The sequence below is a fragment of the Muricoccus nepalensis genome (assembly GCF_006438825.1).
Lineage (GTDB): Bacteria > Pseudomonadota > Alphaproteobacteria > Acetobacterales > Acetobacteraceae > Roseomonas > Roseomonas nepalensis.
Map to the genome: position 1 here is coordinate 53,503 of NZ_RCZP01000010.1, position 55,563 is coordinate 109,065.

52 protein-coding genes (2 of these 52 cut by a window edge) are annotated in these 55,563 nt (G+C 75.5%); 31 read left to right on the plus strand and 21 right to left on the minus strand.

Annotation, left to right across the window (positions count from 1 at the left end):
- Window positions 1-9: the final stretch of a GNAT family N-acetyltransferase gene (locus EAH89_RS12565; RefSeq protein WP_140883521.1), read on the plus strand. The gene continues 726 nt to the left of window position 1, outside the view; the window shows 9 of its 735 coding nt (coding positions 727-735); its start codon lies beyond the left edge, outside the window; its stop codon occupies window positions 7-9.
- A 52-nt stretch (window positions 10-61) separates the two neighbouring features.
- Here EAH89_RS12565 and EAH89_RS12570 read toward each other — a convergent pair whose 3' ends face one another.
- The gene (locus tag EAH89_RS12570; protein ID WP_140883522.1) at window positions 62-1,036 is read right to left on the minus strand and encodes a quinone oxidoreductase family protein; all 975 of its coding nucleotides are present in this window, start codon (window positions 1,034-1,036) and stop codon (window positions 62-64) included.
- Entirely contained in the window at window positions 1,033-1,575 is a 543-nt protein-coding gene (locus tag EAH89_RS12575) for a methylated-DNA--[protein]-cysteine S-methyltransferase (RefSeq protein ID WP_140883524.1), read from the minus strand. The genes EAH89_RS12570 and EAH89_RS12575 overlap by 4 nt, the downstream gene beginning before the upstream one ends.
- Before the next feature lie 148 nt (window positions 1,576-1,723).
- Between EAH89_RS12575 and EAH89_RS12580 the strand changes: the two genes are divergently transcribed.
- From EAH89_RS12580 to EAH89_RS12605, 6 genes are read left to right on the plus strand one after another with little or no spacing between them, the layout of a single operon-like run.
- A complete protein-coding gene (locus tag EAH89_RS12580; RefSeq protein WP_140883526.1) occupies window positions 1,724-2,098 on the plus strand; it encodes a (2Fe-2S) ferredoxin domain-containing protein in 375 nt (124 codons plus the stop codon).
- Entirely contained in the window at window positions 2,095-3,399 is a 1,305-nt protein-coding gene (gene mnmE, locus EAH89_RS12585) for a tRNA uridine-5-carboxymethylaminomethyl(34) synthesis GTPase MnmE (RefSeq protein WP_140883527.1), read from the plus strand. Before EAH89_RS12580 ends, mnmE begins: the two co-directional genes overlap by 4 nt.
- A gap of 46 nt (window positions 3,400-3,445) precedes the next feature.
- The gene (gene mnmG, locus EAH89_RS12590) at window positions 3,446-5,314 is read left to right on the plus strand and encodes a tRNA uridine-5-carboxymethylaminomethyl(34) synthesis enzyme MnmG (RefSeq protein WP_140883529.1); all 1,869 of its coding nucleotides are present in this window, start codon (window positions 3,446-3,448) and stop codon (window positions 5,312-5,314) included.
- Window positions 5,311-5,916: a 16S rRNA (guanine(527)-N(7))-methyltransferase RsmG gene (rsmG, locus tag EAH89_RS12595; RefSeq protein ID WP_140883531.1), complete on the plus strand. Its 606-nt coding sequence runs from the start codon at window positions 5,311-5,313 to the stop codon at window positions 5,914-5,916. Before mnmG ends, rsmG begins: the two co-directional genes overlap by 4 nt.
- Window positions 5,903-6,751: a ParA family protein gene (locus tag EAH89_RS12600; protein ID WP_140883533.1), complete on the plus strand. Its 849-nt coding sequence runs from the start codon at window positions 5,903-5,905 to the stop codon at window positions 6,749-6,751. The genes rsmG and EAH89_RS12600 overlap by 14 nt, the downstream gene beginning before the upstream one ends.
- Window positions 6,748-7,587 (plus strand): ParB/RepB/Spo0J family partition protein, encoded by an 840-nt coding sequence (locus EAH89_RS12605; RefSeq protein WP_140883535.1) that lies wholly within the window; start codon window positions 6,748-6,750, stop codon window positions 7,585-7,587. Before EAH89_RS12600 ends, EAH89_RS12605 begins: the two co-directional genes overlap by 4 nt.
- 9 nt (window positions 7,588-7,596) lie before the next feature.
- Here the strand turns inward: EAH89_RS12605 and EAH89_RS12610 are convergent, their stop codons facing one another.
- The 3 genes from EAH89_RS12610 to EAH89_RS12620 form a co-directional block, all read right to left on the minus strand.
- Complete coding sequence (locus EAH89_RS12610; protein WP_140883537.1) at window positions 7,597-11,232, minus strand: hydantoinase B/oxoprolinase family protein; 3,636 nt, start codon at window positions 11,230-11,232, stop codon at window positions 7,597-7,599.
- An 85-nt stretch (window positions 11,233-11,317) separates the two neighbouring features.
- Window positions 11,318-12,703 (minus strand): dihydropyrimidinase, encoded by a 1,386-nt coding sequence (gene hydA, locus EAH89_RS12615; protein WP_140883539.1) that lies wholly within the window; start codon window positions 12,701-12,703, stop codon window positions 11,318-11,320.
- Between the two features lie 55 nt (window positions 12,704-12,758).
- Window positions 12,759-13,265 (minus strand): GFA family protein, encoded by a 507-nt coding sequence (locus EAH89_RS12620; protein WP_194152327.1) that lies wholly within the window; start codon window positions 13,263-13,265, stop codon window positions 12,759-12,761.
- Between the two features lie 289 nt (window positions 13,266-13,554).
- Between EAH89_RS12620 and EAH89_RS12625 the strand changes: the two genes are divergently transcribed.
- Both EAH89_RS12625 and EAH89_RS12630 read left to right on the plus strand, forming a co-directional pair.
- Entirely contained in the window at window positions 13,555-14,061 is a 507-nt protein-coding gene (locus EAH89_RS12625; RefSeq protein ID WP_140883541.1) for a metallophosphoesterase family protein, read from the plus strand.
- Window positions 14,058-15,830, plus strand: coding sequence for an ABC transporter transmembrane domain-containing protein (locus EAH89_RS12630; RefSeq protein WP_206667538.1), 1,773 nt, complete (start codon window positions 14,058-14,060; stop codon window positions 15,828-15,830). Before EAH89_RS12625 ends, EAH89_RS12630 begins: the two co-directional genes overlap by 4 nt.
- 278 nt (window positions 15,831-16,108) lie before the next feature.
- Here EAH89_RS12630 and EAH89_RS12635 read toward each other — a convergent pair whose 3' ends face one another.
- Complete coding sequence (locus EAH89_RS12635) at window positions 16,109-17,239, minus strand: DUF2125 domain-containing protein (protein ID WP_161993564.1); 1,131 nt, start codon at window positions 17,237-17,239, stop codon at window positions 16,109-16,111.
- Between the two features lie 98 nt (window positions 17,240-17,337).
- Between EAH89_RS12635 and EAH89_RS12640 the strand changes: the two genes are divergently transcribed.
- Entirely contained in the window at window positions 17,338-18,000 is a 663-nt protein-coding gene (locus tag EAH89_RS12640; RefSeq protein WP_206667539.1) for a gamma-glutamylcyclotransferase, read from the plus strand.
- 292 nt (window positions 18,001-18,292) lie between these two features.
- Here EAH89_RS12640 and EAH89_RS12645 read toward each other — a convergent pair whose 3' ends face one another.
- From EAH89_RS12645 to EAH89_RS12660, 4 genes are read right to left on the minus strand one after another with little or no spacing between them, the layout of a single operon-like run.
- Window positions 18,293-19,021, minus strand: coding sequence for a lysophospholipid acyltransferase family protein (locus EAH89_RS12645; protein WP_140883545.1), 729 nt, complete (start codon window positions 19,019-19,021; stop codon window positions 18,293-18,295).
- Window positions 19,018-19,647: a YdcF family protein gene (locus EAH89_RS12650; protein ID WP_241666994.1), complete on the minus strand. Its 630-nt coding sequence runs from the start codon at window positions 19,645-19,647 to the stop codon at window positions 19,018-19,020. The genes EAH89_RS12645 and EAH89_RS12650 overlap by 4 nt, the downstream gene beginning before the upstream one ends.
- Window positions 19,644-20,516, minus strand: a complete 873-nt coding sequence (locus EAH89_RS12655; protein WP_140883547.1) for a cell division FtsX domain-containing protein — start codon at window positions 20,514-20,516, stop codon at window positions 19,644-19,646. Before EAH89_RS12655 ends, EAH89_RS12650 begins: the two co-directional genes overlap by 4 nt.
- Entirely contained in the window at window positions 20,509-21,387 is an 879-nt protein-coding gene (locus EAH89_RS12660; protein WP_140883548.1) for a cell division ATP-binding protein FtsE, read from the minus strand. Before EAH89_RS12660 ends, EAH89_RS12655 begins: the two co-directional genes overlap by 8 nt.
- A gap of 101 nt (window positions 21,388-21,488) precedes the next feature.
- Here EAH89_RS12660 and EAH89_RS31965 point away from each other — a divergent pair, with 101 nt between their 5' ends.
- From EAH89_RS31965 to EAH89_RS12675, 3 genes are all read left to right on the plus strand, one after another.
- Window positions 21,489-21,959 carry a zinc-ribbon domain-containing protein gene (locus EAH89_RS31965; protein ID WP_140883550.1) on the plus strand — a complete coding sequence of 157 codons (471 nt, stop codon included), beginning with the start codon at window positions 21,489-21,491 and terminating at the stop codon, window positions 21,957-21,959.
- Window positions 21,960-22,006: 47 nt separating this feature from the next.
- The gene (gene queC / locus EAH89_RS12670; protein WP_140883552.1) at window positions 22,007-22,741 is read left to right on the plus strand and encodes a 7-cyano-7-deazaguanine synthase QueC; all 735 of its coding nucleotides are present in this window, start codon (window positions 22,007-22,009) and stop codon (window positions 22,739-22,741) included.
- Window positions 22,742-22,811: 70 nt separating this feature from the next.
- Window positions 22,812-23,276 (plus strand): nuclear transport factor 2 family protein, encoded by a 465-nt coding sequence (locus tag EAH89_RS12675; RefSeq protein ID WP_140883554.1) that lies wholly within the window; start codon window positions 22,812-22,814, stop codon window positions 23,274-23,276.
- Window positions 23,277-23,343: 67 nt separating this feature from the next.
- Here the strand turns inward: EAH89_RS12675 and rpsA are convergent, their stop codons facing one another.
- Entirely contained in the window at window positions 23,344-25,062 is a 1,719-nt protein-coding gene (gene rpsA, locus EAH89_RS12680) for a 30S ribosomal protein S1 (protein ID WP_140883557.1), read from the minus strand.
- Window positions 25,063-25,523: 461 nt separating this feature from the next.
- Here rpsA and EAH89_RS32590 point away from each other — a divergent pair, with 461 nt between their 5' ends.
- On the plus strand, window positions 25,524-26,156 hold the full coding sequence (locus EAH89_RS32590) for a CHRD domain-containing protein (RefSeq protein ID WP_140883559.1): 633 nt from the start codon (window positions 25,524-25,526) through the stop codon (window positions 26,154-26,156).
- Window positions 26,157-26,224: 68 nt separating this feature from the next.
- Here EAH89_RS32590 and EAH89_RS12690 read toward each other — a convergent pair whose 3' ends face one another.
- A complete protein-coding gene (locus EAH89_RS12690; protein WP_140883710.1) occupies window positions 26,225-26,860 on the minus strand; it encodes a (d)CMP kinase in 636 nt (211 codons plus the stop codon).
- 23 nt (window positions 26,861-26,883) lie between these two features.
- The gene (aroA, locus tag EAH89_RS12695) at window positions 26,884-28,215 is read right to left on the minus strand and encodes a 3-phosphoshikimate 1-carboxyvinyltransferase (RefSeq protein WP_140883708.1); all 1,332 of its coding nucleotides are present in this window, start codon (window positions 28,213-28,215) and stop codon (window positions 26,884-26,886) included.
- A 186-nt stretch (window positions 28,216-28,401) separates the two neighbouring features.
- Between aroA and EAH89_RS12700 the strand changes: the two genes are divergently transcribed.
- Entirely contained in the window at window positions 28,402-28,722 is a 321-nt protein-coding gene (locus tag EAH89_RS12700) for a TIGR02300 family protein (protein WP_140883561.1), read from the plus strand.
- A gap of 95 nt (window positions 28,723-28,817) precedes the next feature.
- Here EAH89_RS12700 and EAH89_RS12705 read toward each other — a convergent pair whose 3' ends face one another.
- Together EAH89_RS12705 and EAH89_RS12710 are read right to left on the minus strand one after the other, a co-directional pair.
- Entirely contained in the window at window positions 28,818-29,321 is a 504-nt protein-coding gene (locus EAH89_RS12705; protein WP_140883563.1) for a YdcF family protein, read from the minus strand.
- A gap of 2 nt (window positions 29,322-29,323) precedes the next feature.
- Window positions 29,324-30,574, minus strand: coding sequence for a class I SAM-dependent methyltransferase (locus EAH89_RS12710; RefSeq protein WP_140883565.1), 1,251 nt, complete (start codon window positions 30,572-30,574; stop codon window positions 29,324-29,326).
- 125 nt (window positions 30,575-30,699) lie between these two features.
- Between EAH89_RS12710 and EAH89_RS33075 the strand changes: the two genes are divergently transcribed.
- From EAH89_RS33075 to EAH89_RS12775, 13 genes are all read left to right on the plus strand, one after another.
- On the plus strand, window positions 30,700-31,302 hold the full coding sequence (locus tag EAH89_RS33075; RefSeq protein ID WP_161993565.1) for an invasion associated locus B family protein: 603 nt from the start codon (window positions 30,700-30,702) through the stop codon (window positions 31,300-31,302).
- Entirely contained in the window at window positions 31,299-32,477 is a 1,179-nt protein-coding gene (rlmN, locus tag EAH89_RS12720) for a 23S rRNA (adenine(2503)-C(2))-methyltransferase RlmN (RefSeq protein ID WP_140883567.1), read from the plus strand. The genes EAH89_RS33075 and rlmN overlap by 4 nt, the downstream gene beginning before the upstream one ends.
- 101 nt (window positions 32,478-32,578) lie before the next feature.
- Window positions 32,579-33,841, plus strand: a complete 1,263-nt coding sequence (locus tag EAH89_RS12725) for a cation:proton antiporter domain-containing protein (protein WP_140883569.1) — start codon at window positions 32,579-32,581, stop codon at window positions 33,839-33,841.
- 102 nt (window positions 33,842-33,943) lie between these two features.
- Complete coding sequence (locus EAH89_RS12730; protein WP_140883571.1) at window positions 33,944-34,534, plus strand: transposase; 591 nt, start codon at window positions 33,944-33,946, stop codon at window positions 34,532-34,534.
- A gap of 160 nt (window positions 34,535-34,694) precedes the next feature.
- Window positions 34,695-35,930: an argininosuccinate synthase gene (locus tag EAH89_RS12735; protein WP_140883573.1), complete on the plus strand. Its 1,236-nt coding sequence runs from the start codon at window positions 34,695-34,697 to the stop codon at window positions 35,928-35,930.
- Window positions 35,931-36,005: 75 nt separating this feature from the next.
- On the plus strand, window positions 36,006-36,713 hold the full coding sequence (gene pyrF, locus EAH89_RS12740) for an orotidine-5'-phosphate decarboxylase (protein WP_194152328.1): 708 nt from the start codon (window positions 36,006-36,008) through the stop codon (window positions 36,711-36,713).
- Window positions 36,710-37,390 (plus strand): phosphoribosylanthranilate isomerase, encoded by a 681-nt coding sequence (locus tag EAH89_RS12745; RefSeq protein ID WP_140883575.1) that lies wholly within the window; start codon window positions 36,710-36,712, stop codon window positions 37,388-37,390. The genes pyrF and EAH89_RS12745 overlap by 4 nt, the downstream gene beginning before the upstream one ends.
- Window positions 37,387-38,352, plus strand: coding sequence for an EamA family transporter (locus tag EAH89_RS12750; protein ID WP_140883577.1), 966 nt, complete (start codon window positions 37,387-37,389; stop codon window positions 38,350-38,352). Before EAH89_RS12745 ends, EAH89_RS12750 begins: the two co-directional genes overlap by 4 nt.
- Window positions 38,349-39,581, plus strand: a complete 1,233-nt coding sequence (gene trpB / locus EAH89_RS12755) for a tryptophan synthase subunit beta (protein WP_140883579.1) — start codon at window positions 38,349-38,351, stop codon at window positions 39,579-39,581. The genes EAH89_RS12750 and trpB overlap by 4 nt, the downstream gene beginning before the upstream one ends.
- Window positions 39,578-40,447, plus strand: coding sequence for a tryptophan synthase subunit alpha (gene trpA, locus EAH89_RS12760; protein ID WP_140883581.1), 870 nt, complete (start codon window positions 39,578-39,580; stop codon window positions 40,445-40,447). Before trpB ends, trpA begins: the two co-directional genes overlap by 4 nt.
- A 188-nt stretch (window positions 40,448-40,635) precedes the next feature.
- Window positions 40,636-42,642, plus strand: a complete 2,007-nt coding sequence (locus tag EAH89_RS12765; protein ID WP_140883584.1) for a hypothetical protein — start codon at window positions 40,636-40,638, stop codon at window positions 42,640-42,642.
- On the plus strand, window positions 42,639-43,688 hold the full coding sequence (locus EAH89_RS12770) for a TAXI family TRAP transporter solute-binding subunit (RefSeq protein ID WP_140883586.1): 1,050 nt from the start codon (window positions 42,639-42,641) through the stop codon (window positions 43,686-43,688). Before EAH89_RS12765 ends, EAH89_RS12770 begins: the two co-directional genes overlap by 4 nt.
- A 94-nt stretch (window positions 43,689-43,782) precedes the next feature.
- Window positions 43,783-44,646 (plus strand): SGNH/GDSL hydrolase family protein, encoded by an 864-nt coding sequence (locus tag EAH89_RS12775; RefSeq protein ID WP_140883588.1) that lies wholly within the window; start codon window positions 43,783-43,785, stop codon window positions 44,644-44,646.
- Between the two features lie 28 nt (window positions 44,647-44,674).
- Here EAH89_RS12775 and EAH89_RS12780 read toward each other — a convergent pair whose 3' ends face one another.
- The 3 genes from EAH89_RS12780 to EAH89_RS12790 are packed head-to-tail and all read right to left on the minus strand — an operon-like array spanning window position 44,675 to window position 46,849.
- Window positions 44,675-45,622 carry a PAS domain-containing protein gene (locus EAH89_RS12780; protein WP_140883590.1) on the minus strand — a complete coding sequence of 316 codons (948 nt, stop codon included), beginning with the start codon at window positions 45,620-45,622 and terminating at the stop codon, window positions 44,675-44,677.
- Window positions 45,612-45,908 (minus strand): chaperone modulator CbpM, encoded by a 297-nt coding sequence (locus tag EAH89_RS12785; protein ID WP_140883592.1) that lies wholly within the window; start codon window positions 45,906-45,908, stop codon window positions 45,612-45,614. The genes EAH89_RS12780 and EAH89_RS12785 overlap by 11 nt, the downstream gene beginning before the upstream one ends.
- A complete protein-coding gene (locus EAH89_RS12790) occupies window positions 45,905-46,849 on the minus strand; it encodes a DnaJ C-terminal domain-containing protein (RefSeq protein ID WP_140883594.1) in 945 nt (314 codons plus the stop codon). The genes EAH89_RS12785 and EAH89_RS12790 overlap by 4 nt, the downstream gene beginning before the upstream one ends.
- Window positions 46,850-47,028: 179 nt before the next feature.
- Here EAH89_RS12790 and accD point away from each other — a divergent pair, with 179 nt between their 5' ends.
- Both accD and EAH89_RS12800 read left to right on the plus strand, forming a co-directional pair.
- Window positions 47,029-47,937, plus strand: coding sequence for an acetyl-CoA carboxylase, carboxyltransferase subunit beta (accD, locus tag EAH89_RS12795; protein ID WP_140883597.1), 909 nt, complete (start codon window positions 47,029-47,031; stop codon window positions 47,935-47,937).
- A 63-nt stretch (window positions 47,938-48,000) separates the two neighbouring features.
- A complete protein-coding gene (locus tag EAH89_RS12800) occupies window positions 48,001-49,371 on the plus strand; it encodes a bifunctional folylpolyglutamate synthase/dihydrofolate synthase (RefSeq protein ID WP_140883599.1) in 1,371 nt (456 codons plus the stop codon).
- 16 nt (window positions 49,372-49,387) lie between these two features.
- Here EAH89_RS12800 and EAH89_RS12805 read toward each other — a convergent pair whose 3' ends face one another.
- The 3 genes from EAH89_RS12805 to EAH89_RS12815 form a co-directional block, all read right to left on the minus strand.
- On the minus strand, window positions 49,388-50,029 hold the full coding sequence (locus tag EAH89_RS12805) for a serine O-acetyltransferase (RefSeq protein WP_140883601.1): 642 nt from the start codon (window positions 50,027-50,029) through the stop codon (window positions 49,388-49,390).
- Between the two features lie 105 nt (window positions 50,030-50,134).
- Window positions 50,135-50,887 carry an OmpA family protein gene (locus tag EAH89_RS12810; RefSeq protein WP_140883604.1) on the minus strand — a complete coding sequence of 251 codons (753 nt, stop codon included), beginning with the start codon at window positions 50,885-50,887 and terminating at the stop codon, window positions 50,135-50,137.
- A complete protein-coding gene (locus EAH89_RS12815) occupies window positions 50,884-52,101 on the minus strand; it encodes a cupin domain-containing protein (RefSeq protein WP_241666996.1) in 1,218 nt (405 codons plus the stop codon). Before EAH89_RS12815 ends, EAH89_RS12810 begins: the two co-directional genes overlap by 4 nt.
- Window positions 52,102-52,274: 173 nt before the next feature.
- Here EAH89_RS12815 and EAH89_RS12820 point away from each other — a divergent pair, with 173 nt between their 5' ends.
- On the plus strand, window positions 52,275-55,563 hold the 5' portion of the coding sequence (locus EAH89_RS12820) for an NAD-glutamate dehydrogenase (protein WP_140883608.1). Its footprint extends 1,400 nt past the window's final position; 3,289 of the gene's 4,689 nt are visible here — the first part of the coding sequence; it begins with the start codon at window positions 52,275-52,277; its stop codon lies off the right edge, out of view.

Here is a 55,563-nt window from a genome sequence, read left to right on the forward strand (position 1 = left end):
CGCGAGTGATCAAAACCGGAAATTTTCCGGTCTCGGCAAACCGAGGCTTCTGCCGTAATATTTACGGAATGAGGATCGTGCTGCCGGTGGTCTTTCGTCCCTCGAGGTCGATATGCGCGCGACCGGCCTCGCGCAGCGGGTAGGTCTGGTTGACCTCGATCTTCACCTTCCCGCTCCGGACCACGTCGAACAGGTCCTCCGCCATGGCCAGCAGGTCCGCCCGCTTGGCCGTGTGGGTCGCGAGCGTCGGCCGCGTGAGGAAGAGGCTGCCCTTGGCGGCGAGGATGCCGACATCCACCCCCGTCACCGGCCCCGAGGCGTTGCCGTAGGAGACGAGCAGCCCGAAGGGCGCGAGGCAGTCCAGCGAGGCCTCGAAGGTGTCGCGTCCGATGCTGTCGTAGACCACCGGCAGCCGCGCCCCGCGCGTGATCTCGCTGACGCGCGCCGCGAGGTCCTCGCCCGGCAGGATGACGTGGTCGCAGCCATGCGCCCGCGCCATCTCCGCCTTGGCCTCGGTGCTGACGGTGCCGATGACGGTCGCGCCGATCGCCTTCGCCCACTGCACGAGGATCAGCCCGACGCCGCCCGCCGCGGCGTGGACGAGGATCGTCTCCCCCGCCTGCAACTTGTAGGTCCGCCGCAGCAGGTACTGCGCCGTCAGCCCCTGCAGCATCATCGCCGCCGCCATTTCCGAGGGGATGTCGTCCGGCAGCTTCACCAGCGCGTCCGCTCGGATGGTCCGCGCCTCCGCGTAGGCGCCGATCGGCCCCATGGCGTAGGCCACTCGGTCGCCCGGCCGCAGGTCGTCCACGCCGTCGCCCACCGCCTCCACGGTGCCCGCCGCCTCCATGCCGATGACCGCCGGCAGCGAGGGCGCCTTGTAGAGCCCCGTGCGGAAGTAGACGTCGATGAAGTTCAGCCCGACGGCCGCGTGCCGGATCAGCACCTCGCCCGACTTCGGCGTGGGGAGGGGCACCTCCTCCCAGACGAGCTTCTCCGGCCCACCGGGCTCGTGCAGGCGGATCGCGTGGTTCATCGGCGGGGTTCCTGGGGCGCGCGGTCTCGGCGCTCTTCTTGGGGGATGGAGAGGGCGTCGTCCAGCAGGTCGGCGCCGGCCGGGCGCGGCCGGCGCGTTCGCCGCTCGAGCGCGAGCAGCCAGCGCTTCGTCGCCAGCCCGCCCTCGCCCGTGTAGCCGCCGATGGCGCCGCCCGCGCCGATCACGCGGTGGCAGGGAATGATGATCGGGATCGGGTTCGCGCCGTTCGCCCCGCCCACCGCGCGGGAGGCGGTGCCGAGCGCGCGGGCGATGTCGGCATAGGACCGCGTCTCCCCGTGGGGGATGGCTTGCAGCGCGGCCCAGACCCGCTGGCGGAAGGGGCTGCCGAAGGGGTTCAGCGGCAGGTCGAACCCGGTCCGCAGCCCGTCCATGTAGTCCTGCACCTGGTCGGCCGCGCGCCGGAGCAGCGGCGTCTCGGTGCGGTCGCGCCCTTGTCCCCAGTCGAGGGCGACGATGGCGCCGTCCTCCTCCGAGAGGGTGAGGGCGCCGAGGGGGGTGTGGAGGGATATCTGGGGCATGGGCTGGCCTCGCCCATTCCTCGGTCCGGACGGCCCCGCCGTCAAGCGTCCGTCGTTGCGCCGGGGAAAGCGTGCGCCGGCCCTCGCGCCGGGCCGCCGGCCCCTCTACATCCCGCCTGCCCCCGCCCTCCCACCAGGGACCTGCCCCTTGCCCGACGATGCCGCTGTTTCACGTGAAACGCCCGCCGACCCGCCGCCCTGGTTCCGGGTCCACCTCTTCGCCTGCACCAACCGCCGCCCCGACGGCCACCGCCGCGGCTCCTGCGCCGCCCGCGGGAGCGAGGGCCTGCGCGACTACATGAAGGCCCGCGCGAAGGAGATGGGCCTGCCCGGCATCCGCGTGAACAGCGCCGGCTGCCTCGACCGCTGCGAGTTCGGCCCCGTCATCGTCATCTACCCCGAGGGCGTCTGGTACCGCGCCACCACGCGCGAGGACATCGACGAGATCCTGGCCACCCATGTCCGCGACGGCGGCCGGGTCCCGCGCCTGATGCTGACCGAGAAGGACGTGCCCCCGGGCTGAGCGGCGTGGACACCCTCTTCGCCCCCGCTACCGCCCCGGGCCGGGCGGCCATCGCCGTCCTCCGCCTCTCCGGCCCCGCCACGGCCGCGATCCTGGCCGGGCTGGCCGGCCCCCTGCCGCCCCCGCGCCGCGCCTCCCTCCGCCGCCTCCGCCACGCCGGCGCGGTGCTCGACGAGGCCCTCCTCCTCTGGTTCCCCGGCCCCGCCTCCTACACCGGCGAGGACGCCGCCGAGCTCCACCTGCACGGCGGCCCCGCCGTCCTCGCGGGCGTGGCGGAGGCCCTCGTCGCCCTCGGCGCCCGCCCCGCCGAGCCCGGCGAGTTCACCCGCCGCGCCGTCCTCAACGGCCGCATGGACCTCACCGCCGCCGAGGGCGTCATCGACCTCATCGAGGCCGAGACCACCGCCCAGGCCCAGCAGGCCCTCCGCTTGGCCGGCGGCGGCCTCCACGCCCTCGTCGAGGGCTGGTCCGGCCGCCTGGCCTCCCTCCTCGCCCGCCAGGAGGCGCTGATCGAGTTCGAGGACGAGGATCTCCCGGGCGCGCTCGACGACACCGTGGCCAAGGCCCTCGCCGCCCTCTCCGCGGAGATCGCCGCCCGGCTCGACGCGGACGCCGGCGCCGAGCGCGTCCGCGACGGCCTCGACATCGCCATCCTAGGCGCCCCCAACGCCGGCAAGTCCTCCCTGCTCAACGCCCTTGTCGGCCGCGAGGCCGCCATCGTCTCCGCCCGCGCCGGCACCACCCGCGACATCGTCGAGGCCCGCCTCATCCTCGCCGGCCTCCCCGCCACCCTCGCCGACACCGCGGGATTGCGCGAGGCCGGCGACGAGATCGAGGCCGAGGGCGTCCGCCGCGCGCTGCACCGGGGGGAAGGGGCCGACCTCCTCCTCGCCGTCCTCCCCTGCGACGCCCCGCCCGACGCGGCCACCCTCGCCCTCATCGCCCGCCGACCCTGCCTCGTCGTCGCCAGCAAGGCCGACCTGGGACCGCCCCGCCACCCCGGCGCCCTCCCCGTCTCCGCCCGCACCGGGCAGGGCCTCGACGCCCTCCGCGCCCGGCTGGAGAGCGAGGCCGCCGCCCTCGCCCCCGCCTCCGGCGCCGCCCTCCTCGCCCGCCCCCGCCACCGCGCCGCGCTTGGCGACACCCTCCGTTGGCTCCGCGAGGCCGCGGACGCGCAGCTGCCCGAGCTCCGCGCCGACGCCCTCCGCGAGGCGCTCCGCGCCCTTGGCCGCCTGACCGGCCAGGTGGGCGCAGAAAGCATCCTCGACCGCCTCTTCGCCGAGTTCTGCATCGGGAAGTGACCGCACCGGCTACCCCGCGCGCGGCCCTGGCGGTATAGCGCAGCGCATGGGGCCTTTCTTCGACGTGGTGGTGGTGGGCGGCGGCCACGCGGGCGCCGAGGCGGCGGCGGCCGCGGCCCGCTGCGGCGCCCGCACCCTCCTCCTCACCCACCGCCTGGACGCGCTCGGCGAGATGTCCTGCAACCCCGCCATCGGCGGCGTGGGCAAGGGTCACCTCGTGCGCGAGGTCGACGCGCTGGACGGCCTCATGGCCCGCGCCGCCGACGCCGCCGGCATTCACTTCAAGCTCCTGAACCGCAGCAAGGGCCCCGCCGTCCGCGGCCCCCGTGCCCAGGCCGACCGCGCGCTCTACCGCACCGCGATCCGCGCCCTGCTGGAAGCCACCCCCAACCTCACGATCCGCCCGGCCACCGTGGAGGGCCTGGAGCGCGCGCCCGACGGCGGCATCGACGCCGTCCTCACCGCCGACGGCGCCCGCGTCCGCGCGGGAGCCGTCGTCGTCACCGCCGGCACCTTCCTCCGCGGCGAGATCCATCTCGGCCCCGAGCGCCGCCCCGCCGGCCGCCACGGCGACCCCGCCTCCCTCGGCCTTGCCCTCTCCCTCGCCGCGCTCGGCCTGCCCGTCCGCCGCCTCAAGACCGGCACGCCCCCGCGCCTGGACGGCCGCACCATCGATTGGGCCGCCGTCGATCCCCAACCCGGCGACGACCCCGCCGAGCCCCTCTCCTGGATGACGGACCGGATCACCGGCCCCCAGGTCGCCTGCGGCATCACCGCCACCACGCCCCGCACCCACGCCATCATCCGCGCCAACCTCGGCCGCGCGCCCGTCCACAGCGGCCAGATCCAGGGCCCTGGCCCCCGCTACTGCCCCTCCATCGAGGACAAGGTCGTCCGCTTCGCCGAGCGCGAGCGCCACCAGATCTTCCTCGAGCCCGAGGGGCTGGACGACCCCACCGTCTACCCCAACGGCATCTCCACCAGCCTCCCCCGCGACGTGCAGGAGGCGGTGATCGCCAGCATCCCCGGCCTCGAGCGCGCCCGCATCCTCCGCCACGGCTACGCCATCGAGTACGACCACCTCGACCCCCGCGCCCTCCGCCCCAGCCTCGAGGTCCGCTCTGTCCCCCGCCTCTTCCTCGCGGGCCAGGTGAACGGCACGACCGGCTACGAGGAGGCCGCCGCCCAGGGCCTGCTCGCCGGCGTCAACGCCGCCCACCGCGCCGGCGGAGGCACGGACCCGCGCGTCCTCCTCCGCACCCAGGCCTACGCCGGCGTCCTCGTGGACGACCTCACCACCCAGGGCGTCACCGAGCCCTACCGGATGCTCACGGCCCGCGCCGAGCACCGCCTGCGCCTGCGCGCGGACAACGCCACCCTCCGCCTGACCGACACCGGCATTGCCTGGGGCTGCGTCGGCCCCGAGCGCGCCGCCCGCCACCGCGCCTTCGCCGCCGCCGTAGCCGACGCCCTCGCCCGCGCCCGCTCCGACGTCTCCACCCCCGCCGCGCTCGCCGCGAGCGGCCTCGCCGTGAACCAGGACGGCATCCCCCGCTCCCTCTTGGAGGTCCTGTCCTTGCCCGCCGCCACCGGCCCGGCCCTGGACGCCGCCTTCCCCTGGCTCCGCGACCTCGCCCCCGGCGTCCGCGCCCAGTTGGAAGCCGAGGCCCTCTACGCCCCCTACCTCTCCCGCCAGGCCGCCGAGTTCGCCGCCCTGGAGCGCGAGGAGCGCCTCCCCATCCCCGAAGGCATCGACTTCGCCGCCATCGCCGGCCTCTCCACCGAGATGCGCCAACGCCTCGACGCCGCCCGCCCCGCCACCCTCGGCTCCGCCGGCCGCGTCCCCGGCGTCACCCCCGCCGCCCTCGTGGCGCTGGCCGGCCATCTCCGCCGCGCCGGGGCCCCCACCCGGTGAGGATCCCGCCCGCGGCTGTTTCACGTGAAACGGGGGAGCGCCTCGACGCCTTCCTCGCCCTGCTCCTCCGCTGGAACGCCCGCATCAACCTCGTCGCCGAGCGCGACGCCGAGACGCTGCGCCGCCGCCACGTCGAGGACTCCCTCCAGCTCCTCCCCCTCCTGCCGCCTAACCCCGGCCCCGCCGCCGACCTCGGCACCGGCGGCGGCTTCCCCGGCCTGGTCCTCGCCATCGCCGACACCGCCCGTCCCTGGCACCTCGTCGAATCCGACAAGCGCAAGGCCGCCTTCCTCCTCGCCGCCTCCGCCGAACTCCGCCTTGCCCACGTCACCGTCCACGCCGCCCGCATCGAGAACGTGACGCTCCCGCCCCTCGCCCTCCTCACCGCCCGCGCCCTCGCCCCCCTCGGCACCCTCCTCGGCCACGCCGCCCGCCTGCTCGCCCCCGCGGGCACCGCGCTCTTTCCCAAGGGCCGTAACGCCGAAGCCGAATTGACCGCCGCCCGCGCGGACTGGACAATGGAGGTCGCGCGCTTCGAGAGCCGAACCGAGCCGGGTGCCACCATCCTCCGCATCACAGGAATTCACCGTGCCGGGCCCTGACCGCCCCCTCACCACGCGCGCCACCCCGGCGGGGGCCAAGCCCGGCCCGCGCCGCATCGCCCTGGCCAACCAGAAGGGCGGCGTCGGCAAGACGACGACCGCCATCAACATGGCCACCGCCCTCTCGACCACGAAGCGCGTCCTGCTGCTGGACCTCGACCCCCAGGGCAACGCCTCCACCGGCCTCGGCGTGCCCCGGAACGAGCGCGGCGAGGGCTCCTACGCCCTCCTCGTCGGCGAGAAGCCGCTCAGCGAGCTCATCTGCCCGAGCAAGATCCCTGGCCTCGACCTCCTCCCCGCCGACAACGACCTCGCCGGCGCCGAGATCGAGCTCGTCGGCATGGAAGACCGCGAGCGCCGCCTCGCCCGCGCGCTCGACCGCGACCCCGCGACCCTCGCCCGCTACGACTACATCCTGATGGACTGCCCGCCGTCCCTCGGCCTGCTGACGCTGAACGCCCTCGTCGCCGCCCAGTCCGTGCTGGTCCCGCTCCAGACCGAGTTCTTCGCGCTCGAGGGCATCTCGCAGATGACCCGCACGGTCGAGCGGGTGAAGCGCCTCAACCCCGGCCTCAGCCTCGACGGCATCGTGCTGACCATGTTCGATCGCCGCAACAACCTCTCCGAGCTCGTCGCCCGCGACGTGCGCAGCTTCTTCAAGGACCGGGTGTACGACACCGTGATCCCCCGCAACATCCGCGTCTCCGAGGCACCCTCGCACGGCCTGCCCGTGCTGCTCTACGACGTCCGCTCCGCCGGCGCGCAGGCCTACATCCAGCTCGCCGCCGAGCTCCTCCGGCGCGACCGCGCCCGCGCGAAGGAGCGCGCCGCATGAGCCGCAAGCCCGCCCGCCTCGGCATGGGCCTCTCCGCCCTCCTCGGCGACGACCAGGGCCCCGCCGCCAGCGCGGCCCCCCAGAACCTCCCCGTCGAAGTCCTGGAGCCCGGCCCCTTCCAGCCCCGCGGCCCCATGGACACCGAGGCCCTCGCCGAGCTCACCGCCTCCATCCAGGAGCACGGCGTCCTCCAGCCCATCCTCGTCCGCCCCAAGCCGGGCGCCCCCGGCACCTACCAGATCATCGGCGGCGAGCGCCGCTGGCGCGCCTCCCAGGCCGCCCGCCTGCACGAGGTCCCCGTCGTCGTCCGCGACATGGACGACCGCGCCGCCATGGCCGCCGGCCTCGTCGAGAACCTGCAGCGCGAGGACCTGAACGCGCTCGAGGAGGCCGAGGGCTACCGCCGCCTCACCGAGGAGTTCGGCCTCAAGGCCGAGGCCCTCGGCAGCGCCGTCGGCAAGAGCCGTAGCCACGTCGCCAACACCATGCGCCTCCTGGCCCTCCCCAGCGGCGTCCGCGCCATGCTCGGCCGCGGCAGCCTGACCGCCGGCCACGCCCGCGCCCTCCTCACGGCGCCCGACCCCCTGCGGCTCGCCGAGCTCGTCGTCACCCGCGGCCTGAACGTCCGCCAGACCGAGGCCCTCGCCGCCGCCGCCGACCGCCCCCGCGCGGCCCGCGCGCAGGACCCGGAGACCCGCTCCCTCGAGCGCGAGCTCTCCGAGCGTCTCGGCCTCCGCGTCTCCATCGAGCACCGCGGCAAGGCCGGCCGCGTCACCGTCGCCTACCGCGACCTCGACCAGCTCGACGGCATCGTGCGGCTCCTCCAGGGCGGCTGAGCGCCGCCCCTACCGTTCGCCGGCGGGCCCGAAGCCGCCCCCGGTCGGCGTCACGATCGTCACGGCCTCCCCGGCCCGCAGCGCCGACCGCGCGCAGCCCGGCAGAACCTCCTCGGATCCGTCCAGCCGCCGCACGAGGTTCCGCCCCAGCTCCCCCGGCTCCCCCCCGAAGAGCCCCGGCGGCGGCACCTCCCGGTGCCCCGCGAGGATTGCCACCTCCATGTCCTCCAGGAAGCGGATCGTCCGCCGCGTCCCGTCCCCCGCGCACCACCGCCCGCGCCCGCCCGAGCCCGGCCGGATCGCGAAGGCCTCCAGCACCACCGGAAAGCGCGTCTCCAGGATCTCCGGGTCGGTCAGCCGGGAATTGGTCATGTGCGTCTGCACCCCCGGTGCCCCGTCGAACCCCTCGCCCGCCGGCGCGCCGGAGCAGATGGTCTCGTAGTACTGGTAGGTCTCATTCCCGAAGGTGAGGTTGTTCATCGTGCTCTGCGCCGGCGCCAGCGCGCCCACCGCCGCCAGCAGCGCGCTCGTCACCGCCTGCGACACCTCGACGTTCCCCGCCACCACCGCCGCTGGCCACTGGGGCGAGAGCATCGACCCCTCCGGCACCACGATCCGGATCGGCCGCAGGCAGCCCGCGTTCATCGGGATGTCGGAATCCACCAGCAGCCGGAAGCAGTAGAGCACCGCCGCCCGCGTCACCGGCCGCGGCGCGTTGAAGTTGTCGGGCTGCTGGGGCGAGGTCCCGGTGAAGTCCACCACCGCCTCGCGCGCCGCCCGGTCCACGCTGATCCGAACCCTGACCCGCCGCCCGGAATCCATGGCGTAGTCGAAGGAGGCGCTCTCCGGCAGCCGGTCCAGCACCCGCCGCACGCTCTCCGCCGCGTTGTCCTGAACGTGGCCCATATAGGCGTGCACGACCTCGGCCCCGAAGTTCTCCACCGCCCGCAGCAGCTCCGCCGCCCCGCGCGCGTTCGCCGCCACCTGCGCCTTCAGGTCCGCGATGTTCTGCGGCGGGTTCCGCGCGGGGTACTTGGCCCCCGTCAACAGCGCCAGCGTCGCCTCCTCCCGGAAGCGCCCGCCCTCCACCAGCAGCAGGTTGTCGATGTAGACTCCCTCCTGCTCGATCGTCGTCGCGTCCGGCGACATCGACCCCGGCGCCGTCCCCCCGACATCCGCGTGGTGCCCGCGCGACGCCACCCAGAAGATCAGCCGCCCGCCCGCGTCGAAGACGGGCGTGCAGACCGTGATGTCCGGCAGGTGCGTGCCGCCGTTGTAGGGCGCGTTCAGCGCCCAGACGTCCCCAGGCCTTGGGTTCGGGTTGGCGCGGATGACGCTCTCCACGCTCCCGTCCATGGACCCCAGGTGCACCGGGATGTGCGGCGCGTTGGAGACCAGCCCGCCGGTCGCGTCGAACACCGCGCAGGAGAAGTCCAGCCGCTCCTTGATGTTCACGGAACTCGCCGTGTTCTGCAGCGCCACCCCCATCTGCTCGGCGATGGAGCGGAAGAGGTTGTTGAAGATCTCCAGCATCACCGGGTCCGCCTCGGTGCCGAGCGCCACCCCCCGCGGCAGCGCCTCCACCCGGTCGAGCACGAGGTGGTCCGCCGGCGTCAGCACGGCCGACCAGCCCTTCTCCACCACCACCGTCTGGTTCGCCTCGATGATCAGCGCCGGCCCGCGCACGGCCACCCCCGGCCGCAGCGCCTCCCGCGGGTAGACGGCGGCCTCCTGCCAGTCCCCGCCCGAGAAGACCCGCACCCGCCGCATCGGCCCCGCCTCGCCCCCCTCGGCCGGCACCGCCGCCGGCGCCGAGGCGCCGCCCCCCGCCGCCTCGGCCACCGCCGCCTCGATCACCACCGCCCGCGACGGATCGGTGAAGCCGAAGCGCGCGAGATGCGCCGCCTCGAAGGCCTCCCGCAGCGCCGCCGCCCGCAGCGCGCCCGTCCCGACCGCTGCCTCCCCCGCGACCTCCAGCGCCGGCACCTCCAGCGGCGTGTCCGTGCCCGCGTAGCGCAGCAGCAGCGCGATCCGCGTGGACAGCGCCCCCGCCGCCACCCCCTGCCCGAGCACCTCCGCCCGCGCCTCCCCCACCAGCGCCGCGAACGCCCCGCCCGCCCCCGCCAGCGCCTCGTCCGAGAGCGGCATGTCCAGCGTCCGCTGCCGCAGCGCCCGGATGTCCGCCAGCCCCATCCCATAGGCCGAGAGCAGCCCCGAGAAGGGATGGATCAGCACCCGCGTCATCGCCAGCGCGTCCGCCACCAGGCAGGCGTGCTGCCCCGAGGCGCCGCCGAAGGCGTTCAGCACGTACCGCGTGATGTCGTAGCCCCGCTGCACGGAGATCGTCTTGATCGCTTCCGCCATCCCGGCCACCGCGATCCGGAGCGCCCCGTCCGCCACCGCCTCCGGGCTGCGGTCACCGCCCATCTCCGCCGCCAGCGCCGCGAAGCCGGCCCGCACGGCCTCCACGTCCAGCGGCTGGTCCTGACCCGGCCCGAAGATCGCGGGGAACAGCTCCGGCACCAGCTTGCCCGTCATGACGTTGCAGTCGGTCACCGTCAGCGGCCCGCCGCGCCGGTAGCAGGCGGGGCCAGGATCCGCCCCCGCGCTCTCCGGCCCGACGCGCAGCCGCCCGTCCGCGTAGCGCACGATGCTGCCGCCCCCGGCCGCGACCGTGTGCACGAGCATCATCGGCGCGCGCATCCGCACCCCCGCCACCTCCGTCTCCTGCGCGCGCTCGAACTGCCCGGCGTAGTGCGCGACGTCCGTCGAGGTCCCGCCCATGTCGAAGCCGATCACCCGCTCGAACCCGGCCTCCGCCCCCGTCCGCGCCAGCGCCACCACGCCCCCCGCCGGCCCCGAGAGGATCGCGTCCCGCCCCTGGAACAGCGACGCCGCCGTCAGCCCGCCCGCCGAGGTCATGAACATCACCCGCGCCCCCGTCCGCGCGACGTCCAGCTCCTCCTCCACCTGCGCCACGTAGCGCCGCAGCACCGGCGAGAGGTAGGCGTCCACCACCGTGGTGTCCCCGCGCCCGACGAGCTTGATCAGCGGCCCCACCTCGTGGCTCGCCGAGACCTGCTCGAACCCCATCCCGCGCGCCATCGCGGCCGCCGCCGCCTCGTGCGCCGGGTGCTTCCAGGCGTGCAGGAACACGATCGCCAGCGACCGGAACCCGTCCGCCCGCAGCCCCTCCAGCACCGCGCGCAGCGCCGCCTCGTCCAGCGGCGCCTCCACCGTCCCGTCCGCCCGCACCCGCTCCCCGATCTCCTCCACCCGCGCGTAGAGCAGCGAGGGCTTCACCACCCGCCGCGCGAAGATGTCGCCGCGCGCCTGGTGCCCGATCGCCAGCGCGTCCCGGAAGCCCCGCGTGGTCACCAGCGCGGTCCGCTCGCCCTTCCGCTCCAGCAGCGCGTTGGTGGCCACCGTCGTGCCCATCCGCACCTCGCCCACCGCCCCCGCCGGGATCGGCGCCCCCGCGGCGAGGCCCAGGTGCTGGCGGATGCCGTGCACCGCCGCGTCCCGGTAGGCCCCGGGGTTCTCCGACAGCACCTTCCGCGCGTGCAGCCGCCCCGCGGGGTCGCGCCCGATCACGTCCGTGAAGGTGCCGCCGCGGTCGACCCAGAAGTCCCAGGAACGCTGCATGAAAAGCCGCCTCTGCGAGAGGGAAACAAGGAAGCGCCCGGCCGCCGGGCCGGACGCCGCGCGGGAAGAGGACCGAAGCGCCGCGTCAGACCGGGCGCGGCGCCCGCGGCAGCCACTGCCCGGAGCCGGGCGTGGCGCTCACCACCCCGTCCCGCATCACCACCTCGCCTCGCCGGATGGTCAGGGCGGGCCAGCCCGTCACCGCCATCCCCTCGTAGGGCGTGTAGTCGATGGCGTGCTGCATCAGCGCGTTGGTGATCGTCACCTCCCGCTCCGCGTCCCACAGCACGAGGTCGGCGTCGCTGCCCACCGCGATCACCCCCTTGCGCGGGTAGAGGTTCGCGATCCGCGCCGGGTTCTCCGCCACCAGCCGCGCGAAGCCCGGCAGGTCGATCCGTCCCTTCGACACCCCCTCCGAAAACACCAGCGGCAGCCGCGCCGCGAGCCCCGGGATGCCGTTCGGGATGGCGTCGAAGGACGCCCCCCGCCCGTTCTTCGCCTTCCCGCGGCCGCCCTCGTAGGAGAAGCCGCAGTGGTCCGACGTGACGACGTCCAGCACCCCCCGCCGCAGCATCGCCCAGACCCCCTCGTGGTCCGCGGCCGTGCGGGGCGCCGGGCTGCACATGAACTTCGCGCCCTCGAAGCCCGGCCGGTCCATGTCGCCGGCGGTCAGCGTGAAGTACTGCGGGCAGGTCTCGCCCTTTACCGGCAGTCCCCGCGCCTGCGCCCGCGCGATCTCCTCCGCCACCTCGGCGCAGGAGACGTGGAAGACGTGCAGCGGCTGCCCGACCAGTTCCGCCAGCGCGATCGCCCGCGCCGTCGCCTCCCGCTCCACCACCGGCGGGCGGGACGCCGCGTGGTACTTCGGCGCCGTGCAGCCCGCCGCCAGCAGGTCCTGCGTCGCCAGGTTGATGGCGGCGAAGTTCTCGCAGTGGACGTGCACCATCAGCCCGTGCCGTCGCGCCGCCCGCAGCACCCGCAGGAAGGCCTCGTCGTCGAGGTGCAGCGCGTCGTAGGTCAGGAAGGCCTTCAGGCTGCCCACCCCGTCCGCCACCAGCGCCGGGATCTCCGCCAGCGCCGCGTCGGAGGGATCGGCGATGATCTGGTGGAACCCGTGGTCCAGCATCCCCCGCGCCGCCCGCGCCCGCGCCGCCTGGTGCTGCTCCGCCAGCCCCCCGCCCTTGAACTGCGGCGTGTGGGCCACGACCGTCGTCGTCCCGCCCGCGAAGGCCGAGCGCGAGGCGCTCTCCCAGGTCTCCTCCTGGAAGCCGCCCTCGGGGAAGGGCTCCTCGATGTGGCAGTGCGTGTCCACGCCCCCCGGCAGCACCAGCAGCCCGCCCGCGTCGATCTCCGTCGCGCCGTCCACCCGCTCGCCGAGGGCGGCGATCCGCCCGCCCGTCACGCCGATGTCGCAACGAACCACCGCGCCGCCGAGAACGGCGGTGCCGCCGCGGATGGCCAGATCATGCATGCCCGTGAGCCCCTGAGAACCGAGGCGCCCAGGTTAGGTCGCCGCGCCGCCCGCGTCAGCCCACCGGCCCAGCACCCCCCGGTCTCACCACCCGCGCCTCCGCGAAGACCACCGGCTCCTCCGGCGCGCCGTCGTTCGTCATGGCGTGCCGGGGAAAGGTGGGAACGCCGGGGGGCAGGATCGTCTCGTGCCGCGCCACCCCGATGAAGATGTGCTTCGCGTTGGCCCCGTTGATCTCGAACCAGTTCGGGTCGTCGAAGGTGCCCGCGAAGACCCCGCAGGAGGTCGCGAAGCGCTCGAAGGTCATGTAGAGCTTCGTGCCGCAATCCCCGCAGAAGTGGACGTGGACGATCTTGCCGCTCCCCTCCGAGCGATGGTCGTAGGTACGGGGAGCGCCCTTCGTCACCCTCAGGTCGGCCAGGGGGAAGATCGGCTCGACCAGATAGGCCGACCCCGTCGCGCGCTGGCAGAAGCGACAATGGCAGGTCGTCACGCGCAGCGGTTCAGACAGCGTCTCGTAGCGCACCGCCCCGCAGAGGCATCCACCCCCGTGCAGGCTCATCCGCCTCTCTCCCCCTGCGGCCCGCCGCGAAGCCTATCCGGCAGCGCGACGAAAGGCACCGAAAAACCCGATCCCCCGGCAGGCCACCCCACAGCCCGCCGCCTCGTGACAAGCGCCCCAATCGGGGTAAGAACCCCTGTGCCCCCGAGACCGCCATGACCCCTCCCCGCGCCGCCCTCGCAAGCCCCGCTAAACGATACGATATTGCATCGAAAGCCGATGCACGAAGCCCCGAGGACCTCCCCATGACGCCGGCCCCGCCCCCCGCCGGCCCCCCGGCGCCCCGCCGATGACCACCTGGTTCACCGCCGACACCCATTTCGGCCACGGCTCCCTCCGCGCCCTCCTCCGCCGCCCCTTCCCGAGCACCGCCGCCATGGACGACGCCCTCGCCGCCGCCTGGAACGAGGCCGTGCAGCCCAATGACGAGATCTGGCACCTCGGCGACTTCGCGGTCGGCCACCCCGACCCCGGCGGCCTCCTCGCCGCGCTGAATGGCACGAAGCACCTCGTCACCGGCAACAACGACCCGCCCGCGACCCGCGCCCTGCCGGGCTGGGCCAGCGCGCGCGACTACGCGGAGATCGAGGCCGACGGCCAGGCCCTCGTCCTCTGCCACTACCCCTTCCGCACCTGGAACGGCGGGCCGAAGGGCGCCTGGAACCTCCACGGCCACAGCCACGGCCGCCTCAAGCCGCTCCCCCGCCAGTTCGACGTCGGCGTGGACCCCCGCGGCTACCGCCCCGTCCGCGTCGCCGACCTCCGCCCCGCCCGCGCCGCGAAGGGCGCCGCATGAGCCGCACCCCGGGCGGCCGCCTCCCCGCGCTCCGCATCATGCTCCCGCTGCTCCGCCCCCACGCCGGGCGCGTCGCGGCCGCCGTGCTCGCGATGGGAACCGCCGCCGGCCTCCTCCTCGTCCTCGGCCAGGGCCTCCGCCGCATCGTGGACGAGGGCTTCGCCGGCCGCGACGGGGTCTCCAGCCTCGACGGCCACGCGCTCGAGGTCCTCGCCCTCGTCACCCTCCTCGCCCTCAGCACCGCCGCCCGCTTCTACCTCGTCTCCTGGCTCGGCGAGCGCGTCGGCGCCTCGCTGCGCCGCCAGGTCTTCGCCCACAGCCTCACCCTGCCGCCCTCCCACTACGAGCAGCGCCGCACCGGCGACGTGCTGACGCTGCTCACCGCCGACACCGAGATCCTCCGCAACCTCGTCGGCTCCGCCGTCTCCCAGTGGCTCCGCGCCCTCGTGACGGCGCTCGGCGCGCTCACGATGCTCTTCGTCACCAGCGCCTGGCTCGCCCTCCTCGTCATCGCGGTCGTTCCCCTCATCGTCCTCCCCCTCGTCGCCTTCGGCCGGCGGGAGCGCCGCCTCAGCCGCACCGCCCAGGAGCGCGTGGCGGACCTCGGCGCCCAGGCGGAGGAGACGCTCAACGCCATGGCCGCCGTCCAGGCCCATGTCCACGAGGCCGCCGACCTTGCCCGCTTCACCGCCCGCGCGGAGGAGAGCGTCGCCGCCTCCCTCGCCCGCGTGCGGGTGCGCGCCCTCCTCATCCTCAGCGTCATCCTGCTGGGCTTCGGCGCCATCACCCTCAGCCTCTGGGCCGGCGGGCGCGAGGTCCTGGCCGGGCGGCTAACGGGGGGCGAGCTCTCGGCCTTCGTCTTCTACGCCGTCCTCGTCGCCTCCTCCGTCACCTCCCTCTCGGAGCTCTGGAGCGAGGTGCAGCGCGCCGGCGGCGCCGCCGAGCGCCTGCACGAGTTCCTGCAGACGGTCCCGGCCATCCAGCCCCCGCCCCACCCGGTGCCGCTCCCCGCGCCGCGCCCCGGCCGCCCCGTCGGCCGCCTCGCCTTCGAGGGCGTGCGCCTGCACTACCCCACCCGCCCCGACCGCGCGGCCCTCGACGGCGTCACCCTCTCGGTCGAGCCCGGCGAGACCGTCGCCCTCGTCGGCCCCTCGGGCGCGGGCAAGACCACCCTCTTCCAGCTCGCCCTCCGCTTCCGCGACCCTGATTCCGGCCGCGTGACGCTCGACGGCGTGGACCTCCGCGACGCCGACCCCGCGGCGCTCCGCGCCCGCATCGGCCTCGTGCCCCAGGACCCCGTCATCTTCGGCGCGGACCTCCGCGACAACATCCGCTACGGCCGCCCCGACGCCACCGAGTCCGAGATCCGCGCCGCCGCCGAGGCCGCCGACGCCGCCGGCTTCATCGAGGCCCTTCCCCAGGGCTACGCCACCTTCCTCGGCGAGAAGGGCGTCCGCCTCTCCGGCGGCCAGCGCCAGCGCGTCGCCATCGCCCGCGCCCTGCTGCGCGACCCGCCCCTGCTGCTGCTGGACGAGGCCACCAGCGCCCTCGACGCCGAGAGCGAGGCCGCCGTGCAATCCGCCCTCGCCCGCCTCTCCCGCGGGCGCGCGGTCCTCGTCATCGCCCACCGCCTCGCCACCGTCCGCCGCGCAGACCGCATCATCGTCATGGAGGCCGGCCGCGCCGTGGCCGAGGGCACCCACGACCGCCTGGTGGCGGAAGGCGGCCTCTACGCCCGCCTCGCCCGCCTGCAGTTCGCGGCTGGTTGAGAGTCCGGGCGGCGGCCCCTGGGAGGCGCTGCCTCCCAGACCCTCCGCCGGGGAGCCGGCGGGCTCCCCGGACCCCGCGATCTGTCTTTCAGGATCTGCACCGGCAGAGGCACCGACCTTGAGTCATCCTCTCGGCCACGCGGGCTGACCTGTCCGTCGCCCGAGGTCCTCGACCTCGGGCGCGCGTCAAAACCCTCGCGGGGTCCGGGGTGGCCGCTGCCACCCCGGCTCGGGACAAACGCTTCGCGTTTGCCCGAAGGCCGCCCAAAACCACCCCCTCAAGGCCCCGGCCCGCGCCCCTCCGCCGGCCCTGGCCAGACCAGCGGCGGCAGCCGCGCGACGGGGATGCGCGCCACCGCCAAGCCCCGCGCCTCCAGCGTCAGCGGCACCTCCAGCACCGGCGGCTCCCCCTCGGCCAGCGGGCGGGCCAGCAGCCCCACCACCCGCCGCGCCAGCCCCGCGTTCCGCGCCGTCACCGCGCCGCCCGAGACCAGCGCGTCCAGCACCGCCTCCGCCCCCGTCAGCTTCAGCGTGCCCGCCCCCATGGGCTGCAGGGCCTCGTCCAGCGCCAGCGTCGCCGCCACCTGCGCGGTCGCCGGCCCGTAGTCGAGGTCCAGCCGACGGATCTCGAGAGTCCCCCCGGCGTCCCGCCAGGTCGCCGCCCGGTTCGTGGGGTTGCGCCCCCCCGGCAGGGGCCCGGTCAGCGCCGCGTCGATCCGCAGCGACCGCACGGCGTTCCCGAGCGGCGTCGCCACCGGCAGGGTCACGTTCTCCACCAGCCCCTCCAGGCTGATGGCCGGCTCCCCCTCGATCGCGCTCATCCGGCTGTCGAAGGCGAGCGCCGCGGCGCCCACCTCCATCCCCCCGGCCGCGGTGCCGATCCGCAGCCGCAGCGCCTCGAACTCGCCCCCCTTGGGCGGCACGTTCGCCTGCAGCGGCAGCCGCGCCGTCAGCCGGTCCGCGGCGAAGGGGATCTCCGCCTGGCCCACCCGCAGCCGCTGCGGCCCGCCGGCCGAGACCCGCAGCTCCCCCGGCCGGTGCAGCGCCACCCGCAGCACCACCGCCCGCGCCGACCAGTCGATCCCGCCGGGCACCGTCGCCCCCCCGCCGGAGAAGCGGAACTCCGGCAGCCGCAGCGTCGCCGAGAGCGGCCATCCCCCGCGCTGGGGCGCCTCGTGCTCGATCCGCCAGCCCTGCGCCCGCCGCGCCGCCGCCCAGGCGTCGTAGCCCGCCTGCAGCCGGCTCCCCATGAGGTTCCACAGAAGCGTGTGCGCCGCCGCCAGCAGCACGATCGCCCCCAGCGCGATCGCCGCGACGCGCCCGCCCGAGAGGCGCCGGCGCCCCGGACGCCCGGCGCGGGGAAGGGGGCGGGAAGGGGGGCCGGACGGTCCGGTCGGGGGCTCGCTCACCCCTCGCATATGACCCCGCCCCGCGCCCCCCGCACAAGCCGCGCCCCGCGAGCCCCTGCCCCGCCCTCCGGCCGCTGCAACCGGGCGCGGGATGCCCTATGCTGCACCGCCACGCCATGATCCCCAGCCCCGACGCCTCGCCCCCCGTCCCGCCCGACCCCACCCCGCTGCTGGAGGCCGACGGCGCGCTCTACGTCTTCGGCTACGGCTCCCTCATCTGGAAGCCGGGCTTCCCCTTCCTCTCCTCCCACCCGGCGCGGCTGCACGGCTTCCACCGGCGCTTCTGCATCCTCTCGCACCGCTACCGCGGCACGCCCGAGGCCCCCGGCCTCGTCCTCGGCCTCGACCGCGGCGGCTCCTGCCGGGGCGTCGTCTTCCGCGTGGCCCCGGCCGAGGCCGCCGCCGTCCTCGCCTACCTGGAGGAGCGGGAGATGACCGGCGGCGTCTACCAGCGCCGCCTCCTGCCCGTGCAGCTCCTCGACGGCGGCGGCACCCGCCGCGCGCTCACCTTCGTGGCCGACCGCGGCGCCACGGCCTATTGCGGCGCGCTCGACCCCGGCGCGGCGGCGGTCGCCATCGGGCGCGGCCACGGCGTGATGGGGCCGAACCGGGACTACCTCCTCAACACCGTCGCCCATCTCCGCGCCCTCGGCGTGCGCGACGCCGGGCTCGACCGCATCGCCGCCCTCCTGCCGGAAAGCGGGACGGTCACGCCCGCAACGATCGGCGCCGAGCGCACCACCCCCGCCGATCCCACGTGATTCCAGCCGCTTGCGCCGCGACCCTCCAGCGGGTGCGGCGCTCGGGTGACAGGCAAGCGGGGACGGGGTTTTCCCACGAGTTGTCCACAGGAAGAGGGATTGACCACTCCCGGGGCCCCACAGCGTCCCCTCTTTGTTCCGGAATCATGCGCGAATCGCAGATTTTTTGCCGCAACACGCTGTAATCACTCGATATAAAATTATCCACAGATGGGGCCAAGCCCTTGGAATCGCAGACTCCAGAGGGCCTTGCCACGCGATCTTGCCGCGCGGTCGAAAGCGGTCGCGCCGCTTATTCCACCAATCCATCCACAGCCCTGACGAGCCCCGCCGAAGCCGCCGCCACCGCCGCCTCGGCGCGCTTCGTCAGCTCCGCCCGCGGCAGGCCAGGCGGGATCGCCGGCAGCACCGCGACGGTCAGCACCCCCGGCCGCTTGGTGAAAGACCGCTTGCCCCAGAGCCGCCCGGAATCGGTCGCGACGGGCACGACCGGCAGGCTCGTCGCCGCCGCCATGGCCGCGAAGCCGGGCTGCCAGGGCTGCACCTCCCCGGGGGCCGAGCGCGTCCCCTCCGGGAAGATCACCACCTGGTACCCGGCCTCGGCCGCCGAGCGCGTCGCCCGCACGAGCCGCTTCAGCGAGGAGGCGCCCCCCTCCCGGTCCACGGGGATGGAGTGGACATGCCGCGCCATCGCCCCCCAGCCCGGGATCCGCAGCAGCTCCTCCTTCATGACATAGGCCGGCCGCGGCAGCAGCGCGTGCCAGACGATGGTGTCGAAGGCCGACTGGTGCTGCGCCGCGATCAGCGCGGCGCCGTGCAGCGGCAGGTTCTCCGCCCCCGTCACCCGCAGCCGGATGCCGCAGACCACCCGCAGCAGCCAGAGCGACCCCCGCGCCCAGCCCCGGAGGTAGCGGTGCATCACGTCCGGGTGGAAGGCGAGCAGCGGCAGCCCGAAGAGCACCACCAGCGCGGTGAAGCCGAAGAAGAGAAGGTTGAACAGGGCGGAGCGGAGTGCGGTCACGGCAGGATGCGCCTCGGACGTTCGACGAGGACGGAGAGGCCAAGCCCCGCGCCCAGCAGTTTCAGGTACTCGCGCAGCATCGGCAGCGGCCGCGCGACGAAGGGGGCGACGGGGTGCGGCCGCAGCGCCGCCTCCGGCAGGGCGCGGCGCAGCTCCAGCAGGGCGCGCGGCATGTGGAAGCCGGCGGTCACCACCGTGATCTCCCGCAGCCCCGCCGCCCGCGCCCAGGCCGCCACCTCCCGCGCGTTGCCGCGGGTGCTGGTCGCCTCGTGGCCAAGGTCGGTGCGGTCGGCAAGGTCCGCCGCCTCCAGCCCCGCCCGCCGGGCGAGGTCGCCGAGCCCCGCCTCCGGCCCGACGCCGGAGACGATCAGCCGCCCGCCCTCCCGCGCCATCAGCAGCCCGAGCCCGGCCTCCACCCGCTCCGGCCCGCCCGTCAGCACGGCAATCCCGGCGGGCGCGCCGGGCACCGGCCCCGCTTCCGCCGCCGGCATCCCCGCCACCCGCAGCACGAAGACGAGGAAGCCGAGCCCCAGCCCGAGCGAGGCCAGCAGCGCCGCGCCGAGCGCCAGCGTGCCCCGCCGGCGCCACCCCCCGCGCGCCGGCAGCCGCACCAGCGCCCCCGTCACGGCATGTTCCTCAGCCAGCGCCGCACGGTGGCCTGGGCCGTGCCCCAGCCGATCGCGGCGGCCACCGGCGGCAGCGCCGCCAGCATCGCCCAGGGCACCCCCGCCAGCGCCCCGCCCGCCGTCTCCTCGCCCCCCGAGAGCGGCAGCGCGAGGCCCGAGAGCGCCGCCAGCGCCGGCACCGCGAGCGCGGCCCCGCCGAGCGCCCCCAGCCCCGCCAGCATCCCCACCCGCCGCGCGAAGCGCCCGGCGATGCCCGCGTCCGTGGCGCCGAGGTCGTGCAGCACCCCGATCGCCTCCCGCCGCGCCGCCAGCCCCGCCCGCGTCGCGACCGCCACCACCGCCATGGCGACCCCCGCGACCAGCGCGAGCACCGCCAGCGCCACCCCCTGCACCGAGCGCGCCAGCGCCGCCAGCCGCGCCACCCACAGCCCGTGCGATTCCAGCTCCGCCCCCGGCACCGCCGCCGAGAGCCGCCCGGCCAGGCCCTCCAGCCCCTCCGCCGAGCCCCGCAGCCGCAGCTCGATCACCCCCGGCAGGATCAGCGAGGGCGCATTGCCCAGCCAGGGCCGCAGCAGCTCCGCCACCCGCTCCGCGCTCACCGCCTCGGCCGAGGCCACGGCGCGGTCCCCGCGAAGCAGCGCCAGCGCCGCCGCCATCCGCTCGCGGCCCGGTTCCGGCACCTGCACCGTCACCGCCGCGGCCGCGCCGCCCTGCCAGCGGTCCGCCAGCCGGTCCGCCCCCTGCGCGCCCGCCAGCGCCAGCGCCGCCAGCAGCGCCATGGCCGCCACCAGCCCCGGCAGCAGCCGGTCCGACAGCGCCCGGCGCAGGCCGAGCGGGTCGCGCGAGATGCGCCGCCGCCGCTCAGCCAAGGTCCGCCTCCGGGGGCCGTGGCCCTGGCCAGACGCCGCGCCGCGCCCGGCCCGCCTCCACCGCGTCGCCCGGCCCCGGCGCCTCCTCCGCGTCCCCGCTCCCGTCCTCGAGCGCGGAGCCATCGTCCACCTCCCCCGCCAGGAGGGCCGCCGCCGTCTCCGGCCCCGCCTCGGCCGCGTGCGGCCAGGGGTCGAGCGAGACGATCCGCCCCCCCTCCAGCGCCATGACGTGCCCCGGGTGCTGCGCGATCAGGTCGCGCGAATGCGTCGCCACCACCACGGTGGCGCCCAGCCGGTTCATCTCCTCCAGCAGCATCATCAGCCGCCGCGCCTGGGCGGCGTCGAGGTTCCCCGTGGGCTCGTCCGCCAGCAGCAGCGACGGCCGCGTCACCACCGCCCGCGCGATCGCCACCCGCTGCTGCTCGCCGCCCGAGAGCTGCGGCGGCAGCGCCTCCTCCCGCCCGTCCAGCCCGACCCAGCGCAGCATCTCCGTCACGTCCGGCCGCAGCCCCGCCTCGGGCCGCCCGGCGAGCCGCAGCGGCAGCGCCACGTTGTCGAAGGCCGTGAGGTAGGGCAGCAGCCGGAACTCCTGGAACACCGCCCCGATCCGCCGCCGCAGCCGCGGCAGGTCCGCCCGCCGCGCGCGCGACAGCGGCATCCCCAGCACCTCCACCTCTCCGCGCGTCGGCCGCAGCGAGAGCTGCATCATCCGCAGCAGCGAGGTCTTGCCCGCCCCGGACGGCCCCGTCAGCCAGGTGAAGGACCCCTGGGGGAGCGTGAAGGAGAGGTCTCGAAGCGTCTCCCGCTCCCCCGCCGCGGCGCCGCGGACGGGGTCGGGGTAGCGGAGCCCGACCTGGGAAAAGCGCACCATGGCCGCGATGTGCCACGCCGGGCGCCCGAACGGTAGCCGCCCCGCGCCCGCTGAGCACCGGGTGGCGTTGCGTTAATCGCGATGCGGAAACATCCTGGGCCATGCGCGTTGCCTGCCCGGAATGCTCCGCCGCCTACGAACTGCCCCCCGCCCTGGCCGCCAGGCTCGGCGAGGGCCGTCCGCTCCGCTGCGCCCGCTGCGGCCACACCTGGGCCCCGAGCCCGGCCGAACCCGGCGCCGCCCCCACCGCCGAACCCTCGCCCCCGCCGCCCGACCTCGACCCCTCGCCCCCCGACGGCCCCGCCTGGCCGACCCTGCTGGCGAGCATCCCGCAACCCGCGCCCCCCGCCCCGGCCCCGGCCGCCGCGCCGCCGGGCCGCGGCGCCGCCCTCCTCGCCCGCCTCCCGAAGCTCCCGGCCGATCGCGCGGGCGCCGCCCTCGCCGCCGCCTGGGCCGCCTCCGTCCTCCTCCTCGCCGGCGGGGCGCTGGCCGCCTGGCACTGGCGCGTCGCGATTGTGGAGGCTTGGCCCCCCGCCGCCCGCGCCTTCCTGGCCCTCGGCCTCGCCGGCTGAGGCCCCGCGCTGGACAGCGCCGCCCCCGCCGGGCACCTCCCGCCGGCATGACCGACACCGCGAACGACGGCGCCCTCGTCCTCCTCTCCGGCGGCCAGGACTCCACCACCTGCCTCGCCTGGGCGCTGGACCGCTTCCCCCGCGTGGAGACGCTCGGCTTCGACTACGGCCAGCGCCACCGGGTCGAGCTCGACCGCCGCCCGGCGCTCCGCCGCGGCCTCGCCGCCCTGAACCCCGCCTGGGCCGCCCGCCTCGGCGAGGACCACAGCCTCGCCCTCGACGCCCTCGGCGCCCTCTCCGACACGGCGCTCACGCGGGACACCGAGATCGCCATGCGGGAGGACGGCCTGCCCAACACCTTCGTCCCCGGCCGCAACCTCCTCTTCCTCACCTTCGCCGCGGCCCTCGCCTACCGCCGCGGCCTCCGCCACCTCGTCGGCGGCATGTGCGAGACGGACTTCTCCGGCTACCCCGACTGCCGCGACGACACGATCAAGGCGCTGCAGGTGGCGCTGAACCTCGGCATGGACCGCCGCTTCGTCCTCCACACCCCCCTCATGTGGATCGACAAGGCCGAGACCTGGCGCCTCGCCCGGCGCCTCGGCGGCGACCCCCTGGTGCGCCTCGTCGTGGAGGAGACCCACACCTGCTACCGCGGCGAGCGCGGCGCGATGCACCCCTGGGGCCACGGCTGCGGCACCTGCCCCGCCTGCGAGCTCCGCGCGGCCGGCTGGCGCGGCTTCGTCGCGGAAGGGGTGGAGGAGGCGCCGCGCGGGGGGTGACGGCCCCCTCGGAACCCTCCTAGCCTTTCGCCGCGGCCCGGGCGCCGGGCCGGACGAACAGGAGGAACGCTTGACCCTTACCCGCCGAAGCCTCGCCCTCGCCGCCGGCTGGCTCGCCGCCGCGGCCGCCGCCCCCGCCCTCGCCCAGACCCCCGCGAATTCCCCGGCCGACGAGAAGGCCGTCGCCGACGCCGTGGAGCGCCTCCGCCAGGCCATGATCGCGGCCGACCGCGCCCGCCTCGAGGCCACCGCCGCCGAGGCCCTCACCTACGGCCACTCCTCCGGCCGCGTGGAGAACAAGGAGCAGTTCGTCGCCGCCATCGTGGAGGGCCGCAGCGTCTTCCGCAGCATCAACCTCTCCGAGCAGGCGATCCAGGTCTCGGGCGACGTAGCGACCGTCCGCCACCTCCTCACCGCCGAGACGATGGACGGCGGCCGCCCGGGCAACGTGCGCATCGGCGTGCTGCTCGTGATGCAGAAGCAGGGCGGCGACTGGAAGCTCCTCGCCCGCCAGGCCGTGCCCCGCCCCGCCTGAGGCGCCGCCCAACGAAAAAGGGCCGCCCCTCGCGGGACGGCCCCTCACTCTCAGCCCAGAACGGGGCTCACTCGTCCGTGGAGAGGTTCCGGCGGCGGATGGCCGCGCCCAGGATGTCGCCCAGCGACGCGCCGCTGTCCGACGTCCCGAACTCCTTCACCGCCTCGCGCTCCTCCTCGATCTCCTTGCCCTTGATCGTCAGGGCCAGGCGACGGGCGGCGCGGTCGATGCCGGTGACCTTGGCATCCACCTTCTCGCCGATGGCGAACTTCTCGGGGCGCTGGTCGCCGCGGTCGCGGGCAAGCTCGGCGCGGCGGATGAAGCCCGTGAGGACCTCGTCGACCTTCACCTCGATGCCGTTGGCCTCGACCTTCGTCACGATGCAGGTGACGACCTCGCCCTTGCGCACCTTGTCCAGCACCTCGGCGGCCGGATCGGCCTCGAGCTGCTTGATGCCGAGCGAGATGCGCTCCTTCTCGACGTCGATATCAAGGACCTTGGCCTTGACCATGTCGCCCTTGTTGTAGTTCGCCATCGCCTGCTCGGGCGTGAGGTCCCACGACAGGTCGGACATGTGGACCATGCCGTCGATCTCCGGGGCCAGGCCGACGAAGAGCCCGAACTCGGTGATGTTGCGGATCTCGCCCTCGACGATGGTGCCCGGGGCATGGGTCTCCATGAAGACCTCCCACGGGTTGCCCTGCGCCTGCTTGAGGCCGAGCGAGATGCGGCGCTTCGGCTCGTCCACGTCGAGGATGACCACCTCCACTTCCTGCGAAGTGGCGACGATCTTGCCCGGATGGACGTTCTTCTTCGTCCAGGACATCTCGGACACGTGCACGAGGCCCTCGACCCCCGGCTCCAGCTCCACGAAGGCGCCGTAGTCGGTGATGTTGGTCACGCGGCCCGAGAACTTGCCCTGCACCGGGTACTTGGCGGCCACGCCCTCCCAGGGGTCGGACATCAGCTGCTTCATGCCGAGCGAGATGCGCTGCGTCTCGGAGTTGAAGCGGATGACCTGCACCTTCACCGGCTGGCCGATCGTCAGGGCCTCGCTCGGGTGGTTGATGCGGCGCCAGGCGATGTCGGTGACGTGCAGCAGCCCGTCCACGCCGCCCAGGTCCACGAAGGCGCCGTAGTCGGTGATGTTCTTCACCACGCCGTCGAGGACCATGCCCTCCTTCAGGCCCTGGATCAGCTCGGAGCGCTGCTCGGCGCGCGTCTCCTCGAGAACCGCGCGGCGCGACACCACGATGTTCCCGCGGGCGCGGTCCATCTTCAGGATCTGGAACGGCTGGGGCGAGCCCATCAGCGGCCCGACGTCGCGCACGGGGCGGATGTCGACCTGCGAACCCGGAAGGAAGGCCACGGCGCCGCCGAGGTCGACGGTGAAGCCGCCCTTCACGCGCCCGAAGATGACGCCGTTCACGCGCACCTGCGCCTGGAACTGCTTCTCGAGGTTCGTCCAGGCCTCCTCGCGCCGCGCCTTCTCGCGCGAGAGCACGATGGAGCCGTCGCGGTCCTCGTAGCGCTCGACGAAGAGCTCGATCAGGTCGCCCGGCTTGACCTCGGGCTTCTGGCCCTGGGCCGCGAACTCGCGGAGGGGAACGCGCCCCTCGCTCTTGAGGCCGACATCGACGACGGCGACGTCGTCATCGATGCGGATGACCTTCCCCGTGACGACGGAGCCGGCAAAGCCGGTGTCGGCGCCCAGCGTCTCGTCGAGAAGGGAGGCAAAGTCCTCGCCGCCGGCCATGGGCCGGTCGAGGGTGGTGGCAGATGCCATGTAGCGGTGTGTTCCTGAAGGCGGGGCATGACGCGCCGCCTGGGTCCTGCGCCCCACCCCTCTGCCGCCGCTCGCGGCCGGCTGGATGGCACGTCTTGCCCGGTCGGGCCTGTTCGGGGAGCACCCGGGTACGGGTGAGCGGCCGGGATCAGAGCCCCGGTCACCGCGCCCCATTAAGCCATCGCGCCCCTCTCTTGCAAGGGGAACCCGCCTCCGCGCGCCCGGGGAGCGGGCGGCCTGGCGAACGGCGAGAAAAAACGCGGACGTGATCCCCTCGTGTCGCATCCGGAAGTAAGCGATACTTGAAGCACCCAAGTACTTGAGTCGGTGGATTTTCCAGCCGCCAGACAGCGTCTTTTTTCTTCTTGCGGCTTCAATCGACTACAACGTGGTCCGCTCCTTGCTCCCTGTATTCGTGGAGCAGGGGAATCATACCCGTGCCCGGTCACGGAGAACGTCGCATGAGAGCAGAGCAGTTCACGGGCACCGTCCGGCGCGGGGCCCCGTCCCTCGCCACGGCGCTGGCCCTCGCCATCGCCGCCGCGGTGCCCCTCGCCAGCGCCGCGCCCGTCACCTTCACGGCCACGCTCAGCGGCGCCCAGGAGGACGTCCCGAACAACTCGACGGGCGTCGCGAACGCCGTCGTCAGCCTCGACACCGCCGCGCACACGCTCGCCGTCAGCTTCACCTTCAGCAACCTGCTCGGCACCACCGCGGCCGCCCACATCCACTGCTGCACGGCCGCGCCCGGCACCGGCGCCGCGCCGGTCGCGACCCAGGTCCCGACCTTCTCGGGCTTCCCGCTGGGCGTGACGAGCGGCACCTACACGAGCAGCTTCGACACCCTCCTGGCCGCCACCTACAACCCGTCCTTCCTCACCTCGAACGGGGGAAGCACGGCCGCGGCCGAGGCCTCCCTCCTCGCGGGGATGTCGGCCGGCCTGGCCTACCTCAACATCCACACGAGCCTCTTCCCCAACGGCGAGATCCGCGGCTTCCTCTCGCCGGTGGCCGTGCCCGAGCCCGCCTCCCTGGGCCTCCTCGGCGTCGGCCTCGCCGGCCTCGCCGCCGTCCGCCGCCGCCGTCGGGCCTGAGGGCGGGCGCCGCCCCTCGCGGACGCGTCCCGCCCGGCCGGCGGGAGGCGCCGCGGGGGCCGGCCCCCTCAGACGGAAAGCCGCGCCTGCACCAGCGTCCAGGCCTCGCGGAAGGCGGCCTCGGCGTCCATCTCCGTCGTGTCCAGCAGCAGCGCGTCCTCGGCCGGCCGCATCGGCGCCACGTCGCGGGCGGCGTCGCGCGCGTCCCGCAGCGCCATCTCCGCCGCCACCTCCTCCAGCACCACCACCTCGCCCCGCCCGGCCCGCTCCAGCCAGCGCCGCCGCGCCCGCGCCTCCGGCGAGGCCGTGACGAAGAGCTTCACCCGCGCGTCCGGGCAGACCACCGTCCCGATGTCCCGCCCGTCCATCACGCCGCCCTTGCGCGCCGCGAAGTCGCGCTGGAAGTCGAGCAGCGCGGCCCGCACCGCCGGCTGGGCCGCCACCTGGCTCGCCCCCTGGTCCACCTCCGCCCCGCGCAGGTCGGGGCGGTCGAGGTCCGCCAGGTCCAGCCCGCGCGCCGCCGCCTCGGCCGCCCCGGGGTCCGTCGGCAGCCCGCCCGCCAGCAGCACCCGCCGCGCGACCGCCCGGTAGAGCAGCCCGGTGTCGAGGTAGGGCAGCCCCAGCTCCCGCGCGAGCCGCCGCGCCAGCGTGCCCTTGCCCGCCGCCGCCGGCCCGTCCACGGCCACCACGACGGGGTCCACCAGCCCCTCCGGCGCGCCCGCCTCGCTCACGGCGCGGCCGCCGGCGCGATCGCGTCCCCGCCCGCGAGCCCGTTCATCATCGCGGCGAAGCCCGGGAAGGAGGTGTCGATGAAGCCCGTGTCGTCCACCGCCACCGGCCGCGCCGCCGCCAGCCCCATCACCAGCGCCGACATGGCGATCCGGTGGTCCATCTGGGTCGCCACCGTCCCGCCCCCCGGCGCCGGCGATCCGTCGCCCGTCACCACCAGGTCGTCCCCCTCCACCACGGCCGTGACGCCCGCGGCCGCCAGCAGGGCGACGGTCGCGGCCAGCCGGTCGCTCTCCTTCACCCGCAGCTCTCCCAGGCCCCGCATCCGCGTCGTCCCCCGCGCGAAGGCGGCCGCCACCGCCAGCACCGGGTACTCGTCGATCATCGAGGGCGCCCGCCCCGGCGGCACCTCCACGCCCCGCAGCGCCGAGAAGGTGGCGGTCAGGTCCCCCACGCTCTCCCCGCCCTCGACCCGCGCGTTCGAGACGGCGAGGTCCGCCCCCATCTCACGCAGCGTCGCGAAGAGCCCCGTCCGCAGCGGGTTGAGCCCCACCCCCTCCACCGTCACGGCGGAGCCCGGCACCAGCAGCGCCGCCACCAGAGGGAAGGCCGCCGAGGACGGGTCCGCCGGCACCACCACCGGCGCCGCGCGCAGCTCCGGCTGGCCCTCCAGCTCGATCACCCGCCGGTGCCCCTCGGCCTCGACCCGCACCACGGCGCCGAAGTGGCGCAACATGTTCTCCGTGTGGTCCCGCGTCGCCTCCGGCTCCTCCACGCGGGTGATCCCCCGCGCGCAGAGCCCGGCCAGCAGCACCGCCGACTTCACCTGGGCCGAGGGCACGGGCAGGACGTAGTCCAGCGGCACCGGCTCCGCCGCCCCCTCCACCGCCAGCGGCAGCCGCCCGCCGGCCCGCCCCGTGAAGCGCGCGCCGACTGCCGAGAGCGGCTCCGTCACCCGCCGCATCGGCCGCCCGCGCAGCGAGGCGTCGCCCGTCAGCACCGCGAACAGGGGATGCCCCGCCAGCAGCCCGCAGATCAGCCGCGCCGCGGTGCCCGAATTGCCCATGTCCAGCACGTCCGCCGGCTCCACCAGCCCACCGACCCCGCGCCCCGCCACCCGCCAGTGGCCCGGCGCCACCCGCTCCACCTCGGCGCCCAGCGCCCGCATGGCGGCGGCCGTGCGCAGCACGTCCTCGCCCTCCAGCAGCCCGGTGATCTCGGTGGTGCCCACGGCCAACGCCCCGAACATCAGCGCGCGGTGCGAGATGGACTTGTCGCCGGGCACCGAGACCCGCCCGGAAAGCCCCCGGCCGGGCGGCCCCGCCCGCATCGGCCGCGGCGGCGCCGCGCCGGCATGACCGGCCGCGGAGAGGGGCAAGCGATCGGTCATGGGCAACACTTGCGGCTGGTGGAGGGCCGCCGCGTTTGACACGCCAGGGGCCCCGTGGCAATGCGCGCCGCCCTTTCCGACACCCCTTTGGCCCGCCCCCGCGGAGGGCCCATTCGAGGCTTCCTGATGGCCAAAGCCGAACTCGGCCTCAAGCGAACCTGCGTCGCCTGCGGCGCCCGCTTCTACGACCTCGCCCGCAGCCCCGCGGTCTGCCCCAAGTGCGGCACCGAGCAGCCGGCCGAGCAGCCGCGCGCCAAGCGCGTCGCCGCCCCCCTGCCGGAGGAGAAGGTCCGCAAGCGCCCCGCCGCCGTGGAAGGCGCCGACACCGACGACGTGGAGGTGGAGGCCGACGTGGCCGACGCCGACGACGACGCCGAGGACCTCGACGAGGACGAGGACATCGCCGAGGAGATCGGCGTCGAGAGCGACAACGACGAGGAGACCTGACGGTCCGGGGCGCTCAGGCGCCCCCTTCCTCCACGGGCGGCCGGGATCCTGGCCGTCCGCGCCGGCCGGCGGGGCCGAAAAGCCCCGCCCGGCCCCTACCCGCCCCGCAGCCGGTGCCAGGCCGCCAGCGCCGCGTCGTAGGGCAGCGCCGGCACCTCCCGCAGGCGCCAGCGCAGGTCGCTGAACCCCGGCCCCGGCACCGCCGCCTGCCCGGGCCCCACCCGCAGCCCGAGCAGCCGCAGCAGCAGCGCGCAGCGCGGCAGGTGGTAGCCCGACGAGACCGGGTGGACCGTGCCCGGCCAGTCCCGCAGCATCGCCGCAACGGCCCGCGCCGAGGACAGCGTGTCCGTCCCCGTCGGCTCCTCCCGGATGCGATCGGGGTCGATCCCCCAGTCCCGCAGCAGCTTCGCCATCACCTGGGACTCGGCCGGCCCGTGTCGCCCCTGCCCCCCCGTCGGCACGAAGACGGGGCGGCCGCCCAATGCCTCCCCCAGCTCCACCGCCGCCGCGACGCGCCGCTGCATCGTCTGGCTCGGGCGCGCGTCGGGCCGCACGGCCGCGCCGAAGATGACGATGGCCGGCGCGTCCGTCCCAGCCACGCTCACCCCCGCGCCGCCAGCGTCACCCGGTTCGTCGGCTCCATTGCCCGCCACAGCGCCGCCATGTCGCGCGCCACCTGCGCCGCGGGCGCCCCCCCGGCCTCCACCGCCCGCGCGATCCCGGCCAGGCTCGTCGTCCCGTCCACCCGCGCGAGGATGGCCGAGGCCAGCGGCGGCACGGGAAGCACCACCCGCAGCCCGTCGAAGCTGATCGCGAGGCTCCCCCCGCGCGCCGCCTTCGCCCAAGCCCCGCCGTCCCCCCCGCGCAGCACCGGCACCGCCGAGGGGTCCTCCCAGTCCGCCCGCATCGCCGGGTCCTCCGCCCGCGCGAGGTAGGCGATGTGGATGCCCATGTTCCCCGCCAGCGCCTCCGCCAGCGCCGCCCGCTCCACCATCCCCATCGCGGCCGTCCGCGCCCGCAGCTTCGGGTCCGGCAGCAGGTGGTCCGGGTCGTAGCGCACCGGTTCCACGAGCGTCGAAATCCGCAGCCCCGCCCCCTCCACCAGCGCCGCGAGTTGCGGCACCGTGAAGGCGACGTCCCGCGGGTTCAGCAGCAGGTCGTACAGCCCGGGGTCGCCGCCCCCCTGAGGCAGCGGCAGGTGGTCCGTGATCCAGGGGTTCTTCCGCAGCCAGGCCGTCTCCGGCAGGTGGCGCATCACGCGCTTCGCCACCTCCACCCGCGCGGCCGGCGCCTCCTCCGCCGGGGCGATCAGCCGCAGCGCCTCCTGCAGCATGTAGACGCCCGTGCGCCCGTGCGGCGCGTAGACCATGATCCCGAGGCCGCCCCCCGGCGCCAGCACCCCCGCTAGCGCCCGCAGCCCCGCCGCCGGATCCGGCAGGTGGTGCAGCACCCCGCAGCAATCGACGTAGTCGAAGACGCCCAACCCCTCCGGCAGGTCCAGGATCGACCCCTCCACGAAGCGCAGGTTGGAGAGCCCCCGCGCCGCCGCCCGCGCCTCCGCCACGCGCCGGGCTGCCCCGGAGCGATCGAGCCAGACCACCTCCCCCGGCCGCCCCGCCCAGGCCATCTGCTGCGCCAGCATGATCGCCCCGTCCCCGGTGCCGCCCCCGGCCACCAGCGCCCGCATCGGAAGCGCCGCCGGCCGGCGCGCGCCAAACACCCAGTGGTCCACCTCCGCCAGGTTGGACGGACTGCCGACGACCAGCCGCTTCGCCTCGTCCCGCGGGTCGCGCGCGGGGTAGGGAAGCGCCTCGTACTGGGCGGCAAGCTGGGCATCGGTCGCGTCGGGCATCCCCCGGCAATACGGCCCCGCCGCCGCCCGCGGAAGACACCCCCGCCCCGCCCCCGCCGGATGGGGGCCAATCATGCAGTCCTGGCGGTTGAAGAGCGCCGGGGAGGAGGTCTATCTGCGGGGCCATGATCCGTCCCATCCCCGTCCTCGCGGCCCTCCTCCTCGTGGCGCCGGCCCTCCGCCCGGCGCCCGCGCTCGCCCAGGCCCGCCAGGGCGCGGCGGCGGAACCACGCGCGGGCGCCGCGACCCCCGCCCAGGCGCCCGCCACCAACACCCCGGCCGCCAACACCCCCGCCGCCGGCCCCCAGCGCCTCGGCACCTTCGGTGAATGGACCGCCGCCACCCACAGCGAGAACGGCGGCAAGGTCTGCTACGCCTTCACCCGCCCGGACGGCAACGCGAACGCCCTCCTCACCGTCACCCACCGCCCCCAGGGCCGCGACCAGGTCGCGCTCCGCGTCGGCCGCGCCTTCCCGCGCAACGCCGAGGTGACGGTGGAGGTGAACGGCAAGGAGCTGAACTTCTACACCGCCGGCGACAACGCCTTCGCCCGCGACGGCCGCGCGACCGTGAGCGCCTTCCGCAACGGCCGCGAGGCCGAGGCGAAGAGCCCCGCCGCCAACAACCGCAGCACCACCGAGACCTTCTCCCTCCAGGGCTTCTCCGCCGCCTACGACGCCATCTCGCGCGAGTGCCCCGCCGCCGCGCCCTCAAGGCCCCGCCGGTGAACGCCCGCACCCCCCTCCCCGCCGACGAGCTGACCGAGGCCGAGCGCGCCCGCATCCTCGCCAAGGCCGCGATCTTCGCGCCGCCCGCGCAGACCGACGCCGAGGGCCGCCGCGACCTCCTCGGCCTCACGCGCGACGAACTCGCGGCCGAGATGGTCGCGATCGGCGAGAAGCCCTTCCGCGCGAAGCAGCTCTGGCACTGGATCTACCACCAGGGCACCCGCGACTTCGCGGCCATGTCCTCCATCGCCAAGCCCCTACAGGCGAAGCTGGCGGAACGCTTCACCATCGGCCGCCCCGAGGTCACCACCGAGCAGACCAGCACCGACGCCACCCGCAAGTGGCTCTTCCAGATGCGCGACGGCCAGCAGGTCGAAACCGTCTACATCCCCGACGACGACCGCGGCGCCGTCTGCATCTCGACCCAGGTCGGCTGCACCCTCTCCTGCCGCTTCTGCCACACCGGCACCCAGAAGCTCGTCCGCAACCTCTCCGCCGGCGAGATCATCGGCCAGTTCATGGCCGCCCGCGACAGCTACGGCGAATGGCCGAGCCCACAGTCCGAAACCCGCCTGCTCTCCAACATCGTCGTCATGGGCATGGGCGAACCCCTCTACAACTACGAGGCCACGGCCAAGGCGCTGAAGATCGCCATGGACAACGAGGGCATCGGTCTCTCCCGCCGCCGCATCACCCTCTCCACCTCCGGTGTCGTCCCCATGATGGACCGCGCGGGCGCCGAACTCGGCGTCAACCTCGCGGTCTCGCTGCACGCCGTCACCGACGAACTCCGCGACGAGATCGTGCCGCTGAACCGCAAGTACCCCATCAAGGAACTGATGGCGGCCTGCCACCGCTACCCCGGCGCCTCCAACGCCCGCCGCATCACCTTCGAGTACGTCATGCTCGACGGCGTCAACGACAGCGAGGCCGAGGCCCGCGAACTCGTCCGCCTCCTCGAAGGCCTCCCCGCCAAGGTCAACCTCATCCCCTTCAATCCCTGGCCCAACTCCCCCTACGCCACCTCCAAGCGGGCGCAGATCGAGCGGTTTGCCAACATCCTGAACGACGCAGGGTACGCGTCGCCGGTCCGCCGCCCCCGCGGCCGCGACATCGCCGCCGCCTGCGGCCAGCTCAAGACCGAGAGCGAGCGCGCCCGCCGCATCCCGGCTTAAGGAAACCCCCCTCCGACCCTGGCGCTTCCGGCGGGAGCAACAACCTGCACCCTGCGCCAGCCTTCCCCAGACCGGGCTCCGGCTAGAACCAGGGAGCCCCGATGGCCGAAACCCGCTTCGTCGCCCTCACCATCGTCGCGGTCGCCTTCCTCCTCGCCTTCGCCCGCCTGACAAGAGTCCCGCCCTCCATTGCCCTCTTCGTGGGCGGCCTTGCCTCCATCCTCCTCCCCGGCCCTCTTCCCCAACTCCGGGTCGATCCCCTCATCGTCCTCGGCCTCATCCTGCCGCCGCTCCTCTACGCGGGCATCACCAACATCCCCGCCGAGCTCCTCCACCGCGCCGCCTGGCGCGGCGTCCTCGGCGGCGCCCTCTGGACCCTCGGCCTCACCACCGCCTGCGGCTTCGCGGCCACCCTCCTCCTCCCCGGCCTCGACCCCGTCGCCTGCATGGCCATCGGCGTGGCCGCCGCCATCGCCGAACCCCGCGTCCTTCTCGAAACCGGCCTCAACAAGCGCATGCCCCCCGCCATCAGCGAGGCCATGTCGGCGCAGCTCGTCTCCGCCCCTCTCCTCGGCGTCTCCCTCTCCATCTTCACGGCCAAACAAGTGGGCGGTCCCTTCCCGGGCTTCGCCGCCATCGCCCAGACCCTCGCCTACGACGCCATCATCGGGGGCGCCGTCGGCGTCGCCCTCGGCTTCGCCATGGCCGCCCTCCGCCGCCGCCTGGACAACCCCCGCACCGAAACCGCCCTGTCGCTGGCCACCCCCTTCGCGGCCAGCGCCCTCGGCGAGGCTATCGGCGCCTCCCCTGTCGCCCCCCTCATCGGCGCCGGCGTCACTATGGCGTACATCCACACCAACAAGGCCACGGGCGAGAGCATCGCCTCCACCGACTCCCACCAGCTCACCAACGACCTCTGGCGCGCCCTCGACGCCATCCTCACCGGCGCCCTGTTCTTCCTCATGGGTCGCGCCCTCCCCGAAGCCCTCGCCGGCGCCCGCAGCCTCCCCTGGACCACCCTCGCCACCGCCGCAGCCGGCCTCATGGCCCTCTGTTGGGCCGTCCAGTTCGCCCTCTCCTGGGCGGCCCTCGCCCACCCCAACTCACCCCCCATCCCAAGGGAGGACGGCGGCCGCGTTCCCCCCTGGCAGGGCGCCGCCCTCATGGCCGGCGGCGCCGGCCGCAACGTCGTCGCCCTCGCGGTCGCCCTCGCCCTCCCGGCCACCCTCCCCGGCGGCGAGCCCTACCTCCCGCGGGACGCAGTGGTGGCGGTGGTCGCGCTGATGGTCGTCGCCTCGGCAGGGCTGCAATGGGTGGGGGTGCCAGGGCTGGTGCGGTGGGTGCGGCCGGGAAAAGCCTGCTGAACAGGAGGTGGTGCGGGCAACACATGGCTAACTGTCCTCAACTTCTTGACAAAAGGACTAAATTCTTATAACGGTGCCTCCTGACCTCAAGCAGAGGCCCCCATGTCCCGCCTCACCCCACCTCGCCCCTGGACCCCCCTCTCCGACGACGCCTGGCTCGCCCTCGCTCCCTACGTCCTCCCCCGCGCCCCCCAGGGCCGCCGCATTGCCGACCCCCGCCACCGCATGGACGCCATCTTCCACCTCGCCGCCACCCACGGCGATCCCTGGCGCAGCCTACCCGCCCACTTCGGCAAGCCCGACACCGTCGCCCGCTTCTTCCGCCGCCTCACCCACAACGGCCTCTGGCACCGCCTCCTGGCGGTCCTCGCCAAGTCCGCCCCCAACCACCCCCTCCGCGCCATCGAGCACCTGATCTGCCGCGCCACCCGCCGCGCCGCCCGCCTCGGCGGCATGCCGCTCCTCCTCCTCATCCGCCAGCTCGGCCTCCGCTCCGCCCTGAACGGCCCGCCCTGGCTCCTCCCGGACCCTCTTTTGTCCGAAATGCTCGCCCGCACCCCGCTCCCCCGCCTCGAACCCACCCGCACGAGCCTCGACGCCCTCAAGCGCCACCTGAAAACGGTCGAGGCCCTCGCCCGAACCGCCCTCGGCCGCCGCCACATTCCCCGATCCGTGCGGCTCGCCTGGCCATGACGCCCCCACCCCCCACCTTGCCCCCGCCCTCGCGCTGCGGCACATCCGGGCCACCAACGAACGCCCGCCGGCAGGCCGTGCCCCCGCGCACCCCGCCGCCCGCGTCCAAGCCCGCGGCGCGGCCACCCCGCCCGCCCGAACCCGGAAGGTCTCAGGTCCGATGAGCGTGAAAGACGTGAAGAAGGTCGTGCTCGCCTACTCCGGCGGCCTCGACACCTCCGTCATCCTCAAGTGGCTGCAAACCACCTACAACGCGGAGGTCGTCACCTTCACCGCCGACCTCGGCCAGGGCGAGGAACTCGGCCCCGCCCGCGAGAAGGCGAAGCTCCTCGGCATCAAGGAGGAGAACATCTTCATGGAGGACCTGCGGGAGGAATTCACCCGCGACTTCGTCTTCCCCATGTTCCGCATGAACGCCCAGTACGAGGGCTGCTACCTCCTCGGCACCTCCATCGCCCGCCCGCTCATCAGCAAGCGCCAGATCGAGATCGCGGAGAAGGTCGGCGCCGACGCCGTCTCCCACGGCGCCACCGGCAAGGGCAACGACCAGGTCCGCTTCGAGATCGCCTACTACGCCCTCAAGCCCGACGTGAAGGTCATCGCCCCCTGGCGCGAGTGGGACCTCACCTCCCGCACCCGCCTCCTCGAATTCGCCGAGGCCCACCAGATCCCCATCGCCAAGGACAAGCGCGGCGAGGCCCCCTTCTCGGTCGACGCCAACCTCCTGCACAGCAGCAGCGAGGGCAAGATCCTCGAGGAGCCCTGGGACGAGCCCCCCGAGCTCGTCTGGCAGCGCACCACCAGCCCGATGGACGCCCCCGACCGCGTCACCGAGATCACCATCGAGTTCGAGCGCGGCGACGCCGTCGCCATCAACGGCGAGCGCCTCTCCCCCGCCACCCTGCTCACGCGCCTCAACGCGCTCGGCAAGGAGAACGGCATCGGTCGCCTCGACCTCGTCGAGAACCGCTTCGTCGGCATGAAGTCCCGCGGCGCCTACGAGACCCCCGGCGGCACCATCCTCCACACCGCCCACCGCGCGATCGAGAGCATCACGCTGGACCGCGAGGCCGCCCACCTCAAGGACAGCCTCATGCCCCGCTACGCGGAGCTGGTCTACAACGGCTTCTGGTTCTCGCCCGAGCGTCGCATGCTCCAGGCCATGGCCGACGCCTCCCAGGCAAGCGTCTCCGGCGAGGTCCGCCTCAAGCTTTACAAGGGCAACACCATCGTCACCGGCCGCCGCAGCCCGAACAGCCTCTACTCGATGAAGCACGTCACCTTCGAGGACGACCAGGGCGCCTACGACCAGTTCGACGCGCAAGGCTTCATCAAGCTCAACGCGCTCCGCCTCCGCCTCGGCGCCATGGCCGGCCGACGCGGTGGCGCGCTCTAGCCCCCGCGCCCTCCCCGCCCCCCGCAAGGGGCGCTGGGGGGCCCCGCGCGCCCTCCGCCGGCCGGGGGCTCCGTCGTGATCGCGCGCCCGGCCGGCGCCGGCCTCATCGCCGCCCTCGACACCCAGGACCCCGCCCAGGCCGAGGCCTGGGCCGGGGCGCTGGCCCCCCATGTCGGCCTCCTCAAGCTCGGGCTCGAGTTCTTCGTGGCCCAGGGCCCCGCGGCCGTCGCCCGCCTGGCGCGCCACCGCCCCCTCTTCCTCGACCTCAAGTTCCACGACATCCCCAACACCGTCGCCGGCGCCGTCCGCTCCGCCGGCGCCCTCCGCCCGGCCATGCTGACGGTCCACGCCGCCGGCGGCCCCGCCATGGTCGCCGCCGCCCGGGCCGCCGCGGAGGAGTTCGGCGCCGACCGCCCGGCCATCCTCGCCGTCACCGTCCTCACCAGCATGGACGCCGCCACCTTGTCCGCCACGGGCGTCTCGGGCGGCCCGCCGCAGCAGGTCCTCCGCCTCGCCCGCCTGGCGCTCGAGAGCGGGGCGGACGGCCTCGTCTGCTCCCCGCGCGAGGTCCCGCTCCTCCGCGCCGCCCACGGCCCGGGACCCCTGCTCGTCGTCCCCGGCATCCGCCCCGCCTGCAGCGCCGCAGGCGACCAGTCCCGCACCGCGACCCCCGAGGAAGCCGCGAAGGCCGGCGCGGACTGGCTCGTCGTCGGCCGCCCCATCACCGGCGCCCCCGACCCCGCCGCGGCGGCGGCCGCCATCGCCGCGTCGCTCCGGCGATGACCGCGGTTAAGATCTGCGGCCTGAACGACCGCCCCGGCCTCGACGCCGCCCTCGCGGGCCGCGCGGAGATGATCGGCCTCGTCTTCTTCCAGCCCTCCCCCCGCGCCGTCACCCCCGCGGAGGCCGCCGCCCTCGCCGGCGCCGTCCCCCGCGCGGCGGAGGGCGGCCCCCTCCGCGTCGGCCTCTTCGTCGATGCCTCGGAGGAGGCCATCGCCGCCGCCCTCGCGGCCCTGCCGCTCGACATCCTGCAGCTCCACGGCGAGGAGACGCCCGACCGCTGCGCCGAACTCCGCGCCCGCTTCGGCCTGCCCGTGATGAAGGCGCTCGGCATCGCGACGGCGGACGACCTCCGCCTGCTCGACGCCTACGCCCCCGCGGTGGACCGCTTCCTGCTGGACGCCAAGCCCGCGCCCGGGGCGGCGCTGCCCGGCGGCAACGCGGCCTCCTTCGACTGGTCGCTCCTCGTGGGCCGGGCCGTGCCGCGCCCCTGGCTGTTGGCGGGCGGGCTGACCCCGGCCAACGTCGCCGACGCCGTCCGGGCCACCGGCGCGCCGGGCGTGGACGTCTCCTCGGGCGTCGAGGCCTCCCGCGGGGTGAAGGACCCGGCGCGCATCGCCGCCTTCATCGCCGCCGCCCGCCGCGCCACGACGGAGGCCGCCGGCGCGGCGCGGGCGTGAGGCCCGCGCACCTCCTCCTCGCGCTGCTGACCACGGCGCTCTGGGGCTTCAACTTCGTGGCCATCCAGGTGGGGCTCGACAGCGGGCTGCCGCCGCTGCTGATGGCCGCGCTGCGCTTCGTCGTCGCCGCCCTGCCCGCCCTCTGGCTGCCGCGGCCGAGGATCCCGGCGGGGAGGCTGGTGGCGATCGGGATCTTCCTCTTCGTCGGGCAGTTCGCCCTCCTGTTCACGGGCATGGCGGCGGGGATGCCGCCGGGCCTCGCCTCGGTCACGCAGCAGTCCCAGGCCTTCCTCACCGCGCTGATCGCGGCGGCGGTGCTGCGGGAGCGGCCCTCCGCCCGGGCGATGGCGGGCATGGCCGTCGCCTTCTCCGGCCTTGCGCTGATCGGCACCACGGCGGGCGGCGGGGGCATGACGGGGCTCGGCCTCGCGCTCTGCCTGGCGGGGGCGGGAAGCTGGGCGGTGGGCAACGTGCTGCTGCGGGGCGCGGGGTCCTCGCCCGGCGGGCCGGTGGCGCTCATGGCCTGGCTCAGCCTTGTGCCGGTCCTGCCGCTGCTGGCGCTGTCCCTCGCCCTCGAGGGGGCAGGCGCGATCGGCGGGGCGCTGGTGGGGCTCAACCTCCGGGGTGTCGCCTCGCTGCTCTACCTCGCTGTCGCGGCCACGCTGGTGGGCTACGGCATCTGGGGGTTCCTCATGGCCCGCTACCCCGCCACCACCGTCGCCCCCTTCGCGCTGCTGGTGCCCATTACGGGCGCCGCCTCCTCCGCGCTGGTGATGGGGGAGAGCTTCGGCGCGGTGCGGCTGGCGGGCATGGCGCTGGTGGTCGCGGGGCTCGCGGTGGGGGCGCTGCGATGGCCTTTCGCGCCGCGCCCCGGTGGCGCAAGCGTGACCGCGCCCCCACCTCGCGCTAAGACCCCTCGCCCCCTCTCGGGCCAACCCGCACCGGGAAAGAACCCGCCGTGAACAAGCCGCTCCCCACCCCCGACCGGCCCAACAGCCTGCGCCACGGCCCCGACCCCCGCGGCCGCTTCGGCGACTTCGGCGGCCGCTTCGTGGCCGAGACGCTGATGCCCAACGTGGTGGAGGTGCAGGAAGCCTACGACGCCGCGCGCAAGGACCCCGAGTTCGACCGCGAGTGGCGGCGGCTGCTGAAGGACTACGTGGGCCGCCCCTCGCCGCTCTGGTTCGCGGAGCGGCTGACGAACCACCTCGGCGGGGCGAAGATCTACTTCAAGCGCGAGGAGCTGAACCACACCGGCGCGCACAAGATCAACGCGGTGATCGCGCAGATCATGCTGGCCAAGCGCATGGGCAAGACGCGCATCATCGCCGAGACCGGCGCGGGGCAGCATGGCGTCGCGACGGCCACCGCCTGCGCGCTGTTCGACCTGCCCTGCCTGGTGTTCATGGGCGCGACCGACGTGGAGCGGCAGCGGCCCAACGTGTTCCGCATGAAGCTGCTCGGCGCCGAGGTGAACGCGGTGACCTCGGGGGCGGCGACGCTCAAGGACGCGATGAACGAGGCGCTGCGCTACTGGGTCGCGAACGTGCACGACACCTACTACTGCATCGGCACCGTGGCCGGGCCCGCGCCCTACCCGCAGATGGTGCGCGACTTCCAGTGCGTGATCGGCGACGAGACGCGCGAGCAGATCCTGGCGGCCGAGGGGCGGCTGCCGGACGTGATCGTCTGCGCCGTGGGCGGCGGGTCCTCGGCGATGGGGATGTTCCATCCGTTCCTGGATGATCCCGAGGTGAGGCTGGTCGGCGTCGAGGCCGCGGGGCGGGGGCTCGAGAGCGGCGCGCACGCGGCGGCCATCAACGGCGGCTCCCCCGGCGTGCTGCACGGGAACAAGACCTACCTCCTGCAGGATCGGCACGGGCAGATCACCGAGGCGCACTCGATCTCGGCCGGGCTGGACTACCCGGGCATCGGGCCGGAGCATTCCTGGCTGCACGAGATCGGGCGCGCGGAATACGTGGCGGCGACGGACGACGAGGCGCTGTCCGCCTTCATGCTCTGCTCGAAGCTCGAGGGGATCATCCCCGCCCTCGAGTGCGCGCACGGCATCGCCGAGATCGTCAAGCGGGCGCCGACGATGTCGAAGGACGAGATCATCGTGCTCAACCTCTCCGGGCGCGGGGACAAGGACATCTTCACGGTGGCGCACCACCTGGGGGAGACGCTGTGAGCGAGACGGCCGCCGAGGCCGCGCCGGCGGGCGCGGAGGAATCGCCGCGGCGCATCGCCGCGCGCTTCGCGAAGCTGCGGGAGGAGGGGCGGGGCGCGCTGATGCCCTTCCTCGAGGCCTACGACCCCGATCCCGCGACGAGCATGGCGATCCTGCGCGGCATGCCCGGCGCGGGGGCGGACCTGATCGAGATCGGCGTGCCCTTCACCGATCCCGCGGCCGACGGCCCGACCGTGCAGAAGGCGGGGCAGCGCGCGCTGAAGGCGGGCGGCTCGCTGGCGGGCGCGCTGGCCATGGTGCGCGACTTCCGCCGCGACGACGACGAGACGCCGGTCGTGCTGATGGGCTACCTCAACCCCATCCTCGCCTACGGGGCCGAGCGCTTCTGCTGCGCGGCGCGCGAGAGCGGCGTGGACGGGCTGATCGTGGTGGACATGCCGCCCGAGGAGGCCGACGAGCTCCAGCCCTACGCCGCGGGGCTCGACATGATCCGCCTGGTGGCGCCGACCTCGCTGCAGGGGCGGCTGCCGGTCGTGCTCGAGGGCGCGGGCGGGTTCATCTACTACGTGGCCATCACGGGCATCACCGGCACGCGCTCGGCCGAGGTGCAGGACCTCGAGAAGGCGATCCCGATCGTGCGGGCGGCGACCGACCTGCCCATCGCGATCGGCTTCGGCGTGCGCACGCCCGAGCAGGCGGCGGACGCGGTGCGGGTGGCCGACGGCGCGGTGGTGGCTTCCTCCCTCATCGAGATCCTGGCGGGGACGCTCGACGACAAGGGGCGGGCGACGCCGGGGACGGTGCGGGCCGTGCTGGACGGGGTGCGGGCGCTGGCCGAAGGGGTGCGGGGCGCGCGCGAGGGCTGAGGCGGCGCCCGCGCCGGCCGGGCGGGGGCGGAACCTTCTTGCTCTTCAACTTGTGGTATGGGCGCCCGGGTCCCGGCGTGCTTCCGTAAAAGCATGCTCAGCGTTCCCGCGGCCGGCTCGGTCCGGCACGAAGCCTCGCCACCGGGTGAAAACCGCCCCTTCCCCTGCCTGACCGGGGAGGGCCGGTGATGGCCGTCCCGCGAGCGGCCGAACCCCCTCCGGAGGGGCGCTACGCCAGCGGGTGGCTGCCCGACGAGCCGCCGGACGGGTTCCTCGATGCCTGGGGAGGCGAGGTGCTGCGGGGCGCCACCCTGCCGCGGGACGGCGTCCTTCCCGCCGCGCCGGTCCGCTTCGCGCTGTTCCACCGCAACTACGGCGTCGCGCTGATCGATCTTGCGCCCGAGGAGGTGCCGGAGGCGGCGGCGCGGTTCCGCCGGGCCTACGCGGCGCGCTTCACGGGGCCGGTGCCGCCGGTGGTCTACCGTTCCTTCTCGGCCGCGGACCTGTGGCGGCTGACGGTCCTGCTCGACTTCGCCTTCGCCGGGCAGCCGGCGCCGCTCGGCGAGGAGTGGCTCGGCCGGGCGCAGGCGCTGCTCGCGGGGCCGCCGGTCGCGGTGGTTTCCCTTGTGACCCGGCCGGCCGCGGGGCGCGCGGAGCCGGTGCCGCCCGTGCCGGAGCCGAGGCTGAGAGAGCCGGGGCCCGGCGCGGCGACGCCGGCGGCCGACGCGGCGGCGGACCTGGCGATCCCGGACCGGCCGGCGCCGGCCGCGCCGCGGAGCGCCACGCGGGCGCCCGTGCCGCCGATAGCGGACCCGGATCCCGCGCCGCTGCCCCGGGCGGGTGCGCCCGGCCTGGGCCTTCCCGCCGCGGAACCGGCGGTGGCGCCGGCGATGGCGACGGAGGCCCTGCGGCAGCCCGGCCTGGCCCGGCGCGCCCTGCCCTTCGCCGTGCTGCTCCTGGCAGGGGTGGGCGGGGTGGCCTGGATGACGCAGCCCGGCGGGGAGGGGTCGCGCGGCCCGCGGGCGGTCCTGCCCGGCGCGGCGGACCGGGCCGATGCCCTGCCGGCGCGCGGCGGCGAGGTCCTGCCGGCGCGGCAGGAGGAGGCGGAGGCCCTGGCCCGCAAGGGCGCGAGGGCGGCGCCCGAACTCCTCGCCGTCGAGACGCCGGCGGCCGCGCCTTGGGACACCGTGTCGGCCAAGCCCGGCGGAACCGCCGTGGCGGCGCTGGAGGACCGCGCGGCGGAAGCGCCCGCAGAGCCCCTGGCGAAGCCGGTGGGGGAGATCGCGCCGGAGGCGCGCTGGGAGGACATGCCGGCGGCGCGGGAGGAGACGCCCGAAGCGGGCGGCCCGGCCGCGGCGCCTCCGGAGGAGGGTCCTGCTCCGCCGGCCGGCGTGCCGGCGATCGGCGCGCTGCCGGCGGAAGCGCCTGCCGGGCCGCCGCTGCCCGCGGCCGGCCCCGTGGCGGGCGTGGCGCCGCCCGAGGCCGGACCGGCCATTCCGGCACCGGCCTCCCCGGTCGCGCCGCCGCTGGCGGCGCGCGCGCCGGCCGGGCTGCCCCGCGACGTCGCGTCGCCCGAGGCGCCGCCCCCGGCACCGCCGGTGGACTTTGCCCCGATGGCTGGCCCGGTGGCGGTGCCGGTGGTTCCCGCCGGCCCGGCCGTCCCGGTGCCGGCCGGGCCGGCGGCCCCGGCCGCGCCGGTCGCGCAAGCGGTGCCGCCGCCTGTCGAGGCGCCCGCGCCCGCGGCGGTTCCGGCTCCGGCCGTGGTTCCCGCACCGGTTCCGGCGCTGGCGCCCCTGGCCGGGCCGGCCCCGGTTCCGGCGCCGCCCTCGGCGGAGGCCGCGCCGCCCGTCGCCGCGGCCGCCCCGGCGCCGCGCCTGCCGCCCGAGCGGGTGGCGCCGGCGCTGCTGGAGGCGCTGGTGCGGCGGGGGGACGCGATGATGGCGCTGGGGGATGTCTCGGCCGCGCGGCTGCTCTATGAGCGGGCGGCGGCGGGCGGCAGCGCGGCGGCGGCGATGGCCCTGGGACGGAGCCACGACCCCGCGGTGCTGTCGACGCTGCAGGTGCGGGGCCTGCGGGGTGACCCGGCGCTGGCGGCGTCCTGGTACCGGCGCGCGGCCGCGCTCGGCGACCCGGAGGGGGGACGGATGGCGCAGCGCCTCGCCGCGGGGCTGCCGGAGGGAGGGCGCGTGCCATGAACGGGAACCCGGCGGGGGGCGCCACGCGGCGCGGGCTGCTGCTGGCCAGCGCCCTCGCGCTGCCGGCGTTGCGGGCGGCGCCGGCCGAGGCGCAGGCCCTGGTCCCGGCGCAGGCCCCCGGCGGGCGCGACAGCCTGGCCGCGATGGGCGCGCGGGCGAACGCGGGGACGATCGGCGTCATCTCCGGCGGCGTGGACGGCACCTACGTGCGGATCGCGGCCGACCTGGCGGCGGTGCTCGACGACGGGGAGCGGCTGCGGGTGCTGCCGATCATCGGCCGCGGCTCGGTCCAGAACATCTCCGACATCATGTTCGTGCGCGGCGTCGACGTCGGGATCGTGCAGTCGGACGCGCTGGCCTTCGTGCGCAGCCGGCGGCTCTTCCCGGGCATGGGGCAGGTGATCCAGTACATCGCCAAGCTCTACGACGAGGAGGTGCACGTCCTCGCGCGGCGGGAGGTGGCGCGGGTGGAGGACCTCGCGGGGAAGCGGGTGAACGTCGACGTCGCGGGCAGCGGCACGGCGATGACGGCCGCCCTCATCCTCGAGGCGATGGGGATCTCGGCCAACCTCGTGAACGAGCCGCAGGACCTGGCGCTGGACCGGCTGCGGCGCGGCGAGATCGCGGCGCTCGTCTACGTCACGGGCAAGCCGGCGCGGCTCTTCGCGGGGCTCTCGGCGGATTCCGGGCTGCACTTCCTCTCGCTGCCGATGACGCCGGCGCTGGTGGAGACCTACCTGCCCGCGCAGCTCTCCACGGCGCAGTACCCGGGGCTGGTGGCGGCGGAGGCGCCGGTGGACACGCTGGCGGTGGGCGCGGTGATGGCCGTCTACGGCTGGACGCCGGGGACGGAGCGGCACCGCAAGGTCGCGGCCTTCGTCGAGGCCTTCTCGGGCAAGTTCGACCGCTTCCTGGTGCCGCCGCGGCACCCGAAATGGCGCGAGGTGAACCTCGAGGCGCAGGTGCCGGGCTGGGTGCGCTTCAACCCGGCCCAGCCGCCGCCCGCGCCGCGCCGGCGCTACCGCTCGGGCGACGGCGAGTTCTGAGCCCCTCGCCCGCCGGTTGGCAGGGCGGGCGGAGGCGGCGCATCCTTCCGCCGCACGGCCCGCCAAGGGGCCGGCGGATCGGGAGGAGCGGGGCATGTCGGCCTTCGACGGGAATTTCGGGACGGCGGCGCGGCGGATCGCGCTGGGGGCGGCGCTCGCGCTCGGGCTCGCGGGCGGGGTTCAGGCGCAAGGTCAGGCGCAGGAGCGCGCGGCGCGGCCGGCGGTGGCGGCGCTGGAGGAGCGGCCGGCCTCGGCGATCTTCATCGGGAACAGCTTCTTCTACTACAACAACTCGATGCACGGGCACGTCACGAACCTGCTGCGCGGCGCGGGGGAGACGCGGCCCTTCCGCAGCACCTCCGTCACCATCAGCGGCTCGGGCTTCGACTGGCACGACGTGGAGTCCTACTTCCGGCCGAACGCGGTGGGCGCCTATTCCTTCGACGAGGGCAACAACGTCGTCTTCAACAACAACGCGCGGTTGTTCGACATCGCGATCCTGATGGATTGCAGCCAGTGCCCGATCCACCCGCGGCTCGCGCCCGTCTTCACCGAGTATGCGAAGCGCCACAGCGACACGGTGCGGCGGCACGGCGCGAAGCCCGTGCTGTTCATGTCCTGGGCCTACGCCGACAAGCCCGAGATGACGGAGCAGCTCGCCGAGGCCTACACGCGGGCGGGCAACGACAACGGCGCGCTGGTGATCCCGGCGGGGCTCGCCTTCGCGCGCAGCCTCCGCGAGCGGCCCTCGCTCAACCTCTACGTCGCGGACAAGCGGCACCCGAGCCTGGCGGGCACCTACCTCGCGGCGGCGACGACCTATGGCGCGATCTTCGGCGCCTCGACGGAGGGGAACCCCTACACGGCGGGGCTAGAGCCGGAGACGGCGCGCTTCCTGCAGACGGTGGCCTGGCAGACCGTGCGGGACTACCTGGGCACGCGCCGAGCGGCGAACTGAGGGGCGGCCCGGCCGGCCCCCTGCGCCGCTACCCGCCGAGGGGGAGTGCGATGGCGCAGGAAAGGCCGTCCGGCTCCCGGTGCAGCCGCGTCTCGCCGCCGAGGGCGAAGCGCATCACCTCCTCGATGACGGGCCAGCCGGGGAGGGGGGAGGCCGGGGCGCCCTCCTGCCGCCAGTCGAGGAGCAGGCGGTGCTCCGGGCCCTTCTCGAGGTCCCAGGCGACGCGGAGGCGCCCGCCGGGGGGCACCGCGGTCGCGAGCTCGTGGAGCGCGAGGGCGAGGGGTTCGGCGATGCCGGGGCGGAGCGGGACGGGCGGGCCCTCCAGCCGCGCCTCGATCGAGCGCGCGTCGAGCTCGCCCCGCAGCAGGGTGTCCAGCGCGCTGCCGCCGGCGCCCTGGGCGCGGCCGAGGGCGGCGAGGCGGCCGTCGAAGGCGCGGCCGTCCTCGGGCGCGACGAGGGTGCGGGTGGCGATGGCGCGGATCGTCTCCAGCATGGCCGCGGTGCGATCCCGCAGCAGGCCCGCGCGCGGGTGCGGGCGGGGGTCGGCGGTCGCGTCGCGCTGGATGGAGAGCCAGTGCGTCACCGCGCCGTCCGGGCCGAGGACGGGGCCGACGATCCACTCGTTGCGGTAGGGCGTGCCGTCCTTGCGGTAGTTGATCGTGGCGCCCGTGAAGTGGCGGCCCGCGCTGAGAGAGGCGCGCAGGCGGTCGAGCTCCGCGCGGTCGGTGCGCGGGCCCTGGAGGAGGCGCGGGGAGCGGCCGATGAGCTCGCCGGCGGCGTAGCCGGTGATCGCCTCGAAGCGCGCGTTGGCGTAGCGGATGACGGGGCCGGGCGGGTCGAGGGCCGCGTCGGTCATCACAGCGGCGAGGCCCGCGACGTCGAGGGCGGCGCCGACAAGGGCGGCGCTCAGCGCGCCGACGCTGCCGGCGAGGTCCGGGGCGGGGCTCTGCGCCGCGGGCGGGGCTTCATCGTCCATCGGGGGCGTCCCTCGCGCGCTCGAGCGCTTCGGCCAGGCGGCGGAGCTGGCGGCGTGTGGCGTGGAGGCGGTCCAGCAGCTGGAGGACGACGGGCATGGCGGCCTCGTTCACCTCCAGTTCCTCGCGCAGCTCGAGGATGAGGCGGCAGCGGGCGAGGTCGATCTCCTCGAAGACGAGCTCCTCGCCCTGCCGCTGCGGGCGGACCCAGCCCTCCTCGATCCAGGCGCGGAGCTCGGCCTCGCCGAGGCCGCGGACGCGGACGAGGACGCCCTCGATTCCGATCATGCCCCGCTCCTCATCGCGGCGCGCGGGTCCTCGCCCCCGGGCGGGGACCAGCGGCGCAGGAACTCCTCCAGCTTGTCGTCGACGGGTCCGAGGACGAGGCGGAGCGTGACCAGGAGGTCGCCGGCCGGCGTGCCCCCCGATTCGGCGACGCCCCGGCCGCGCAGGCGGAGCTGGGTGCCGGCGTCCGAGCGCGGGGGGACGGTCATCGTCACCTCGCCGCGCGGGGTGGGCACGGCGACGCGGGCGCCGAGCACGGCCTCGGCGAGGGTGACGGGGACCTCCATGCGGAGGTCGCGCCCGGCGCGCTCGTAGAAGGGGTGGGGGCCGACCGCGACCTCGATCAGCGCGTCGCCGTCGGGCGCGCCCTGGCTGCCGGGCGAGCCGCGGCCGCGCAGGCGCAGGACCTGGCCGTCCTCAAGCCCGGGCGGGATGCGGACGTCGAGGTCGCGGCCGTCGGGCAGGGTGAGGCGGCGGGTGGCGCCGTTGACGGCGTCGAGGAAGTCCACCGCGAGTCGGTAACGGGCGTCGCGGCCGCGGCGGGGGCCGGCCTCGCGGGACCGGAATAGGCCGAGGATGTCCTCAAGGTCGTCGGGGTCGAAGCTTGCGGCGCCGGCGGTGCCGCCGCCCATGCCCGCGAAGGGGTCACGCGGGCGGTAGCGGGCGCCCTCGGCCCCCTCGGCCTGGTCGCGGTAGTAGCCGCGGGGCGGGACCTCCTGGCCGGAGCCGTCGATCTCGCCGCGGTCGTAGCGGGCGCGGCGCTCGGGGTCGGAGAGAAGCTCGTGGGCGGCGTTGGCGGCCTTGAAGCGCTCCTCCGCGGCCTTGTCGCCGGGGTTGAGGTCGGGATGGTCGGTCTTGGCGATCTTGCGGAAGGCGCGGCGGATCGCGTCCGCGTCGGCGGTCCGGCTGACGCCCAGGATTTGGTAGGGATCGGGAGACGCCATGGCCGGGAGATAACGCCGGGGAGGGGTGGTTGGTCCAGGGGGCGCGCGGCCTTCCGTCGCCCCTTGCGCGCGGCGGGCGGACGCGCCTACCTCCGCCGCGCCGCTGGTCGTTCCCATCGGGAGCCGGCGGCGGGGCCGCGGCGGTTGATGGGGCGGCCCGGAAGGGACATAGGGCAGGGATGAACTGGATCTCCGACTGGGCGCTGCCCAAGATACAGACGCTGTTCGGCGCCAAGCGCGACGTGCCGGAGAACCTCTGGATCAAGTGCCCCCATTGCGGGGAGATGGTCTTCCACCAGGACCTGGAGCGGAGCCTGCACGTCTGCCCCAACTGCGGGCACCACATGCGCATCTCCGCCCAGCGGCGGCTGGACTACACGCTCGACCCCGGCTGGGCGCGGATCGAGCTGCCGCGGGCGCCGGCGGACCCGCTGCGCTTCCGCGACCAGCGGCGCTACGGCGACCGGCTGCGCGAGGCCCAGCAGAAGGCGGGCATGGACGACGCGGTCGCGGTCGCGCACGGGACGATCGAGGGGCAGCCGGCGGTGGCGGCGGCCTTCGAGTTCTCCTTCATGGGCGGCTCCATGGGCGCCGGCGTGGGCGAGGGGATCGTGACCGCCGCGCGGCTGGCCGTGCTGCAGGACGCGCCGCTGATCGTCTTCACGGCCTCGGGCGGGGCGCGGATGCAGGAGGGGGCGATCTCCCTCATGCAGATGCCGCGCACGGTGATCGCGACGCGCATGGTGAAGGAGGCGGGGCTGCCCTTCATCGTCGTGCTCTGCGACCCCACCACGGGCGGCGTCACGGCGTCCTTCGCGATGCTGGGCGACATCCAGATCGCCGAGCCCGGCGCGCTGATCGGCTTCGCGGGCGCGCGGGTGATCGAGCAGACGGTGCGCGAGAAGCTGCCCGAGGGCTTCCAGCGCGCGGAGTACCTGCTGGAGCACGGCATCCTCGACATGGTGGTGCCGCGGGGCGAGATGCGGGCGATGCTGGCGCGGCTGATCGGCTTCCTGCGGACCCCGCCGGCGCCGGCCGAGGCCGCGGCGGCCGAGGCGGCGCCGCTGGCCGCGCCGGCCGCGGGTTAGGGGCGGCCCGCCGCGCCGGGACGGATGCGCCCGGCGTCGCGCCGGGCCTGGGGAAGGGCGGCCATGGCCGGTGCGAAGACGGATCTCCCGGCGGCCACGCCCCCCGCTACGCCCTGGGGGGCGCCGGCCGGGCTGCGGGTCGCGCCCGGGGACGCCGCCGCCGGGCGGTCGGAGCGGATCATCGACCGGCTGCACGGGTTGCACCCGAAGCTGATCGACCTCAGCCTCGGGCGGCTGCAGCGCTGCCTGGACGCGCTGGGCAACCCCGAGCGGCGGCTGCCGCCCGTGATCCACGTCGCCGGGACGAACGGGAAGGGCAGCACCTGCGCCTTCCTGCGCGCGGTGGCCGAGGCGGCGGGCCAGCGGGTGCACGCCTATACCTCGCCGCACCTCGTGCGCTTCCACGAGCGGATCCGGCTCGCGGGAACCCTCGTGGAGGAGGAGATGCTGGCGGCGGCGCTGGAGGAGGTGGAGGCGGCCAATGGCGGCCTGCCGATCACCGTCTTCGAGATCACGACCGCGGTCGCCTTCCTCCTGTTCAGCCGGGTGCCGGCGGACCTGCTGGTGCTGGAGGTGGGGCTCGGCGGGCGCTTCGACGCGACGAACGTGGTGGACCGGCCGGCGGCCTGCGCGATCGCCTCGGTCTCGATGGACCACACGGACTTCCTCGGCGACACGCTGGGCGCGATCGCGGGGGAGAAGGCCGGGATCATCAAGCCCGGCGTGCCCGTGGCCACCGGGCTGCAGGCGCCCGAGGCCCTGGCCGTGATCGAGCGCGAGGCCGCGCGGCAGGGAGCGCCGCTGCTGGCGCGGGGGGCGGCCTGGGCGGTGCGGCTGGACGCGGCGGGGCTGGACTACCGCGACGCGCAGGGGTCGCTCCGCCTGCCGCCGCCGGGGCTGCCCGGGCCGCACCAGGCCGACAACGCGGGCATCGCGCTGGCCGCGCTGCGGGCCTGGGGGCCGGCCTGGCTGGACGAGGCGGCGATGGCGCGGGGCGTCGCCGCCGCCACCTGGCCGGCGCGGATGCAGCGGCTGGGCGGGCGCCTGGCCGCGGCGCTGCCGCTGGGCTGGGAACTCTGGTTGGACGGCGGGCACAACGCCGGGGCGGGGCTCGCGCTGGCGGAGGCGGTGCGGGCCTGGGATGACCGGCCGCTGCACCTCGTGGTCGGCATGAAGAAGTCGAAGGCGGTGGCGGAGTTCCTCGCGCCGCTGCTGCCGCGGGCGGCCTCGGTCTGGGCGGTGGCGGAGCCGGGGCAGCACCTGGCCGTGCCGCCGGAGGAGATCGTCGCGGCCTCGGGCGGGGTGGCGCGCGTCGGGCCGCGGGTCGCGGACGCGCTGGCGGGGGTGCGGGGCGCCCCCGGGCGCGTGCTCGTCTGCGGGAGCCTCTATCTCGCGGGCGAGGTGCTGAAGGCGGACGGGACGCTGCCGGCCTGAGCCGGGCGGCCCGGCCTCAGGGCAGGGCGGCTCCGGCCGTCGCCGGCCGGTCGCACCGGGCGAGGCCGGCGAGAAGGCGGCCCGGGTTGCCCGCCACGGCCGCGCCCTCCGGCACGGAGGTGCTGACGAGGGAGCCCGGCGCGATCCGGGCGCCGCGGCCGACGGTGATCCGGCCCACGAGGACCGCCCGCTCGCCGACCGTCACGCTCTCGCCGAGGACGGGGGAGCCGCGCTGGGCGCCGCGCCCCGAGACGCCGAGGGTCACGCCGTCGTGGAGGGTGCACATCGGGCCGACCGCCGCCTCCGCGCCGACGAAGATGTTGCCGGGGTGGCCGAGGAGGAGGCCCGGGCCGATCGAGGCGCGGTAGGGGATGGAGATGCGGGTTGCGACCTCCACCGCCTTCTGCCAGGCCACCATGGCCATGAGCAGCGCCGCCCGGAGCGGGCCGGGCAGCGCGGAGCGGAACACCGCGTGGGCGATCCGGTACTGCAGCAGCGCCTGCAGGCCCCGGTGGCGCAGGACGAGGAGGGGCGCGGGAAGGCGCCCCGTGCCGTGGCCCGTGCCGCGGCCGTAGCGCGCGAGATCCTGCCGGTAGTCGGCCCACCAGCCGGCGCGACGCTCTCCGGCCGCGCGAGATTGCAGGCTGCTTCTGTCCAACACTGCCTCGACGACCGACGGAAATTTCGTTGAGGCATCGTTTATAACGAGGCGCGCCGCTCCGTGGAAGAGCGAAGGGCCACGCCGAAGGTCGGGAAGGGCGCGCTAGTCGGGCTTGCCCGGCGCGGCCTCGCCCGGCGGCGCCTCGGGGGGCGGGGCGGGCGGGGGCGTCGTCTCGCGCGGCGGGGCCTCGGCGGGGGGCGCGGGCGGCGGGGTGGTGGTCTCGCGCGGGGGTGCGGGCGGCGGGGCCGGCGGGGGCGGGGTCGTCTCGCGGGGCGGGGCCTCAGCCGGGGGCGCCGGCGGCGGCTCGGGCGGCCGCGCGCCCGGACGCTGGGTGTCGGGGCGTGGCTCCGGGGGCTCGGCGGGCGGGCGCGGCAGGGGCTCGGGGCGGGCGGCCACCACGGGCATCACGACGATCGAGACGCTGCGGGCGACGGCGTTGGCGGTGGTGCGGCTGAAGCCGGCCACCCGCGCCTCGGAGCGGAGGCGGGACTCGGGCAGCCCCGCGGCGTGCAGGGCCTCGCGCACCGCGCGGGCGCGGCTGGCGGCGAGCTGGACGCTCGTCTGTTGGCCGCCCTCCCGGTGGGCGTGGCCGAGGATGCAGGCGTTGCGGTCGGGCTCGGCCTTGAGGAGGGCGAGGGCGGCGTTGAGGTTCGTCCGCGCGGCCTCCGTCAGGCGATCGCGCCCGGCGGGGAAGGGGATCTCGAAGACGTCGTCCTCCAGCGCCTCGGCGCCGACGCAGGCGAAGGGGGGCGGGGGGCGGACGGGCTGGGCGGCGGCCGGGCCGGCGGCGAAGGGGGCGGGGAGGATCGGGCTGGCGAAGGCGAGGAGGAGCGGGACGGCGAGAAGGGGACTCATGCGGCGGCCAGCGCTCCGGCGTCGGTCAGGCGGGTGAGGAGGTTCTCGGCGTCCACGCCCGGGTGGGCGGCGCGGAGGCTGGCGGCGTCGACCTCGCGCCGGGCGAGGAGCCAGCCCGCGGCTTCGGCCTCGGGCGGGGTGAGGGGAAGGGTGGCGGCGGGGGTCTTCAGCACCCAGTCCGTGCCGCGGCGGACGGGCTTCGCCCCGGCGGCGAGGACGCGGAAGCCGGAACCCTCGGGGGAGGCAGCCTCCTCCGCGCGCTCGGGCTCGAGGCCGCGGGCGGCGAGGAGGTTGACGCCGCCGCGGTGATAGCGGGCCTCGGCGACCTGACGGGCCAGCACTTGGAGCACCTGCGGGTCGCGGGCGAGCTCCGCCAGGCGCTGGCCGAGCTGGGCGGCGCGGGTGGTGAGGGCGAACTGGGCGGCCGGCGTGCCGTCCTGGCGGGGCAGGGGCTGTCGGAAGGGCGGGTCCTGGATCGCGCGCTCGACCAGCAGGTTGGCGAGGTCGAGGCCGATGGGCGCGTGGACGCCGTAGGCGACGTGGACGGAGGCGGGGCCCTCGGCGAGCGCGTCGTGGTACCAGCCGCGCGGCAGGTAGAGGAGGTCGCCGGCCTTGAGCAGCACCTTCTCCCGCAGGACGCCCTTGGCGCGGTCGTGGTGGGCCTGGCCGAGGCTGCGGAAGGCGGGGTGGGGAATCGGGTAGTCGGCGCGGCCGGACCAGATGTTCCAGGTCTTCTCGCCCTCCACCTGCACCGCCCAGACGTCGTGGGTGTCGAAATGGGCGGGGAAGGCCTTGTGGGCCTGGAAGGAGACGTAGACGTTCGCCTGAGCGCGGCCGAGGTTGGCCCCTTCCAGCGCCTCCGACACGGAGGCGAGGCCGGGGGTGAGGCTGTCGACGTCGTTCAGCACGAAGGAGGCGCCCTTGGCCGCCCACTCGCGGAGCTTGCGGGCGTCGGGCTGCAGGACCGGCGCGTTGTCGCGGCTGGTGGCGCGGAGGCAGTAGGCCTCGGGCGGGACGGGCTGGCCGTCCATCTGCATCTTCAGCGACTGGCTCGTCCAGATATGCGTCTGGTTCAGAAGCCGGTCGATGACGGACCAGGAGAGCACGTTCGCGAACTTGGCCGCGCCGCCCCGGACATGCAGCGGCTGGCGGTCGTGGAACTCCGCGAAGAAGCGGGCGGGGTCCACGGGGTGGAGGAGGTCTGCGAGGGTCATGGCCATGGCCCGCGCAGGGTAGGCGGATCGGGGCGGGGCGGCCAGGGCGTCGCGGCCGCGCGCGGGGCTTCGGGGCGTTCCGTGGCGCGCCCGCACCGCCCCCCGGCCGCGGCGCCGCGCTTGCGCCGGGCGGCCCTTGGCCCGAGGCTCCCGCCGTCCGGAGGAGAACGCGCATGCCCGACGACCTGACATCCGCCCCCCGCCAGGACGCCCCGCGCGGGGATGGGGGGGAGGGCATGCGCGCGGCGCTGCTCGCCGAGGCCGCGGCGGCGCTGGCGCGGCTCGCGCCCGCCCTGCCGCCGGCGGCGGGGGACCTGCTGCGGGGCCTGGGCCGCTCCATGCCGGTGGAGGCGCTGGCGGCGCGGCCGCCCGAGGCGCTGGCGACGGACGCGGCCTCGCTGTTCGGCGTGGTGGAGACGCGGCGGCCGGGGACGGTGGCGCTCCGCCTCACGCCGCCGCAGGGCGGCGGGGGCGCGGTGGCGGAGATCGCGACCGAGGACATGCCCTTCCTGGTCGAGAGCGCGCTGGCGGCCTTGCAGCTCTCGGGGCGCGGGGTGCGGCGGCTGCTGCACCCGGTGCTCGCGGTGCGGCGGGACGCGGCGGGGCGGGTGGAGGCGATCGGGCCGGCCGCGGCGGGCGGGCCGAACGAGAGCGTCATGCGGATCGAGATCGCGCCCGCCGGCACGGGGCGCGGGACGCCCGCGGACTGGCCGGCGGTGGAGGCGGCGCTGCGGCGCGCGCTGTCCGAGGTGCGGCTGGCGGTCGGCGACTTCGGCACCATGCTCTCCCGCCTGCGCGCGGCCGAGGTGGAGATCGCCGCCGCGCCGGAGGCGGAGGAGGCGGTCGCCTTCCTGCGCTGGCTGGCCGAGGACAACTTCGTCTTCCTCGGGCACCGCGTGTTGCGGATGCCGCCGGGCGGGCCGGTGACGATGGAGGACGGGCTCGGCCTGCTGCGGGACGAATCGGTTCCCGTCTTCGACGCGCTGCGCGACCTTTCCGCCGTCACGGCGCCGGTGCGGGCGGCGCTGACGCAGCCCGTGGCGCTGGCGGTGGCGAAGGCGAACATGCGGCTGCTGGTGCACCGCCCGAGCCACGCGGACGTGGTGGCGACGCGGATTCTTGCCGCCGACGGCACGGTGGTGGGGCTGCGGCTCTTCATGGGGCTCTTCGCGGCCACCGCCTACAACCGCAACCCGCGCTCCATCCCCTGGCTGGCGCCGAAGGTGCGGCGGGTGATGGCGGCCTCGGGCGCGGTGCCGGACAGCCACGACGCGCGGGCCTTCCAGTCCATCCTCGACACCTGGCCGCGCGACGAGCTGTTCCAGGCGGAGGAGGCGGACATCCTGGCGGGGGCGCGGCGGGCGCTCGACCTCGCGATCCGCCCGCGCCCCGCGCTGGTGCTGCGGCGCGACCCGCTCGGGCGCTTCGTCTCGGCCATCGTGTGGCTGCCGCGGGAGGGCTTCGACACGCGCCTGCGCGAGAGGGTGGGGCGGCTGCTGGCCTCGGCCTTTGGCGGGCGGCTCTCGGCCTTCTACATCGCGATCGGCGACACGCCGCTGGCGCGGGTGCACTACGTCATCGGCACGGAGCCGGGCGCGGGGCCGGCGCCGGAGGCCTCGGTGCTGGAGGCGGCGATCGTGCAGGCCGCGCGGCGCTTCCCGGAGGCGCTGGGCGAGGCGCTGGCGGAATCCGCCGGCGAGGCCGAGGGCGCGCGCCTGGCCGCGCGCTGGGCGGAGGCCTTCCCCGCCGCCTACGCCGAGGAGATGACGGCGGCCCAGGCGGTGTCCGACCTGCGGCTGGCCGAGGCGGCGCTGGCGGCGGGACGGCCCGTCGCGAGCGTCTCGCGCATTCCCGGCGAGGGGGCGCGGCGGCTCTCGCTGCGGCTGGCCAGCCCCGGCGGGCCGCTGCCGCTGGCCGACGCGCTTCCCTTGTTCGAGAGCCTCGACCTGCGCGCGATCGAGGAGCAGCCCTGGCGGCTGTCCCCGGCCGGGGCCGAGCCGGTGGTGCTGCACGTCTTCGCGCTGGAGGCGGGAACGGAGGCGCCGGAGGACCGCTTCGACGAGCTGCTGGACGCGCTGTCGGCGCTGCTGGAGGGCCGGGCGGAGGCGGACGGCTTCAACCGCCTGGCGCTGCGGGCGGGCATCACCTGGCGCGAGGCCTGGCTGCTGCGCGCGGTGTTCCGCTGGTGCAAGCAGGTGGGCTTCGCCTTCCCGCAGCCGGCGGTGGAGGGCGCGCTGGCCGCGGTGCCGGAGGCGGCGCGGATCCTCGTCGCGCTGTTCCGCGCGCGCTTCGACCCCGACCTCGCGGACCGCGCGGGGGAGGAGGCGCGGGCGGCGGCCGAATGGGCGGCGCTGGTGGAGGGGATCGCGGACCCCGACGCGGACCGCATCCTGGCGCGGCTGCGCACCGCGCTCGATGCCGTCGTGCGCACGAACTACTTCCAGGAGAAGAGCTACCTCTCGCTCAAGTTCGAGAGCGCGCGCGCGGGGGAGATGCCGGACCCGCGGCCGTGGCGGGAGATCTTCGTCTCCGCCATGCACATGGAGGGCTGCCACCTGCGGGCGGGGCCGGTCGCGCGCGGCGGCATCCGCTGGAGCGACCGGCGCGAGGACTTCCGCACGGAGATCCTCGGCCTGATGAAGGCGCAGCGCCTGAAGAACGTCATCATCGTGCCGACGGGCGCGAAGGGCGGCTTCATCCTGAAGGGCAACGTGCCCGCGCCGTCGGACCGCGAGGCCTTCATGGCCGCGGGGATCGCGGCCTACAGCACGCTGATCCGCGCGATGCTGGACGTGACCGACAACTACGGGGCCGACGGCGCCGTCGTGCCGCCCCCGCGCGTCGTGCGGCGGGACGGGGACGATCCCTACATCGTGGCGGCCGCGGACAAGGGGACGGCGACCTTCTCCGACATCGCGAACGGGCTCTCGGCGGAGTACGGCTTCTGGCTCGGCGACGCCTTCGCCTCGGGCGGCTCGGCGGGCTACGACCACAAGGAGATGGGCATCACCGCCAAGGGCGCCTGGGTGATGATCGCGCGCCACTTCGCGGAGATGGGGCGCGACATCCAGGCGGAGCCCTTCACCTGCGCGGGGGTCGGCGACATGTCCGGCGACGTCTTCGGCAACGGGCTGCTGATCTCGCGCCAGACGCGGCTGGTGGCCGCCTTCGACCATCGGCACATCTTCATCGACCCCGACCCCGATCCGGCGATGTCGTTCGAGGAGCGCGCGCGGCTCTTCGCGCTGCCGCGCTCCTCCTGGGCGGATTACGACGTGCGGCGGGTGAGCGAGGGGGGCGGCGTGTTCCCGCGGAACGCGCGCTTCATCCCGCTCTCGCCCCAGGCGCGGGCGCTGCTGGGCATCGAGGAGGAGCGCGCGGAGCCGGTCGCCGTCATGCGCGCGATCCTGCGGGCCGAGGTGGACCTGCTCTACTTCGGCGGCATCGGGACCTACGTGAAGG

Bases quoted from the DNA above. Each gene is read 5' to 3' on its own strand.
- EAH89_RS12570 (WP_140883522.1), bottom strand. From the start codon at position 1,036: ATGAACCACGCGATCCGCCTGCACGAGCCCGGTGGGCCGGAGAAGCTC.
- EAH89_RS12575 (WP_140883524.1), bottom strand. From the start codon at position 1,575: ATGCCCCAGATATCCCTCCACACCCCCCTCGGCGCCCTCACCCTCTCG.
- mnmG (WP_140883529.1), top strand. From the start codon at position 3,446: ATGGGGCCTTTCTTCGACGTGGTGGTGGTGGGCGGCGGCCACGCGGGC.
- EAH89_RS12605 (WP_140883535.1), top strand. From the start codon at position 6,748: ATGAGCCGCAAGCCCGCCCGCCTCGGCATGGGCCTCTCCGCCCTCCTC.
- EAH89_RS12610 (WP_140883537.1), bottom strand. From the start codon at position 11,232: ATGCAGCGTTCCTGGGACTTCTGGGTCGACCGCGGCGGCACCTTCACG.
- hydA (WP_140883539.1), bottom strand. From the start codon at position 12,703: ATGCATGATCTGGCCATCCGCGGCGGCACCGCCGTTCTCGGCGGCGCG.
- EAH89_RS12620 (WP_194152327.1), bottom strand. From the start codon at position 13,265: ATGAGCCTGCACGGGGGTGGATGCCTCTGCGGGGCGGTGCGCTACGAG.
- EAH89_RS12625 (WP_140883541.1), top strand. From the start codon at position 13,555: ATGACCACCTGGTTCACCGCCGACACCCATTTCGGCCACGGCTCCCTC.
- EAH89_RS12630 (WP_206667538.1), top strand. From the start codon at position 14,058: ATGAGCCGCACCCCGGGCGGCCGCCTCCCCGCGCTCCGCATCATGCTC.
- EAH89_RS12640 (WP_206667539.1), top strand. From the start codon at position 17,338: ATGCTGCACCGCCACGCCATGATCCCCAGCCCCGACGCCTCGCCCCCC.
- EAH89_RS12660 (WP_140883548.1), bottom strand. From the start codon at position 21,387: ATGGTGCGCTTTTCCCAGGTCGGGCTCCGCTACCCCGACCCCGTCCGC.
- EAH89_RS31965 (WP_140883550.1), top strand. From the start codon at position 21,489: ATGCGCGTTGCCTGCCCGGAATGCTCCGCCGCCTACGAACTGCCCCCC.
- queC (WP_140883552.1), top strand. From the start codon at position 22,007: ATGACCGACACCGCGAACGACGGCGCCCTCGTCCTCCTCTCCGGCGGC.
- rpsA (WP_140883557.1), bottom strand. From the start codon at position 25,062: ATGGCATCTGCCACCACCCTCGACCGGCCCATGGCCGGCGGCGAGGAC.
- EAH89_RS32590 (WP_140883559.1), top strand. From the start codon at position 25,524: ATGAGAGCAGAGCAGTTCACGGGCACCGTCCGGCGCGGGGCCCCGTCC.
- aroA (WP_140883708.1), bottom strand. From the start codon at position 28,215: ATGCGGGCGGGGCCGCCCGGCCGGGGGCTTTCCGGGCGGGTCTCGGTG.
- EAH89_RS12700 (WP_140883561.1), top strand. From the start codon at position 28,402: ATGGCCAAAGCCGAACTCGGCCTCAAGCGAACCTGCGTCGCCTGCGGC.
- EAH89_RS12710 (WP_140883565.1), bottom strand. From the start codon at position 30,574: ATGCCCGACGCGACCGATGCCCAGCTTGCCGCCCAGTACGAGGCGCTT.
- EAH89_RS33075 (WP_161993565.1), top strand. From the start codon at position 30,700: ATGATCCGTCCCATCCCCGTCCTCGCGGCCCTCCTCCTCGTGGCGCCG.
- EAH89_RS12725 (WP_140883569.1), top strand. From the start codon at position 32,579: ATGGCCGAAACCCGCTTCGTCGCCCTCACCATCGTCGCGGTCGCCTTC.
- EAH89_RS12730 (WP_140883571.1), top strand. From the start codon at position 33,944: ATGTCCCGCCTCACCCCACCTCGCCCCTGGACCCCCCTCTCCGACGAC.
- EAH89_RS12735 (WP_140883573.1), top strand. From the start codon at position 34,695: ATGAGCGTGAAAGACGTGAAGAAGGTCGTGCTCGCCTACTCCGGCGGC.
- EAH89_RS12745 (WP_140883575.1), top strand. From the start codon at position 36,710: ATGACCGCGGTTAAGATCTGCGGCCTGAACGACCGCCCCGGCCTCGAC.
- EAH89_RS12765 (WP_140883584.1), top strand. From the start codon at position 40,636: ATGGCCGTCCCGCGAGCGGCCGAACCCCCTCCGGAGGGGCGCTACGCC.
- EAH89_RS12770 (WP_140883586.1), top strand. From the start codon at position 42,639: ATGAACGGGAACCCGGCGGGGGGCGCCACGCGGCGCGGGCTGCTGCTG.
- EAH89_RS12775 (WP_140883588.1), top strand. From the start codon at position 43,783: ATGTCGGCCTTCGACGGGAATTTCGGGACGGCGGCGCGGCGGATCGCG.
- EAH89_RS12780 (WP_140883590.1), bottom strand. From the start codon at position 45,622: ATGGACGATGAAGCCCCGCCCGCGGCGCAGAGCCCCGCCCCGGACCTC.
- EAH89_RS12785 (WP_140883592.1), bottom strand. From the start codon at position 45,908: ATGATCGGAATCGAGGGCGTCCTCGTCCGCGTCCGCGGCCTCGGCGAG.
- EAH89_RS12790 (WP_140883594.1), bottom strand. From the start codon at position 46,849: ATGGCGTCTCCCGATCCCTACCAAATCCTGGGCGTCAGCCGGACCGCC.
- accD (WP_140883597.1), top strand. From the start codon at position 47,029: ATGAACTGGATCTCCGACTGGGCGCTGCCCAAGATACAGACGCTGTTC.
- EAH89_RS12800 (WP_140883599.1), top strand. From the start codon at position 48,001: ATGGCCGGTGCGAAGACGGATCTCCCGGCGGCCACGCCCCCCGCTACG.
- EAH89_RS12810 (WP_140883604.1), bottom strand. From the start codon at position 50,887: ATGAGTCCCCTTCTCGCCGTCCCGCTCCTCCTCGCCTTCGCCAGCCCG.
- EAH89_RS12815 (WP_241666996.1), bottom strand. From the start codon at position 52,101: ATGACCCTCGCAGACCTCCTCCACCCCGTGGACCCCGCCCGCTTCTTC.